The organism is Euryhalocaulis sp., from assembly GCF_013911995.1.
GTDB lineage: Bacteria > Pseudomonadota > Alphaproteobacteria > Caulobacterales > Maricaulaceae > Euryhalocaulis > Euryhalocaulis caribicus.
Genome location: NZ_JACESD010000011.1, coordinates 1 through 53,859 on the forward strand (window position 1 = coordinate 1; position 53,859 = coordinate 53,859).

General features: G+C 65.7%; 60 protein-coding genes (1 of these 60 only partly in view). 27 read left to right on the forward strand and 33 right to left on the reverse strand.

Features of this window, described 5'->3' with window-relative positions:
• Positions 1-92 precede the first annotated feature (92 nt).
• Positions 93-1,223 carry a GNAT family N-acetyltransferase gene (locus H2040_RS04445; protein WP_287154834.1) on the reverse strand — a complete coding sequence of 377 codons (1,131 nt, stop codon included), beginning with the start codon at positions 1,221-1,223 and terminating at the stop codon, positions 93-95.
• Between the two features lie 105 nt (positions 1,224-1,328).
• Here H2040_RS04445 and H2040_RS04450 point away from each other — a divergent pair, with 105 nt between their 5' ends.
• The gene (locus H2040_RS04450) at positions 1,329-2,234 is read left to right on the forward strand and encodes a glycosyltransferase family 2 protein (protein ID WP_287154836.1); all 906 of its coding nucleotides are present in this window, start codon (positions 1,329-1,331) and stop codon (positions 2,232-2,234) included.
• Positions 2,235-2,247: 13 nt separating this feature from the next.
• On the opposite strand, the gene H2040_RS04455 is transcribed toward H2040_RS04450, so the two are convergent.
• Entirely contained in the window at positions 2,248-4,026 is a 1,779-nt protein-coding gene (locus H2040_RS04455; RefSeq protein WP_287154838.1) for an acyl-CoA dehydrogenase family protein, read from the reverse strand.
• 182 nt (positions 4,027-4,208) lie between these two features.
• On the opposite strand from H2040_RS04455, the gene H2040_RS04460 reads away from it, so the two are divergent.
• Together H2040_RS04460 and H2040_RS04465 are read left to right on the forward strand one after the other, a co-directional pair.
• On the forward strand, positions 4,209-4,784 hold the full coding sequence (locus H2040_RS04460; RefSeq protein WP_287154840.1) for a cytochrome b: 576 nt from the start codon (positions 4,209-4,211) through the stop codon (positions 4,782-4,784).
• A gap of 8 nt (positions 4,785-4,792) precedes the next feature.
• A complete protein-coding gene (locus H2040_RS04465) occupies positions 4,793-5,428 on the forward strand; it encodes a YceI family protein (RefSeq protein ID WP_287154842.1) in 636 nt (211 codons plus the stop codon).
• Here the strand turns inward: H2040_RS04465 and ygfZ are convergent.
• Positions 5,425-6,201 carry a CAF17-like 4Fe-4S cluster assembly/insertion protein YgfZ gene (gene ygfZ / locus H2040_RS04470; protein WP_287154844.1) on the reverse strand — a complete coding sequence of 259 codons (777 nt, stop codon included), beginning with the start codon at positions 6,199-6,201 and terminating at the stop codon, positions 5,425-5,427. The genes H2040_RS04465 and ygfZ overlap by 4 nt on opposite strands.
• 132 nt (positions 6,202-6,333) lie before the next feature.
• On the opposite strand from ygfZ, the gene H2040_RS04475 reads away from it, so the two are divergent.
• Entirely contained in the window at positions 6,334-6,786 is a 453-nt protein-coding gene (locus H2040_RS04475; RefSeq protein WP_287154846.1) for a hypothetical protein, read from the forward strand.
• A 93-nt stretch (positions 6,787-6,879) separates the two neighbouring features.
• On the forward strand, positions 6,880-8,220 hold the full coding sequence (locus H2040_RS04480; RefSeq protein WP_287154848.1) for a dihydroorotase: 1,341 nt from the start codon (positions 6,880-6,882) through the stop codon (positions 8,218-8,220).
• On the opposite strand, the gene H2040_RS04485 is transcribed toward H2040_RS04480, so the two are convergent.
• Entirely contained in the window at positions 8,205-9,494 is a 1,290-nt protein-coding gene (locus H2040_RS04485; RefSeq protein ID WP_287154850.1) for a T6SS phospholipase effector Tle1-like catalytic domain-containing protein, read from the reverse strand. The two genes, H2040_RS04480 and H2040_RS04485, sit on opposite strands and share 16 nt — an antisense overlap.
• A 329-nt stretch (positions 9,495-9,823) precedes the next feature.
• Between H2040_RS04485 and H2040_RS04490 the strand changes: the two genes are divergently transcribed.
• On the forward strand, positions 9,824-10,036 hold the full coding sequence (locus H2040_RS04490; RefSeq protein ID WP_033310459.1) for a hypothetical protein: 213 nt from the start codon (positions 9,824-9,826) through the stop codon (positions 10,034-10,036).
• On the opposite strand, the gene H2040_RS04495 is transcribed toward H2040_RS04490, so the two are convergent.
• The 3 genes from H2040_RS04495 to H2040_RS04505 form a co-directional block, all read right to left on the reverse strand.
• Positions 10,033-10,302, reverse strand: a complete 270-nt coding sequence (locus H2040_RS04495; protein ID WP_051122703.1) for a hypothetical protein — start codon at positions 10,300-10,302, stop codon at positions 10,033-10,035. The two genes, H2040_RS04490 and H2040_RS04495, sit on opposite strands and share 4 nt — an antisense overlap.
• An 83-nt stretch (positions 10,303-10,385) precedes the next feature.
• Positions 10,386-10,832, reverse strand: a complete 447-nt coding sequence (locus tag H2040_RS04500) for a TIGR02301 family protein (protein WP_287154854.1) — start codon at positions 10,830-10,832, stop codon at positions 10,386-10,388.
• A gap of 10 nt (positions 10,833-10,842) precedes the next feature.
• Entirely contained in the window at positions 10,843-11,271 is a 429-nt protein-coding gene (locus tag H2040_RS04505; protein WP_287154856.1) for an NUDIX hydrolase, read from the reverse strand.
• A 47-nt stretch (positions 11,272-11,318) separates the two neighbouring features.
• Between H2040_RS04505 and H2040_RS04510 the strand changes: the two genes are divergently transcribed.
• The 6 genes from H2040_RS04510 to H2040_RS04535 all read left to right on the forward strand — a co-directional run bounded on the left by H2040_RS04510 (position 11,319) and on the right by H2040_RS04535 (position 15,929).
• Positions 11,319-11,786, forward strand: a complete 468-nt coding sequence (locus H2040_RS04510) for an NUDIX domain-containing protein (protein WP_287154857.1) — start codon at positions 11,319-11,321, stop codon at positions 11,784-11,786.
• A 15-nt stretch (positions 11,787-11,801) separates the two neighbouring features.
• Positions 11,802-12,188 carry a VOC family protein gene (locus tag H2040_RS04515; protein WP_287154860.1) on the forward strand — a complete coding sequence of 129 codons (387 nt, stop codon included), beginning with the start codon at positions 11,802-11,804 and terminating at the stop codon, positions 12,186-12,188.
• An 83-nt stretch (positions 12,189-12,271) separates the two neighbouring features.
• The gene (locus H2040_RS04520; RefSeq protein ID WP_287154862.1) at positions 12,272-12,925 is read left to right on the forward strand and encodes a TetR/AcrR family transcriptional regulator; all 654 of its coding nucleotides are present in this window, start codon (positions 12,272-12,274) and stop codon (positions 12,923-12,925) included.
• On the forward strand, positions 12,922-13,863 hold the full coding sequence (locus tag H2040_RS04525; RefSeq protein ID WP_287154864.1) for an HlyD family secretion protein: 942 nt from the start codon (positions 12,922-12,924) through the stop codon (positions 13,861-13,863). The genes H2040_RS04520 and H2040_RS04525 overlap by 4 nt, the downstream gene beginning before the upstream one ends.
• Positions 13,860-14,798 (forward strand): ABC transporter ATP-binding protein, encoded by a 939-nt coding sequence (locus H2040_RS04530; RefSeq protein WP_287154866.1) that lies wholly within the window; start codon positions 13,860-13,862, stop codon positions 14,796-14,798. The genes H2040_RS04525 and H2040_RS04530 overlap by 4 nt, the downstream gene beginning before the upstream one ends.
• A 6-nt stretch (positions 14,799-14,804) precedes the next feature.
• Positions 14,805-15,929, forward strand: a complete 1,125-nt coding sequence (locus H2040_RS04535; RefSeq protein ID WP_287154868.1) for an ABC transporter permease — start codon at positions 14,805-14,807, stop codon at positions 15,927-15,929.
• Here the strand turns inward: H2040_RS04535 and H2040_RS04540 are convergent.
• Positions 15,926-17,296 (reverse strand): DNA recombination protein RmuC, encoded by a 1,371-nt coding sequence (locus tag H2040_RS04540; RefSeq protein WP_287154870.1) that lies wholly within the window; start codon positions 17,294-17,296, stop codon positions 15,926-15,928. The two genes, H2040_RS04535 and H2040_RS04540, sit on opposite strands and share 4 nt — an antisense overlap.
• A gap of 123 nt (positions 17,297-17,419) precedes the next feature.
• On the opposite strand from H2040_RS04540, the gene H2040_RS04545 reads away from it, so the two are divergent.
• Complete coding sequence (locus H2040_RS04545; protein ID WP_287154872.1) at positions 17,420-17,959, forward strand: redoxin domain-containing protein; 540 nt, start codon at positions 17,420-17,422, stop codon at positions 17,957-17,959.
• A gap of 36 nt (positions 17,960-17,995) precedes the next feature.
• Positions 17,996-18,931, forward strand: coding sequence for an L-threonylcarbamoyladenylate synthase (locus tag H2040_RS04550; protein WP_287154874.1), 936 nt, complete (start codon positions 17,996-17,998; stop codon positions 18,929-18,931).
• A gap of 9 nt (positions 18,932-18,940) precedes the next feature.
• Here H2040_RS04550 and H2040_RS04555 read toward each other — a convergent pair whose 3' ends face one another.
• The 4 genes from H2040_RS04555 to H2040_RS04570 all read right to left on the reverse strand — a co-directional run bounded on the left by H2040_RS04555 (position 18,941) and on the right by H2040_RS04570 (position 23,215).
• Positions 18,941-19,246 carry a winged helix-turn-helix domain-containing protein gene (locus H2040_RS04555; protein WP_287154876.1) on the reverse strand — a complete coding sequence of 102 codons (306 nt, stop codon included), beginning with the start codon at positions 19,244-19,246 and terminating at the stop codon, positions 18,941-18,943.
• Positions 19,247-19,250: 4 nt separating this feature from the next.
• A complete protein-coding gene (locus H2040_RS04560; RefSeq protein ID WP_287154878.1) occupies positions 19,251-19,865 on the reverse strand; it encodes a hypothetical protein in 615 nt (204 codons plus the stop codon).
• Between the two features lie 573 nt (positions 19,866-20,438).
• Positions 20,439-22,514: a glycosyltransferase gene (locus H2040_RS04565; RefSeq protein ID WP_287154880.1), complete on the reverse strand. Its 2,076-nt coding sequence runs from the start codon at positions 22,512-22,514 to the stop codon at positions 20,439-20,441.
• Positions 22,511-23,215 carry a glycosyltransferase gene (locus tag H2040_RS04570; protein WP_287154882.1) on the reverse strand — a complete coding sequence of 235 codons (705 nt, stop codon included), beginning with the start codon at positions 23,213-23,215 and terminating at the stop codon, positions 22,511-22,513. The genes H2040_RS04565 and H2040_RS04570 overlap by 4 nt, the downstream gene beginning before the upstream one ends.
• A 159-nt stretch (positions 23,216-23,374) precedes the next feature.
• On the opposite strand from H2040_RS04570, the gene H2040_RS04575 reads away from it, so the two are divergent.
• The 3 genes from H2040_RS04575 to arsC are packed head-to-tail and all read left to right on the forward strand — an operon-like array spanning position 23,375 to position 24,768.
• Positions 23,375-23,530, forward strand: coding sequence for a hypothetical protein (locus H2040_RS04575; RefSeq protein WP_022697100.1), 156 nt, complete (start codon positions 23,375-23,377; stop codon positions 23,528-23,530).
• 9 nt (positions 23,531-23,539) lie between these two features.
• Positions 23,540-24,415, forward strand: a complete 876-nt coding sequence (locus H2040_RS04580; protein WP_287154884.1) for an HpcH/HpaI aldolase/citrate lyase family protein — start codon at positions 23,540-23,542, stop codon at positions 24,413-24,415.
• Positions 24,412-24,768 carry an arsenate reductase (glutaredoxin) gene (arsC, locus tag H2040_RS04585; RefSeq protein WP_287154887.1) on the forward strand — a complete coding sequence of 119 codons (357 nt, stop codon included), beginning with the start codon at positions 24,412-24,414 and terminating at the stop codon, positions 24,766-24,768. The genes H2040_RS04580 and arsC overlap by 4 nt, the downstream gene beginning before the upstream one ends.
• Here the strand turns inward: arsC and H2040_RS04590 are convergent.
• Positions 24,765-25,253 carry a VLRF1 family aeRF1-type release factor gene (locus H2040_RS04590; protein WP_287154889.1) on the reverse strand — a complete coding sequence of 163 codons (489 nt, stop codon included), beginning with the start codon at positions 25,251-25,253 and terminating at the stop codon, positions 24,765-24,767. The two genes, arsC and H2040_RS04590, sit on opposite strands and share 4 nt — an antisense overlap.
• 114 nt (positions 25,254-25,367) lie before the next feature.
• Here H2040_RS04590 and H2040_RS04595 point away from each other — a divergent pair, with 114 nt between their 5' ends.
• From H2040_RS04595 to H2040_RS04605, 3 genes are read left to right on the forward strand one after another with little or no spacing between them, the layout of a single operon-like run.
• Positions 25,368-26,108 (forward strand): creatininase family protein, encoded by a 741-nt coding sequence (locus tag H2040_RS04595; RefSeq protein ID WP_287154892.1) that lies wholly within the window; start codon positions 25,368-25,370, stop codon positions 26,106-26,108.
• Between the two features lie 7 nt (positions 26,109-26,115).
• Positions 26,116-26,640, forward strand: coding sequence for a hypothetical protein (locus H2040_RS04600; RefSeq protein WP_287154894.1), 525 nt, complete (start codon positions 26,116-26,118; stop codon positions 26,638-26,640).
• Positions 26,637-27,800 (forward strand): Kelch repeat-containing protein, encoded by a 1,164-nt coding sequence (locus H2040_RS04605; protein WP_287154896.1) that lies wholly within the window; start codon positions 26,637-26,639, stop codon positions 27,798-27,800. The genes H2040_RS04600 and H2040_RS04605 overlap by 4 nt, the downstream gene beginning before the upstream one ends.
• A 7-nt stretch (positions 27,801-27,807) precedes the next feature.
• Here the strand turns inward: H2040_RS04605 and H2040_RS04610 are convergent, their stop codons facing one another.
• From H2040_RS04610 to def, 15 genes are all read right to left on the reverse strand, one after another.
• Complete coding sequence (locus tag H2040_RS04610) at positions 27,808-28,986, reverse strand: ABC transporter permease (RefSeq protein ID WP_287154898.1); 1,179 nt, start codon at positions 28,984-28,986, stop codon at positions 27,808-27,810.
• A gap of 5 nt (positions 28,987-28,991) precedes the next feature.
• Entirely contained in the window at positions 28,992-30,155 is a 1,164-nt protein-coding gene (locus H2040_RS04615) for an ABC transporter permease (RefSeq protein WP_287154900.1), read from the reverse strand.
• Positions 30,152-30,844 carry an ABC transporter ATP-binding protein gene (locus H2040_RS04620; protein ID WP_022697109.1) on the reverse strand — a complete coding sequence of 231 codons (693 nt, stop codon included), beginning with the start codon at positions 30,842-30,844 and terminating at the stop codon, positions 30,152-30,154. Before H2040_RS04620 ends, H2040_RS04615 begins: the two co-directional genes overlap by 4 nt.
• 77 nt (positions 30,845-30,921) lie before the next feature.
• Complete coding sequence (locus tag H2040_RS04625; protein WP_022697110.1) at positions 30,922-31,965, reverse strand: efflux RND transporter periplasmic adaptor subunit; 1,044 nt, start codon at positions 31,963-31,965, stop codon at positions 30,922-30,924.
• A 142-nt stretch (positions 31,966-32,107) separates the two neighbouring features.
• Positions 32,108-34,363, reverse strand: a complete 2,256-nt coding sequence (locus H2040_RS04630; RefSeq protein WP_287154910.1) for a M3 family metallopeptidase — start codon at positions 34,361-34,363, stop codon at positions 32,108-32,110.
• 100 nt (positions 34,364-34,463) lie between these two features.
• Positions 34,464-35,288 carry an MBL fold metallo-hydrolase gene (locus H2040_RS04635; RefSeq protein WP_287154916.1) on the reverse strand — a complete coding sequence of 275 codons (825 nt, stop codon included), beginning with the start codon at positions 35,286-35,288 and terminating at the stop codon, positions 34,464-34,466.
• An 11-nt stretch (positions 35,289-35,299) separates the two neighbouring features.
• Positions 35,300-35,794, reverse strand: coding sequence for a response regulator (locus tag H2040_RS04640; RefSeq protein ID WP_287154924.1), 495 nt, complete (start codon positions 35,792-35,794; stop codon positions 35,300-35,302).
• An 18-nt stretch (positions 35,795-35,812) separates the two neighbouring features.
• Entirely contained in the window at positions 35,813-37,330 is a 1,518-nt protein-coding gene (locus H2040_RS04645; protein ID WP_287154945.1) for an HWE histidine kinase domain-containing protein, read from the reverse strand.
• Between the two features lie 64 nt (positions 37,331-37,394).
• Positions 37,395-38,141 carry a YebC/PmpR family DNA-binding transcriptional regulator gene (locus tag H2040_RS04650; RefSeq protein WP_027068265.1) on the reverse strand — a complete coding sequence of 249 codons (747 nt, stop codon included), beginning with the start codon at positions 38,139-38,141 and terminating at the stop codon, positions 37,395-37,397.
• 154 nt (positions 38,142-38,295) lie between these two features.
• Positions 38,296-38,958, reverse strand: coding sequence for a glutathione S-transferase family protein (locus tag H2040_RS04655; protein ID WP_287154948.1), 663 nt, complete (start codon positions 38,956-38,958; stop codon positions 38,296-38,298).
• Positions 38,959-39,047: 89 nt separating this feature from the next.
• Positions 39,048-39,875: a TIGR00282 family metallophosphoesterase gene (locus H2040_RS04660; protein WP_022697119.1), complete on the reverse strand. Its 828-nt coding sequence runs from the start codon at positions 39,873-39,875 to the stop codon at positions 39,048-39,050.
• A gap of 54 nt (positions 39,876-39,929) precedes the next feature.
• On the reverse strand, positions 39,930-40,868 hold the full coding sequence (gene fmt / locus H2040_RS04665) for a methionyl-tRNA formyltransferase (protein ID WP_287154952.1): 939 nt from the start codon (positions 40,866-40,868) through the stop codon (positions 39,930-39,932).
• 117 nt (positions 40,869-40,985) lie between these two features.
• Positions 40,986-41,270 (reverse strand): hypothetical protein, encoded by a 285-nt coding sequence (locus tag H2040_RS04670; protein WP_152485807.1) that lies wholly within the window; start codon positions 41,268-41,270, stop codon positions 40,986-40,988.
• Positions 41,271-41,401: 131 nt separating this feature from the next.
• Positions 41,402-42,001, reverse strand: a complete 600-nt coding sequence (locus H2040_RS04675; RefSeq protein WP_502709326.1) for a hypothetical protein — start codon at positions 41,999-42,001, stop codon at positions 41,402-41,404.
• On the reverse strand, positions 42,001-42,561 hold the full coding sequence (gene def, locus H2040_RS04680) for a peptide deformylase (RefSeq protein ID WP_022697123.1): 561 nt from the start codon (positions 42,559-42,561) through the stop codon (positions 42,001-42,003). Before def ends, H2040_RS04675 begins: the two co-directional genes overlap by 1 nt.
• Before the next feature lie 135 nt (positions 42,562-42,696).
• Here def and H2040_RS04685 point away from each other — a divergent pair, with 135 nt between their 5' ends.
• Positions 42,697-43,455 carry a Bax inhibitor-1/YccA family protein gene (locus tag H2040_RS04685; protein ID WP_022697124.1) on the forward strand — a complete coding sequence of 253 codons (759 nt, stop codon included), beginning with the start codon at positions 42,697-42,699 and terminating at the stop codon, positions 43,453-43,455.
• 75 nt (positions 43,456-43,530) lie between these two features.
• Here the strand turns inward: H2040_RS04685 and H2040_RS04690 are convergent, their stop codons facing one another.
• On the reverse strand, positions 43,531-44,232 hold the full coding sequence (locus H2040_RS04690; RefSeq protein WP_287154977.1) for a 2OG-Fe(II) oxygenase: 702 nt from the start codon (positions 44,230-44,232) through the stop codon (positions 43,531-43,533).
• Positions 44,233-44,368: 136 nt separating this feature from the next.
• Here H2040_RS04690 and H2040_RS04695 point away from each other — a divergent pair, with 136 nt between their 5' ends.
• From H2040_RS04695 to H2040_RS04720, 6 genes are all read left to right on the forward strand, one after another.
• Positions 44,369-45,118: a pseudouridine synthase gene (locus tag H2040_RS04695; protein WP_287154984.1), complete on the forward strand. Its 750-nt coding sequence runs from the start codon at positions 44,369-44,371 to the stop codon at positions 45,116-45,118.
• A gap of 75 nt (positions 45,119-45,193) precedes the next feature.
• Complete coding sequence (locus H2040_RS04700; RefSeq protein ID WP_287154991.1) at positions 45,194-46,006, forward strand: DUF1206 domain-containing protein; 813 nt, start codon at positions 45,194-45,196, stop codon at positions 46,004-46,006.
• Between the two features lie 15 nt (positions 46,007-46,021).
• Positions 46,022-46,594, forward strand: coding sequence for a 16S rRNA (guanine(966)-N(2))-methyltransferase RsmD (rsmD, locus tag H2040_RS04705; RefSeq protein WP_287154994.1), 573 nt, complete (start codon positions 46,022-46,024; stop codon positions 46,592-46,594).
• Between the two features lie 3 nt (positions 46,595-46,597).
• A complete protein-coding gene (locus H2040_RS04710) occupies positions 46,598-47,188 on the forward strand; it encodes an NADPH-dependent FMN reductase (RefSeq protein ID WP_287155003.1) in 591 nt (196 codons plus the stop codon).
• A gap of 36 nt (positions 47,189-47,224) precedes the next feature.
• Positions 47,225-47,788, forward strand: coding sequence for a hypothetical protein (locus H2040_RS04715; RefSeq protein WP_287155011.1), 564 nt, complete (start codon positions 47,225-47,227; stop codon positions 47,786-47,788).
• Between the two features lie 81 nt (positions 47,789-47,869).
• Positions 47,870-49,147 carry a cation:proton antiporter gene (locus H2040_RS04720; RefSeq protein WP_287155028.1) on the forward strand — a complete coding sequence of 426 codons (1,278 nt, stop codon included), beginning with the start codon at positions 47,870-47,872 and terminating at the stop codon, positions 49,145-49,147.
• Here the strand turns inward: H2040_RS04720 and mutL are convergent.
• The 4 genes from mutL to ileS all read right to left on the reverse strand — a co-directional run.
• Entirely contained in the window at positions 49,144-51,018 is a 1,875-nt protein-coding gene (mutL, locus tag H2040_RS04725) for a DNA mismatch repair endonuclease MutL (protein ID WP_287155038.1), read from the reverse strand. The genes H2040_RS04720 and mutL overlap by 4 nt on opposite strands.
• An 83-nt stretch (positions 51,019-51,101) precedes the next feature.
• Complete coding sequence (locus H2040_RS04730; protein WP_022697131.1) at positions 51,102-51,626, reverse strand: DUF3035 domain-containing protein; 525 nt, start codon at positions 51,624-51,626, stop codon at positions 51,102-51,104.
• A 70-nt stretch (positions 51,627-51,696) separates the two neighbouring features.
• Positions 51,697-52,185 carry a signal peptidase II gene (lspA, locus tag H2040_RS04735; RefSeq protein ID WP_051122699.1) on the reverse strand — a complete coding sequence of 163 codons (489 nt, stop codon included), beginning with the start codon at positions 52,183-52,185 and terminating at the stop codon, positions 51,697-51,699.
• Positions 52,178-53,859, reverse strand: partial view of an isoleucine--tRNA ligase gene (gene ileS / locus H2040_RS04740; protein ID WP_287155075.1) — the 3' portion only. The gene runs 1,249 nt beyond the window's last position; only the last 1,682 of its 2,931 coding nucleotides appear in the window; its start codon lies beyond the right edge, outside the window; it ends in the stop codon at positions 52,178-52,180. Before ileS ends, lspA begins: the two co-directional genes overlap by 8 nt.

Sequence of the window (53,859 nt, forward strand, 5' to 3'; positions counted from 1 at the left end):
GGCGGGCAGCGCCCATAGCAGCGCAAGACAGACAAACAGGCGTTTCATGGGAAGACTATGCGCCGCCCTGCGCGGGCGGATCAATAAGGCGTTCAGCCCGGCGCGTGTTGCCTGAAGGCGCGCGCGACCCCGCGCACCCGTCCGCCAAGGCCCGGCTCCACGGCTGCGATCTGGCCCAGCCGCCGGCGCGCCTTCCCGGCCAGTTTCGACATCGGGCCCAGCGGCGCGGTTTCCAGCCCGCGCCAGCCCCCCATGGCCGATTTCATCACCTGCGCGCCCGCGCCCCGCGCAAACGCCGCCCCGTCGATCAGCGCCCGCCGCTCGAACGTGAAATAGCGTTTGTAATAGCCATGTCCCGCGCCCAGATCGACGCGGTCCGCGCCCAGCTCCCCGGTCCCTTCGATCAGTCCGCGCAGCAATTGCAGGCCGGGCGAATATATCCCGAATTCCGCGTCATAGGCGGGAATCCAGCTATGCAGGCTGCCCGCGCCCAGAAGACAGATTTCCCCGGCCGCCAGTCGCCCGTCCACGCGCAGCGTGGACATGCGCAGGCCATGGTCTTCGGCGTCCGTATCGCCCAGCGCGTCCAGCATCACCCGGACCCAGCGCGGGGCCAGAACGTCATGCAGGCCGGTCGCCGCATATTGCTCGCGCTTCCAGCGCAACACCTGCTCGAACGCTTCGGGATCGCGGTCGCGCAGGACGATCTCCACCGACCCGCGCTCGTTTTCCAGCTTCCGCCGCCGCCGCTCGATGGTCTTGTGATAGCGTTTGTGTTCGGCCTTCAGGCGCGCCGCATAGGCTTGCCCGTCGCCGCCGGTCTCCGCCACGTATCCATCCTGAACGGCCCGCGCGCCGGAAGAAAACCGCGCTTCCGGGTCCAGCAGGGTGGAATAGGCATAGGCGCACATGCCCATCGCTTTCAGCGCCGCCGCGGGGTCGAACGCCGCGCCCGGCCGGATGGCCGGCCCGTGCTGGTCGCTGAACGGCGCGCCGATGGGCCGCGCGAAATGCATGGGGCGTTTGTGAAACGGCCAGAAGCCGACGATCTTGCCGTCATTCTCGAAAACGGCCACGCGCGCATCGCCGCGGGCCTGGCCCGCCGCGCGCGCGAACTCCGGCTCCATGAAGGCGCTGTGCGTCCCCATCTCCGCGGTGATGGCTTTCCACGCCTTGATTTCGTCGGGCCCGAGCTCGCCCGGGTGAATCAGATTCGTACGCATAAACCTTGTCGCCGCCGCCCGCCCTCTGGCTTCACCGGTTCGCAACCCTATCGGTGATAGGTGAATATCAAGGAAAGACGTTGAAAATTTTCGCGAAGGCCGCCCATGGCGCGTATCTCGGTTGTCATACCCACGTTTCGCCGCCCGGACGGTCTGCGGCGCGCCGTTGAAAGCGCGCTGGCGCAGGAAGGCGCGCCGGATTTCGAGGTCATCGTGGTTGATAACGCGCCCGAAGGCGGCGCGGACCGGGCGCTGGCGGGCATCAAGGACGCCCGCCTGACCCTGATTGCGGAGCCGAACCCCGGCGTCGCCACCGCGCGCAACGCCGGATGGGCCGCGGCCGTCGCCCCGCGCATTGCGTTTCTCGATGATGACGAGGAAGCCCTGCCGGGCTGGCTGGCGGCGCTGGACACGGCGCTGACAGACCTGGGCGCCGATATTGTTTTCGGCCCCATAGATACGGTTCTGCCTGAAACGACGCCGGCCGCGCATCGCGATTTCCTCAAGGGGTTCTTTGCCCGCACCGGACCGGCCGAAGACGCCGTGCTGGACGATTATCATGGCTGCGGCAATTCCATGATCGCGCGAGAGGGACTGTCCCTGACCGCCGCGCCCTTCGACGCGAAGGCCGATCAGCTGGGCGGCGAAGACGATCTTCTGTTCGCGATGTTGAAGCATAAAGGCGCGCGTTTCGGCTGGGCGTCGCGGGCGCGGGTTCTGGAATATGTGCCGGAATCGCGCGCCTGTCTGCGCTATGCGCTGGCGCGCGGCTTCGCTTACGGGCAGGGGCCCAGCCAGAGCTGCGCCGCGCGCACCCCGCCGGACGCGCCGGGCGTCATTGGCTGGATGGCGGTCGGGGCGGCGCAGGCCGTGGCCTATGGCGCCGCTGCCGGTCTGTTGTGGGCTATCCGCTCGCCCCGCCGCGCCGCGATGCTGGATCGCAGCGTGCAGGGGCTGGGCAAGCTGTTCTGGGGCGACCGCTTCGCCCCCCGCCTCTATGGCGGGGCCTAGACGTCAGGCGGTCTTACGCCAGGTATTCGTCCGGGAAGTCCAGCATGGCGTCCGCCGCGCCCATCACCTCGGCCGCATGGCCCGCAGCCTTGGGCAGCACGCTGTCGGCGTAATAGCGGGCCAGCGCCACCTTTGAATCGGCAAAGCCCGGATCGCCTTCCTTGTTCTTCAAACGGCGCTGCGCGGCCACCGCGCCGATGGCCATGTAATAGCCCCCGGTCACTTCGCTCGCCAGCGTCAGGAAGGGATAGGCCCCGGCCAGACGCTCTTCCGGGTCGCGTTTCTTGTCGGTCAGCCAGGCGACGGTGCGCTCCAGCTGGTCGACAGCGGGGGCCAGACGGCGCGCGATCAGCGGAAGCTCCTCGTTGGAGCTGGTCTCAAGATCCTCAACCGTCTCCCGCATTTCCTCGATCAGGCGCTTCATCGGCATGCCGCCATCCATGGACAGCTTGCGGCCAACAAGATCGATGGCCTGAATGCCGTTCGTGCCTTCATAGATCGGGGCGATGCGGGCGTCGCGATATTGCTGCGGCGCGCCCGATTCCTCGATAAAGCCCATGCCGCCATGGATCTGCACGCCCAGCGATGCGGCCTCGACGCCCAGATCCGTGCCCCAGGCCTTGGCCATCGGGGTCAGCAGGTCTTCACGCCATTTCGCCGCCTTGCGGTCTTCCTCCAGCTCGAAATGCAGGCCGTAATCGGCCGCCACGGCGGTCGCCAGGCAGATATGGCGCGCGGCCTCCAGCTTGGCTTTCATCACCATCAGCATGCGGCGCACGTCCGGATGATTGATGATGGCGGCCGGATAGTCGCCGTCCAGGTCGCGGCCCTGCGTGCGGTCCTGCGCATAGGCCAGCGCCCGCTGATAGGCGCGATGGCCAACGCCCACGCCCTGCATCCCGACATTCAGGCGCGCCGAGTTCATCATCGTGAACATCAGCTTCATGCCGTCGAATTCCTCGCCGATCAGCCAGCCTTTGGCTCCGGCATAGTCCATCGTGCAGGTGGGGGAGCCGTGAATGCCCAGCTTCTCTTCCAGACCGATGGCTTTCACCGCGTTGCGGTCGCCAAGCGATCCGTCCTCGTTCACGAAGAATTTCGGCACCAGGAACAGCGAGATGCCCTTGGTGCCCGGCACCCCGTCCGGGGTCCGGGCCAGCACGGTGTGGATCACGTTCTCCGTGCAATCATGCTCGCCCCAGGTGATGTAGATTTTCTGGCCGGTGATGGACCAGGACCCGTCCCCGTTCGGCTCCGCCTTGGTGCGCAGCGCGCCGACGTCGGATCCCGCCTGCGGCTCGGTCAGGTTCATGGTGCAGGACCATTCGCCGGAAATCAGCTTGGGCAGATAGACGCTGTTCTGATGCTCGTCGCCATGCGCCAGCAACGCCTCGATCCCGCCCTGGGTCAGCATCGGGCAGAGGCCGAACGCCATGTTGGCCGCCTGCATCATTTCCTGCAGCGCCACGCCCAGCGCGCGGGGCAGGCCCATGCCGCCATGCTCGGCCGGCGCGGCCAGGCCCTGCCAGCCGCCCTCGACCATGCGGGCATAGGCGTCGGAGAAGCCCTTGGGCGTGGTCACCGCGCCGTCTTTCAACGTGCAGCCTTCCTGATCCCCGGACCGGTTCAGCGGGCCAAGGATGTCGGCGGTGAACTTGCCGGCTTCTTCAAGAATCTGGGCGGTGAGGTCGCGCGACAGCTCGTCGAACGCGCCGGTCGTTTTCAGGCCGTCCATCGCGACGACGTCTTCCAGAGAAAAGCGGATATCTTCCACAGGGGCGGTATAGGGCATGTTTGGCGAAGCTCTCTTTATCTCGTCTCTGGCGTGGAGAGGGGGAACTTAGAGGGCGGAAGCCGCGCGGCCAATGGCGCAAATGCTGCGGCGCCCAGTCACGCTTTCACAGGTGACGCGGCCACGCGCGCCGTTATCATTCCCTTACAGGCAGAAACAGGCTTCAAGGGAGCAGCGCCTCCATGACCGGAACACGCCGCTACAACGCCGTCGCGATGACGCTGCACTGGCTGATCGCCATTGCCATTATCGGCATGATCTTCTTCGGCTGGTGGGCGGGCGACCTGCCGAACAGCACGCAGAAGCTCAACTATTTCCAGATCCACAAATCGGTGGGCCTGACCATTCTTGTGCTGTCCGTCGCGCGCCTGATCTGGCGCCTCACCCACAAGACCCCGCCTTATCCGGAACAGATGAAAGCGTGGGAGAAAACCGCCGCCACCGCCGTCCACTGGGCCTTTTATGTTCTGATCATCGCCATGCCGCTGGCCGGCTGGCTGATGGTGTCGTCCTCGCCGCTGGGCATCCCGACGCGCTTCTTCTTCCTGTTCGAATGGCCGCACCTGCCCATCCTGCCGGGTCTGCCGCGTGACACGAAAGAGACGCTGGACGCGGTGTTCGAGAATGTTCATTCGAAGATGGCCTGGGTGATTCTGGCGCTTCTCGCACTACATGTCGGGGCGGCGCTGAAGCATCAGTTCGTGGAGCGTATCGACCTGCTGCAGCGCATGATCCCGATTCCCTTCTCGAAGAAGTGAGACCCGCCATGATCCGCATAGCCCCCGCCGCCCTCGCCGTGCTGGCCCTCGCCGCCTGCGGCGACTCCGGCGCCCCGGACACCGCCGCCCAGGCCCCGGCCGAAGCCGAAACCCAGGCCGCGCCCGCCGAAACCGCCGGCCCGGCCGCCGAGGCGCCCGAGAACGCCGCCGACCGCTGGACGGTGGATCAGGCGCAGAGCGCGCTCACCTTCGCAGGCGAGATCGACGGCGAAGCGTTCGACGGCGAATTTTCCGACTGGTCGGCCGATATCTGGTTCGATCCGGATAATCTGGAAGGCTCGAAGATCGACGCCCGCGTCAATCTCGCCTCTCTGGATACCGGCGACTCCGACCGGGACGAAACGGCGACCTCGGCCGACTGGCTGGGGTCCGGCGAGGCGCGCTTTGTCTCGAACAGCGTGACCGCCACTCAGGGCGGCTACGCGGCGCAGGGCGTTCTGACCATCAAGGACCAGTCGCACCCGTTCAATCTGCCGTTCTCGGTCGCGATCAGCGGCGACACCGCCAACGCACAGGCCGAGTTCGGTTTCGAGCGCGCGGGCTGGAATGTCGGCGGCGGCGATTTCGACGGCGCGGTCTCTGACTCGATCGCCGTGACGATAGAGGTCGCGGCGACCCGCTAGGGCGCGCCCGTCCGCAGCACGTCCACGCGCCGCCCGTCCGTCACGGGCGGCGTTTCCGCTTTCTCCAGCCGGTCGATCCGCAACAGGGCGATGGCGTCTCCGCCGTTGGAGGAGCGGATATCGCCCACCGGCTTCTCATCGGCGGTCACTTCCACGCCGTAGTCCGGCGCGCCGCCCTCCACCCTCACGGGCAGCATGCGCTTGCGCAGCGTTCCCTTGCGGTGCATCCGGCTGACCACTTCCTGCCCGACGAAACAGCCCTTCTTCAGATTGACCCCGTTGAACCAGTCCATTGCCGCGTCCGCGGGGAAAATGTCGGCGGGCTGGTAGTCCTTGAACAGCTCCGGGACGCCCAGCGCGATGCGCGCGGCGTCATAACCGTCCGCCGCCGGGACGCCCTCGCGCGGGGCGATCGCGCGCGGCGGCAGGCCGTCATGGCGCGGATCGGCAAACGCGCCCGCGCCGTGCAGGACCACGCCCAGCGTCTCGCTGACATCGGCGACCTCGATCTTCGCGCGCAGCTTGTACATCGCCAGCCGCTGCATCAGCGCCGCCGCGCCCTCCGCGGGCGTGTCGACATACAGCGCCCCGTCGCCGCCATCGCTGATGATCATCTCTGCCAGGATCTTGCCCTGGGGGGTCAGCAGCGCGGCGAACACCGCGTCGTCGCCCTTGGTCATCTCGTTGGTGACAAGGCCGTTGAGGAATTCGCGCACATTCTCCCCGCTAATGCGAAGGACGGCGCGGTCGGTCAGAAGGGCGGGTTGCGTCATGCCCGGCTAGATGCGGGCGGCCGGGGCGTGTTGCAAGCCTGAACCGGCCCGCAAATCCATCATCCGGCCTTATTGCGTTGTCAGAAATCACTGACGGCGCGAAACTGCCGCCGGACCGACGGGGAGACGGACATGGACTGGAGCATTGCTGATTTCGTGATCATGGGCGCGCTGGTGACGGGGGCCGCGCTTGCGCTTTATCTGGCGTTCCGGCGTTCGGGCAGTCTGGCCTATCGCGGCGCTTCGGCAATCGCGGCGCTGGGGGCTTTCCTGCTGATCTGGGTGAATGGCGCGGTGGGAATCATCGGGTCGGAAAATCACGACGCCAATATGTTGTTCGTCGGCGTGCTGGCCGTGGGCTTCATCGGCGCCCTGATCGCGCGGTTCCGGCCGCGCGGCATGGCTACCGCGCTGGGCGCGACGGCGCTTGCACAGGCGCTGGTCGCGCTCGCCGCCCTGGCCGCCGGCTGGGGACAGGCCACCGATATCGTGTTCGCGACGGCCTTCTTCACCGCGCTCTGGATGCTGTCTGCATGGCTGTTCCGCCGCGCCGCGCAGGGGAAGGCGCCGGCCCCGGCCGCCTGAGCCGCCGCGCGCAAAACTGGATTCTTCACGCTCCGCCCCGTTAAAAGAGGGCGGGCCGTATTTTCCGGTCCGCGTCAAAACGAAGGGCGAGATATGGCCGAGACCTATGATCTGATCGTACGCGGCGGCACCGTCGTCAATCACGCGGGCACGTTCCGCGCCGATGTCGGGATCACCGGCGGCAAGACCGTCTATATCGGCGATCTTTCGACCGCGGACGCGGGCGAGGTATTCGACGCCACCGGCCTGCACGTCCTGCCCGGCGTTATCGACACCCAGGTGCATTTCCGCGAGCCGGGGCTGGAGCACAAGGAAGACCTTCAGGCCGGCGCGCGCGGTGCGGTTCTGGGCGGGGTGACGGCGGTGTTCGAAATGCCGAACACCAATCCCACCACCACCGATCCGGACGCCATGGCCGACAAGCTGAAGCGCGCCAGGGGCCGCATGGATTGCGACCATGCCTTTTATGTCGGCGGCACGCCGCAGAACACCGAACATCTGGGCGAGCTGGAGCGCCTGCCCGGCTGTTGCGGGGTCAAGGTCTTCATGGGCGCCTCCACCGGCAATCTCCTGATCGAGACGGATGAGGGCGTGGAGGCGGTGCTGCGCAACGTCAATCGCCGCGCCACCTTCCATTCCGAAGACGAATTCCGGCTGGAAGACCGCCGCTCGCTGGCCCGCCAGGGCGACTGGACCAGCCACACGGACGTCCGCGACGCCGAGGCCGCGCGCCTGTCGACCGAACGCCTGATCCGCCTGGCCCGCAAATGCGGCAAGCGCATCCATGTCCTGCATGTCTCCACCCTGGACGAGATCCCGCTTCTGGCCGCCGCGCGCGATATCGCCACGGTCGAGATCACGCCCCAGCACCTCACGCTGGAGGGTCCGGAAGCCTATGAGCGCCTGAAGGGCCGCGCCCAGATGAACCCGCCCGTGCGCGGCGCCGATCACCGCGCCGCGTTGTGGGAGGCCGTGCGTCAGGGCGTCGCCGACGTCATCGGCTCCGACCACGCCCCGCACACGCTGGAGGAAAAGGAAAAGCCCTATCCGCAATCGCCTTCCGGCATGCCGGGCGTGCAGACCCTGCTGCCCCTGATGCTCGATCACGCCAATGCCGGCCGTCTCAGCCTTGAGCGCGTTGTGGATCTGACCAGCGCCGGCGCCCAGCGCGTCTTCGGCACGGCCGGGAAGGGGCGTCTGGCCAAGGGCTATGACGGCGACCTGACCATCGTCGATATGAAAGAGAAGAAGGAAATCACCGACGCGATGATGGCCAACAAGTCCGGCTGGACCCCGTTCGCGGGCATGACCGTCACCGGCTGGCCGAAAGCCACCATCATCCGCGGCAATATCGTGATGCGCGACGATGAAGTGGTCGCCGAAGGGCTCGGCGAACCCGTCCGCTTCATGGAAACGCTTCAGCCGGAGGGCTGAAACCGGGCGGCCAGCGCGGACAGCCGCTCCGCGGCCGATTTCGCCAGCGCCGCCGCGCCTTCCAGCAAATCTTTCAGCCCGTCCAGCGTACCGGGGCGGTAGGGCTTGCCCTCGGCCAGGTTCTCCGCCGCCTCGTTCCAGCGCAGAATGGCGCTCGCCGCCAGTTCCTCCACGGCGATGCGCGGCGGCTTCAGCTCCGCGGCCAGTTCCGCCCGGCCCAGCTTTTCCAGCCGCTTGACCTCTTCGCGATAAGCCTTCTCCAGCACCGCCAGACGGTCCTTTTTCGGCAGCCGCCGGGTAATGAAAGACGTCAGCCCGCCCTTGCGCGCCGCCGAGGAGATATTCTCCAGCGCCGCCCCGTGGTCGGGCCGCGCGGTGCGCAGCGGCGTATCGGGCAGGGGCGAATATTCCAGCCCCGCCTCCAGCGCGCCCTCCGCAATCCACAGAAGCGCCGCGTCGCTCAGCCCTGTGATGTCCCCGCCGCCGCCGACAGAGCCGTGATCGCCCGGAAACCAGACTTGCTGCACTTTTTCGGGGTCGTGGCTTTCGTCCGGGGTCCACAGCGTCGGTGAGAAGCTCTCCCGCTTCTCGTCAATCGCCACGGCGTGGCGCCCGGCGCGGATCATCGCGCTCAGCTGGGTGTCGTGGAAGGCGAACTTTTCGTTCCGCTGGAACAGGCCGGTGATGAATGTATCGGGCAGGCCCAGGGAGCCGACCGTGTCCCACACGCCCAGAAAATCCACCCGCAGACGCGGCGGCGGATCGGCCTCGGCCTTCCGGTGCGCGATATCGCGGTCGTTCAGTATGTGATCGGCGGCGTAGCGGGCGCGGAATTCCAGCGCCTTCTCCCCGTTCGGGTGCCCGGCCTCGCTGCCGTCGCGATACAGCGCAATCGCCTCGTCCACGCGGGAGGCGTAGCGCCGCTGGATAATGCCGCAATTGCGGATCAGGCCGCACAGGCTGCGCGCGGTGAAGGCGCCCCGCGAAAAGCCGAAAACGTATATCTCGTCGCCCGGCTGGTAATTGAAGATCAGGAAGCGGTAGGCGTCCTCGATATTGCGCAGCAATCCCTTGCCGGTCGCCCCGCCGATCATCTTGTCGACGCCCTTGGCGACCGCCGTGCCCGATCCCACCCCGTCATCGTAGAAAACCAGTTGCCGCACGCCGTCACGGGCCACCGGTTCAACGGATTCGGCCAGTTTCACGACATTGGTCGCAAAGCGGGAATCCAGCCGGTTCCACGTTCCGTCGCAGAAGATCGCCAGCCGCGCCATGGGGGAAGAATACCCTCGATGGGCGACCGCCGACAGGATTTTTCTATCGTGGGTTAAATAACGGCGTGAAATTCCGGCATGGCTGCAGTTTTAGCCCCTAGCGGACGCCGGATTCGCTTCCCATGTGCGTTGAACCAAAGCCGGCGTCCCTCCCCCTATAGAAGCCGGCGACCCCCTGCCGTTGCGCCCCCCAATAGGCAACGGTGGATTCGGCGGCCGGGCCATGACGCAGTCTCCCCCAAGGCGCGTGGTCCGGCCGTCATTCTTTATAAATGGCCGCGCCTTATCGTTTCCCCGGCAATGAACCGCGAAACGAAAGAAGGCGCGCCATGTCCCAGTCAAACGGCCTGATAGAGATCAAGGTGCGCCAGATGTTGGCCGGCGGCATGGTGGAAGGCCTGATCCATGTCCCCGTGGAATCGGTGGACTGGTTCGGCAGGATTGATGAGCGCGATATCGTCTGCGTCCGCGGCGAGAAATTCACCGTGAAGGACATCGCTCAATTGTCGGAAGATATGAAGGCGGCGCGCGGCGGGGCCTAGTGGGCCTGACCCTCGCGCATGGAAAACTCGCCCTTGCGGATGCGTTCGGGCAGGGATTCCGCCATTTCCGCCACCGGCTCCTCGCCATAGGCGTCGATCATGTCGGTCAGCGCGGCGAAGATGGCGGCGGTGGCGATGTGGTCCGGCTCGCACCCGTCGCCCAGCGCGTCGTCCCAGGCGTCCAGGATGCGGTCCAGCGCGATGGATTTCTGTTCTTCTTCCACCACGCGCCCGTCATTCCCTTCATAACGGCCAGCTTTCGGCATTGAATGCTCCCACAGCGTTTTGTCCGCAAAAGACAGTCGGCGCGAACGCGCCTCAAAGGTCAAGCGACAGTTTGAATTCAGCCCTATAGATAGGGATCGCCCAGTTGTCTCGCCAGATCGGCGCCTGTGCGCGACAGCGTCTGTTCCTCAGCCTTCATTTCGGCGCCGCACCGCGCATACCGGCGTTCCTGATAGCGATAGCCGTCATTGAACGCCTCGATCATCGCGTCCCGCAGGCGATAACGCTCGCCCGCCTCCAGCTCCAGCAGCTCAACCATGCGGTTCCGCCAGTACTGGGAATCCCGCCCCTCGCAGGTCAGGCGCAGATAATGCGCCCCGCCAATCGTCTCGGCCAAGGCGATCAGCAGGCTGGAGCGCACGACTTTCGGCTGCGCCGGCGCTTCGTCCGGCTCTGGCGCTTCGGCCTGGTTCTCCAGAACGCGGTCATAGCGTTCCTGCGCCCATCCGGGCGCGGCCAGCAGCGTCAGGGCGGTCAGCCCGGCGAGGATTTGAAAAACGCGCTGTTTCATCGCGCGCAACCTAACGCCGGGACCCTGAACCGTCTCTGACTGATTCATGAAGGATGCGGCGCGCCTGTGCGATCACCCGCACGGTTTCCGACCACAAATCCAGCGGCGCCAGCGCGTCCGGCGCGAAGAAGCGCGCCCGGTCGGCGTCATCGCCGGGCCGCGGTTCGCCGCTGATCCAGCGCGCGGCATAATCGGCCAGCACGTAATGGCTGCCGGGGTCGATGCGGTCGACCACATCGATCAGGCCAATCACCTCGATCTCGCAGCCGGTTTCCTCGCGCACTTCACGGGCAACCGCCTCGATGGCCGTCTCGCCGAACTCGATCTTGCCGCCGGGCAGGGACCAGCTTCCTTTCAGCGGGGCGCGGCCGCGCCGGATCAGCAGCACGTCATCGCCGCGGAACACCACCGCGCCCGCGGCCGCCACGGGCCGGGTCATGACCGCGCCCTCTTGCCACGCGACGCGAACACGCCAGTCTGGGCGCCATGATTGATCCGGTGGATGTGCGCGCGGCCTGGAAACCTGTCATGCGCCTGTGGTGGCGTTTCAAGCGGCCGATGACGCTGGGCGTCCGCGTGATCGCCGCCGATGAGCAGGGGCGCGTCGCCCTGATCCGCCATTCCTACGCCCATGGCTGGCACCTGCCCGGCGGCGGGGTGGAGCGCGGCGAGACGGCCATCGAGGCGGCGGGCCGCGAAGCGGCGGAGGAGGCGGGCGTTCATCCCGAAACCTTGTCGCTTTTCGGCGTCTATTCCAACCATGCCAGCTATCGCGGCGACCATGTCATCGTATTCCGCGCCGATTCCTGGCGCGCGGTGGATCCGCTGGAAGGGTTCGAAATCGCCGAACGCGGCTGGTTTTCCCCTGCCCGATTGCCCGATGATGTTACAAACGGAACAAGGCGGCGGCTCGAAGAGGCCTTCGCGGGCCGGGAGGTCTCGCCGCACTGGTAGGGGAGGCTTGTTCGCATGGCGAAAGTGCTCGGCATCGGCGGCGTGTTTTTCAAGTGCAAGGACCCGGCGGCGCTGGCCGCCTGGTATCGCGACCATCTGGGCTTTGACGTAACTGACGGCTGGAACGGAACGGCCTTCCAGCCGTCCGAGGATGACGCGCCGGACCTGCGTATTGTCTGGGGTCCGTTCAAACAGGACACCGATTATTTCCAGCCGTCCGGGCGGGAAGCCATGATCAATTTCCGTGTCGACGATCTGGAGAGCGTGCTGGAAAAGGCGCGCGCCGGCGGGGCCGAACTCGCGGGTGAAATCGAGTCCTATGATTATGGCCGTTTCGGCTGGTTCATCGACCCGGAGGGCTACAAGATCGAACTCTGGCAGCCGATACAGACCGGGGCCTGACACCCGTATTCATTAAGCGCCGGCCTTGGCGAAAGCGCCCCCGCTACTCTTGTAAATAAATGAGCGTTCATTTATTAAGGGGCATGAGCGTAGCCGAAAAAACACCGAAACCGGGCTGGCGCCGCCGCCCGGAAGCCCGCCCGGACGATATTCTGGACGCCGCGCTGGACGCCTTCGTGAAAAAGGGATTTTCCGGCGCCACGGTGGCGGAGATTGCGCGCGGGGCCGGGCTGTCCCAGGGCGCGCTCTATCGTTATTTCCCGTCCAAGGAAGACATGCTGCGCGCCCTGATCCGCCGCTCCGTCACGCCGGTCGCCGCCCACGCCGCCAGCCTGATGGAAAATGCGGAGGACGACCCCGCCGGGGCCTTGCGCATGGCGGTCAGCTTCATGGGCGAGGCAATGAGCGATCCGCGCCGCTTCGCCGTGCCGCGCCTGATCATCGCGGAAGCCGGAAATTTCCCTGAACTGGCGGAATTCTACCGGGAAGAGGTGATCGAGGTCGGCCTCGGCGCGCTGCAGCGCCTGATCCGCGCTGGCGTCACGCAGGGCCAGTTCCGCGATGTCGATCCGCAGGCCGCGGCCCGCTCTATCATCGGCGGGTTGATGCTGCACATGGTCTGGATGACCACGTTCGCCCGCGCCGATGACCCGCCGCTGCCCGGCAACATCATGGCGCAGCATCATCTGGACATCATACTGAACGGGATGCGCGCCGACGGGGGCAAGCCCAAATGATCCGCGCCGCCATCCTGCTCGCCTGTCTCGCCCTCGCTGCTTGCGGCGCCAGTGATGACGGGGCCCTGCTGGGCTATGCCGAAGGCGATTACCGCTATCTCAGCCCCCGCGAACCGGGCCTGATCACCACGCTGGACGTGGCGGAGGGCGACCGCGTGGAGCAAGGCGCGCCGCTGTTTTCCGTCGACGCCGAACGCGCCCGCCTCGCCGTGCAGGAAGCGCAGGCCCAGCTCGCCGCCGCCCGGTCGCGCCTGGCCGACCTGCAGCGCGGCGGCCGCCCGGAAGAGGTGGAGGCCGCGGGCGACCGCCTCGCCTCCGCCCGCGCCGATCTCGCCCTGGCGCAGGAAGAATATGACCGCGCGCAGCAACTGGTTGCGCAGGACGCCGCCCCGCAGCGCCAGCTGGACGAGGCCGAACGCGCCCTCGGCGTCGCCCGCGCCCGGGTGCAGGAACTGGCCTCGCAGCGCCAGCTCGCCGCGCTGCCCGCCCGCGAGGACGCCATTCAGGCCGCCGGGGACGAAGTTGAAGCGGCTGAAGCGCGCCTCGCCCTGGCCGCCGAACAGCTCGCCGACCGCTCTTTCCGCGCCCCCGCGCCCGGCCGGGTGCAGCGCATATTCCGCCGCCCGGGCGAGGCCGCTTCCCCCAACGCCCCGGTCCTCTCCCTGCTGCCGGACGACGCCATGCGCCTTGTCTTTTTCGTACCGCAGACCGAGCTTGCCCGCGTCACCGCCGGTCAGGGCGTCAGCGCCGCGTGTGACGGTTGTCCGGCCGGTCTCACCGCCGAAATCGCCTTCATCTCCACACAGGCCGAATACACCCCGCCCGTCATCTTCAGCGAGACCGAGCGCGCCAAGCTGGTCTATCGCGTCGAGGCCATTCCCGAAGACCCCGCGCGCTTCCATCCCGGCCAGCCCGTCCAGGTACGGCTGGACCGATGAACGCCGCCGAACCCGCCATCCGGGTCGAGGGTCTGACCAAAAGGTTCGGCGACTTCACCGCCGTCGATCATCTCTCCATGAGCGTTCCAAAGGGCGTCATCTATGGCTTTCTCGGCCCCAACGGATCGGGGAAAACCACCACGATCCGCATGATGTGCGGCCTCCTCACCCCGGACGAGGGGGAGGGAACCGCGCTCGGCTACGACATCCTCACCGAAGGCCGCCGGATCAAGAAGCGCGTCGGCTACATGACCCAGAAATTTTCGCTCTATGAGGAACTCAGCGTCCGCGAGAACCTCAATTTCATGGCCCGCATGTATGGCGAGGCGGACGTGCGCGCCCGCGTCGACGCGGTGATGGCGGAATACGGTCTCGCCGACCGCGCGAAACAGCTCGCCTCCCAGCTCTCCGGCGGCTGGAAGCAGCGTCTGGCGCTGGCCGCCTCCATGATCCACAAGCCGGACCTTCTGCTGCTGGACGAACCCACCGCCGGCGTCGACCCCGCCGCCCGCCGCCATTTCTGGGAGCGGATACATGACATGACGGCCAGCGGCATCACCGTTCTCGTCTCCACCCATTACATGGACGAGGCGATCCAGTGCGACCACATCTGCTTCATCCACAAGGGCCGCAAGCTGGTCGACGCCCCCGCCGCCGAAATTCCCGAACGCTCCGGCCTCGTTACATGGCGCATCAAGGGTCCGGACCTCGACGATCTGGCGAAGGAGCTGCGCCGGCTCGCCCCGGTCGAACAGGTTGCCCGCTTCGGCGACGCCCTGCACGTCTCCGGCAAGGACGCCGGCGCGCTGGCGCGCAGTCTCGCCCCCTACAAGGACCGTGAAAATCTGGAGCTGCGCGAGAGCGAGGCGGGCCTCGAAGAGGTCTTTATCCACCTGATTGAGCAGAACCGCGATGACGCGGCGCAGGCGGCCTGAGGCGTCATGTACTCCTTCAGCCGCATATTCGCCGTCCTGAAGAAAGAACTGGTCCAGATGCGGCGGGACCGGCTGACCTTTGCGATCATGATCATGATCCCGATCGTCCAGCTCACCCTGTTCGGCTACGCCATCAATACCGACCCGCGCCACCTGCCGACCCTCTTGGACATCCGCGATGACGGCCCCTTCACCCGCGCCATCGTCTCCACCCTGCACACCTCCACCTTCTTTGACGTGACCCGCGTGGTCGGCTCGGCGGCGGAGGGCGACGAGGCCCTGAAGACCGGCGCGGCCGATTTCGTGGTCATCATCCCGGAAGGGTTCGAGCGCGCGCTGGTCCGCGGCGAACGCCCGCAGATCGTGGTGGAGGCCGACGCCACCGACCCCGTCGCCGCCGGCGGCCCGGTCGGCGCGCTGCCCGTCCTGCTGGACCGCGCCCTCTCGCCGCTGATGGAGGAAGCCGCGCTGGCCGCGCCCGACCCCCCGCCCTGGGACCTTGTCGTCCATCGCCGCTACAACCCGGCCGGCGTCACCGCCTACAACATCGTGCCCGGTCTGCTGGCGGTCATTCTTACCATGACCATGGCCATGATCACCGCCATCGCCATCACGCGGGAGCTGGAGCGCGGCACGATGGAGACCCTGCTGGCCACCCCCGCCAGACCGATGGAGGTGATGATCGGCAAGATCCTGCCCTATGTCGGGGTCGGTTATATCCAGATCGCCATATTGCTGATCGCGGGGGTCGGCCTGTTCGGCGTGCCCTTCACGGGCGGCCTCGCCCCGCTTTTGCTCGGGGCGACCGTCTTCATCGTGGTTAATCTGGCGCTGGGCTTTCTCATCTCCACGCTGGCCCGCACCCAGATGCAGGCCATGCAGATGACCTTCTTCTTCTTCCTGCCCTCGATCCTGCTGTCAGGCTTCATCTTCCCGTTCGAGGGGATGCCCCTGTGGGCGCGCTGGCTGGGGGAGGCTCTGCCCACCACCCATTTCATCCGCTTGACTCGCGCCGTGGTGCTGAAAGACGCCGGCTTTACCGACATCGTCAATCAAATCTGGCCGATGCTGATCCAGCTCACCGTCATCACCACCATCGCGGTCAACCGCTACCGCCAGACGCTGGACTAGGAGTCTTCGCCGCCCGGCAGGGCGCCGGCCTCGTGCGCGTCTTCCTCGTCGTCTTCGTGATGCGACAGGGCGGTCAGCTTGTCGGGCAGGGACTTGCTGGTTTCCGCGCCCATCTCTTTCAGCATCTCCGCCTGACGCACCAGGTTTCCGCGCCCGGTGGAGAGCTTCTTGCGGGCGTCGTCATAGGCGTTGCGCGCCCGGTCGATATTCAGCCCGACCTTCTCCAGATCCTCCGCGAACCCCGCGAATTTCTCGTACAGCGCCCCGGCGCGGGAGGCGATCTCCTGCGCGTGGCGGTTCTGGTTCTCGATCCGCCAGAGATTCTGCACCGTCCGCAGCGCCATCAGCAGCGTATTGGGCGAGGCGATCATCACATTGTTCGACGCCGCATAGCTCTGGATCTCGCTGTCATGCTGGATCGCCAGCGACAGTGCGGATTCAATCGGTACGAACAGCACCACGAAATCCACCCCGCCATAAAGCTGGGCGTAATCCTTGGCCGACAACCCCTTGATGTGGTTGCGCACCGAATTGATGTGGCTTTTCAGGTGCGCGTTCCGTTCCGCCTCTTCCTCGCAATTCACACAGCGCTCGAAACTCAGCAGGCTGACCTTGGAGTCGATGACCAGCTTCTGCTCGTTGGGCAGGTTCACAACCACGTCCGGCCGAAGCCGGGTTCCGTCCTCGGCCGTGTGGGCGGTGTTCTGGGTGACGAATTCCTCGCCCTCGCGCAGCCCCGATTTCTCCAGGATCGTTTCCAGGATCATCTCCCCCCACGCGCCCTGCTGCTGGGTGGACCCTTTCAGCGCGTTGGTCAGGTCGGTCGCTTCCTTGGAAATCTGCCCGGTCTGTTTTTCCAGCTGCTCGAACATATGGCGCAGGGTCGTGGTCTGTTCGGTGCGCGTATGGCCGTCTTTCTGGAACGCCGTCTCGAAATTCTTGATCTGCTCGCGAAGCGGGTTCAGCAGCATCTGGACCTTTTCCTGATTGGTCTCGGCGAAGGTCCTGGACTGCTTTTCCAGCGCCTGATCGGCCAGCGTCTTGAATTCCTTTTCCATGTCCTGCCGAAACGCGATCAGGGTCTCCACCTTCTCCTGATGCGCCTTCTCGCGCTCCTCGGCGCGGGAGCGCAGCGACTCCAGATCCTTCTCCGCCTGATGCAGCCGGGCTTCGCTCTGGTCCAGCTTCGCGCGGATATCGTCGGCCTGCCCGGCCTTCACCGCGGCCTCCCGCAAATCGCCTTTCGTGCGCGACAATTCCTCGCGCGCGGCGTTCGCGCGCCGCGAGGTCAGGACAAAAACGATCAGGGCGGCGAGAAACGCGCCGGCGAGGAAGGCGGCAACGCCAATCAGGACAGGGTCGGTCATGCGTTCTTTGTCCCCGATTCGTTCCGTTCCCGCCATTGCCCGCTGCCAATGGCCGGGAACGCCGTCATTCCGCGCCGCGTTTCAGACGCCGCTCAATAATTCATATGAGGGACCGTAAAAGCCATGTCCGATATCCAGCCGATCATCCCCGGCCGCCCGGCCCCCGATCTCGCGGTTCCGCTGGTTGGCGGAGGCCGGTTCTCCCTGCGCGACCAGTCGATCGAGCATTTCGCCCTGATCAATGTCTATCGCGGCAAGCATTGCCCGATCTGCAAGAAAACCATGCAGGCCTGGGACAAGCGGGCCGATGAGTTAAAGGCGCGCGGCCTCTCCGTCCTGTTCCTCAGCGCCGATGACGAGGAAACCGCCGAGGCTTCGGTCAAGGAATGGGAGATCGAGAATCTGAAGGTCGGCTGGGGGTTCGAGCTGGCAGAAGCGCGCAAATGGGGCCTGTTCATTTCTCAGACGATCAAGGACGGCGAGCCGGAATATTTCACCGAACCGGGCCTGTTCCTGATCGATCCGGAGTTCGCGCTCTACGCCTCTTTTGTCCAGACGGTCCCGTTCGCCCGCCCCGGCCTCGACGATCTCCTCAGCGCCATCGACTTCGTGGCGAAGGAACGCTACCCCGCGCGCGGCAAGGTCGAACACGTTCCGGACTAGACGCCGCCCGCGCTTTGCGGGCATGTCGGGGCGGTCATGACCGCGCCTGTCCTCAACGCCGCCGATCCGGCCGCCATCGCCCGCGCCGCGGAAATTCTGCGCGGCGGCGGGCTCGTGGCCATGCCGACAGAAACGGTTTACGGACTGGCGGCGGACGCCTCGAATCCACAGGCCGTCGCCGGGCTCTATTCCGCCAAGGGCCGCCCGCGCTTCAACCCGCTCATCGCCCATGTCGGCGGCTTCGAGGAGGCCGCGCGCCACGGTCAGGCTTCAGGTCTGGCCGAACGGCTGGCGGCCGCGTTCTGGCCCGGCCCGCTCACTCTCGTCCTGCCCGCGCGCCCCGATTGCGGGGTCTGCGATCTCGCCCGCGCGGGTCTGGATACGGTCGCTCTGCGCGCCCCGGCGCACCCGGCCGCGCAAAGCCTGCTGGCAGCGTTTGGCGGCCCGCTGGTGGCCCCCAGCGCCAACCCGTCAGAGACCATCAGCCCCACCACCGCGGCTCATGTCGTGGAAGGGATGGGCGAGGCGATCGACCTGATCCTGGATGGCGGCCCCTGCCGCGTCGGCGTGGAGTCCACGGTGGTCGCGGTGCGCGGGGAGGGCGCAACCCTGCTCCGCCCCGGCGGCCTCTCACGCGCGGAGATCGAAGCCGTCTCAGGCCCGCTGGCCGATGCAAAACCAGGCGAGACCGGCTCCCCCGGCATGTTGCGACGCCACTATGCGCCGAACGCCCGCCTGCGCCTGAACGCCAGCGCCCCGGAAACGGGGGAGGCGTATCTGGGTTTCGGCCCCGGCGCGCCGGACGGGGCGCTGAACCTCTCGCCCGAAGGCGATCTGGCCGAGGCCGCCGCGAACCTGTTTTCCTGTTTGCGGCGTCTGGACAGAGAAACCGGCGCCATCGCGGTGGCGCCGGTTCCCGAGGCGGGGCTGGGCGAGGCGATCAATGACCGCCTTCGCCGCGCCGCCGGTTAGCGATTTTTATTATTCAGCCGCGTCGCCCATCAGGCTGCGCATCTGTTCCAGATAGGCGATCCAGGCCTTGCGCCCGGCCGGGGTCAGTTTCGCCGTGGTCAACGGCTTCCGACCCTCGAACTTCTTGGCGATCTCCACATATCCGGCGTCTTCCAGCTTGCGCAGATGCACCGAAAGATTGCCGTCCGTCGCACTGGTCTGCGCCTTCAGGTCGGCGAAGCTGGCCGCCCCGGCGGAGGCGAGATAGGCCATCACGCCCAGCCGCAGCCGCCCGTGGATCACCTCGTCCAGATTATCGGCGTTGAACTCTGGCATCGGTCTATACCGTCGTGCGCGGCGCCCGCGCCAACTGGTAGAGCCCCGACACGCCGGCCGTCGCCAGCACGAAGCCCGCCGCAACCAGATAAAGCACGCTCTGCCCGATCAGCAGGCCGGAAATGACGGTGGCCGCCGCGCAGATCACCGCAAAGCCCAGCATCACCCGGTCGCGGGAGAACCGCCCCACCGCATAGAAGGCGATGGTGTAGCAGGCGAACGCCACGCCAAGGATGGTGTCGAAGGCGGCCAGCGGCGCCGCGCCGAACGCCACGCCCAGGAAAACGCCGAACGTATAAAGCCCGATCGGCACGCCAATGGTCGACCAGACCATATTGGCCAGCCGGTTATTGACCGAGGAAACCCCCGCCGGGTCCTTGACCAGGGTCGCCAGCAGCGCCGTGCCGATGCCGCCGATAATCGCGTAACCAATCCAGAACGCGCCGATGGCGTTGATCGGGAACGGCGCCCGTCCGGTCAGCGCCATCCAGTGAAGCCCCAGCATGGCGGCGGTCAGCACCCCCCACCACAACGCAAACCGTCCCCCCACCAGCGGCGCGGTCTCCCCGCGCTCGGCAAGGTCCTTGATATAGTCCAGATCCTGAGTGAGCGTGCTCATCACATTTCCCTCGTATAAATAACTTTACAAAATAAAGTATATGAACCGGAGATGGATTGCAAGGGGCGTTTCCTCGGTATGAATCGCGTGATTTCCAGAGGAAGTTTGCGCCCTCTGGAGTTCGCCTTCGAGACGCCCTTCCGGGCTCCTCAGGCTAAGGATTGGGTTTGGAAGCGGCTATTTCTCCTCCTCCCCATCACCCTCACCCTGAGGAGCCGCGCCTTCAGGCGCGGCGTCTCGAAGGGCCGTCACAGAAGACAACGCAACCTCCATATCACCCACCATTGTCATCCCGGACTTGATGCGGGATCCCGGCAAAGCTTGCGTCCTCGTTCGCCGAGATCCCGCATCTCCGCTTCGCTCCGTGCGGGATGACAAAACAAGAGGATGAATCGAAAACAATCAGACCGGGTCACGCGTAACCGAAGACACCAACCCAAAATGTCATCCTCCGACGGAGCGCAGCGGAGATCGGAGGACCCAGTTGAAATCTTTGCGCCCCACGTTCCCTGGATCCTCCGGTCAAGCCGGAGGATGACGGGTGAAGGGAGGAAGAGGGCGAGGCAAAAAAACCTACCGCGTGCGGACCAGTTTCAGCTTCCGGGTCCGGTTCTGGCCGCGTTCCATGCCCATCAAGTCCTGGGCGAAGCGTTCCAGCTCCCCGGCGTAATGGCCCTCGGGGCGGTCCAGCCGGGCGCGGTCCAGAAAGCCTTGCGCGGCGCGGCGCAGGGCCGGTTGCGGGTCGCCGCTTTTCACCGCGCGGGCCAGCGCGATGTGCAACAGCTTGCGCAGCCATTCATGAGCCGGCAGCAGTTCAGCCGCCATCCAGAAGCCATCGCGCAGCAGCGGTTCGTAATCCGGTTCGATCGCCGCGTTGCGGCACAGGGCGAACCAGCGCCAGTAGAGATGCTTCATCGCATCGCCGGAAGACAGGCCCAGATCGCGCTCCCGGTAATAGGAAACCCCGCTCCGCCCGGTCGCTACCCAGGCGCTCGCCACCCGCGTCAGGCGCAGCTTGAAGACCCAGTCCTCGTACATCCGGCCATAGGTCTCGAACCCGCCCGCGGCGCGATACAGCGCCTTGGTCATCAGCATGTCGCGCGGCACCGGGCCGTCGCGGCGGAACAGATAGCCGACCTGGCGATAGCCGGGCAGGGCCGCCAGCTCCTCCATCACCCAGCTATGATCGTAATCGCCGTCCTCATAGACCTCGACATCGCTCATCGCGACAGCGCTCAGCGGATCGTCGGCGCCCTGCAGCGCCGCCCATTCGGCCTCCAGCTTGTCCGGCCACCAGAAATCGTCCGTATCCATGTGGGCGACCCAGTTTTGCCGGGCCTGCAGGGTCGCAAGATGCCGGTTCGCGCCGGGGCCGACATTGTTCGGCTGGCGCAGGTGCCGCACATTGAAATGCGATTCCGCCAGCCGCCGGCAATGGGTGGACACCGCCTCGTCGGACGCGTCATCGGCCAGGATGATTTCCGTCGGCCGTAGCGATTGCGTCAGCAGACAGCCCAGCGCCCGCTCGATCGTTTCCAGCGGTTCGTTATGGATGCTGACGATGCAGCTGATCTGTGCGTCGTCATTGCGGGAAGGGCGGGCGAGGGATTTCAGCGCGTTTTCCAGCTGCGCCTGCGCCTCGCTGGCGCGCGTCTCCGCGTCCTGCTTCTTGTGGCCGGTCCGCCCGTCAAATGCGAAGCGCCAGCCGACGCTGGTGCGCCAGGTCGGATATTTGCGCAGCAGGGAATGGCCGGTGCTCTTCTCGTAGAAATCCTGCAGACCGCCCAGCTTGTAACGGTCGGAGATCAGGCCCTCCGTCTCCAGCGGGTCCAGCAGGAATTCCTCGTACCAGTTCTGGAAATCGGTCAGGAAGCCGATCTCCGCCTCGCTGAGCACGCGGTTGGCCTTGGTCGTGACTCCGGTGCGCTTGCGCCCCTGCGTCACTTCCGGCGCGGCCAGCGGCGCCAGGCCCAGGAACCCGGCCAGCCGGTCGCGCGCCACCGCCTCGTTTTCCAGCAGCAGCTCATAGGGCAGCAGCATCACGTTCTTCGGGTGCGCCGCGTAATGCTCGGTCAGCGCCCGGTTCATGTAGAGCCACCAGTAACCGGCCCAGACATGCTCCTTCTCGTCGGGGCTGGCGGGCAGGTCGGCCTTGTCGCCGAAGCGCCGCTCTATCTCTTCGGCCAGGCGCAGCTTGTCGCTGCGGTGGAACTCGTCGCCCAGCAGCGAGAAATGCAGATGCGCCGAATTCACGCTGTCGAACGGGTTGCGCACCACGCCGATGATCTTCGCGTCCGGGTAGAGCCGCGAATACGCCTCCAGCCGGCCGCACCCGCGGATCATCTTGATCAGCCCGTCGCCCTCCGGAACCAGGTTCTCGACGAACTGGTCATGGGCGGCGTCGGGTTTGGTCAGGAACAGCGGCGTTTCCAGATGGGTCAGCACGCCGCGCGCCGAAAACGCCTGCGTGGTGAAGCCGTCCGGGTTCAGATCATCGCCCCGGAACAGGGCTTTGGAATCCCAGATATAGGGCTCGTAAACCGGGGTCCCCAGCTGTTCCAGATTCTTCAGCCAGCCATGGATAAGCTCGAACGCGGCGGTCGTGCCGCTGCGCCCGACGCCGGCGATGATGATGGGCGGCCGGCTCACGCCGCGCGCTCCCCGGCCGGGGCCATCAGCTTCAGATAGAAGGGGATCAGTTGCGGGGTCTTCCAGCCATAATGGCGCAGCGCGACAGGCAGGCGTTCGGCCGCAAGGCGCGCGCTGTCGCCATAGGACAGGCCCGTATCGTCAACGCTGGCGATCACGCGGTCCGTCTTCCGTATCTTTGCGCCCGCCCGGTCGCATTTCACGAAGAACTCCCAGTCCGCGATCACGCGCCGGGACTCGTCGAAGGGGAATTTCTCCAGCCATTCGCGCCGCGTCAGCGCCGCCTGGTGGCAGAACGCCATGCCCCGCCACAGCGACCGCGCGTATTGGCGCACATGGCCGGCCCCGGCGGCGCGCGCCTCGCCATAAACGATGTCCGCTCCGTCCAGATCCAGATCGTCCAGCGCCTCCGGCGCGTCGAAAGCGTCGCCGGAATTCATGAAGATCACCCATTCGCCCGTGGCCGCCCGCGCGCCCTTGTTCATGGCGTCATAGATGCCGCCATCGGGCTCGGCGATCAGGGTGGTGACGATATGGGAAAAATCGCGCGCAATCTCGGCGGAGCCGTCGCTGGAATCCCCGTCCACGACCACCAGCTCGCAGGCGCGGTTCAACCGCTCCACGCTGCGCAGGGCGCGGTACAGTCCGGCGGCGTTATCGCGGTTTATGGTGACGATGGAGATCAGGGGCGCATCGGCCATGGCGGCGGGGCGGATTTGCTGCTGGAATTGGCGGGCGGGAAAATCCCGTATAGCGGGTAGGGTAGCCGGATTCGAGACCGCTTGGCGACCAAGTTGACAGCATCCCCGGCCAATGCGACTTCGATCCGAAGGTTTTCACAAAACAGCAAGAGGCGCGTCATGGCGATCGACCCGGAAGAGAAAGCGGCGGATTTCGAACCCGACGCGGATTTTGAAGTCTCCGACATTCAGGTTGAGGAACTCCTGTTCCGTGTCCGCAATGTTGAAGGATTGCTCCACAACATCCTCGAAGAGCTGAAGAAGCAGGCCAAATAGGGCGGCTCCATGACCGCCTCCGCACCCCGCCTCTGGCGGTCGGCCCTTTTCATGCCGGCCTCCAACGCCCGCGCGCTGGAAAAATCGCGCGGGCTGGACGCCGACATCCTTGTCTTTGATCTGGAAGACGCGACAGCCGAAGCAGACAAGGAATCCGCGCGGACCATGGCGGCGGACCGCATCGCCAGCCGCGAAGGCCGCGCCGCGCACGTTATCCGCGTCAACGCGCTGGACTCGGACTGGATTGCGGCGGACGTGAAAGCGGCCGCGGACGCCAACGCCGACGCCATCGTCATCCCCAAGGTCGCCGCCGCCGCGGACCTTGAGGCGGTAAGACGGATGCTCCCGGCCGGCGCCCAGACGCCGCTCTGGGCGATGATCGAAACGCCGCGCGCCCTGATGAACTTGAAAGAGATCGCGCAGGCGGCCGATACCGGGCTGGAGGCGCTGGTCTTTGGCGGCAATGACATGACGTCCGAACTGCGCGCCCGTCCCGGCGCGGACCGCGCCGAGCTGGTCCCGCACCTGGCCGCCACGGTTGCCGCGGCCCGCGCCTGCGGCCTGATCGCGCTGGACGGGGTGTTCAATGACGTGAAAGACGCCGAAGGGTGCGAGGCGGAGGCGCTTCAGGGCCGGCGCCTCGGTTTCGACGGCAAGACGCTGATCCACCCCGCGCAGATCGACCTCGCCAATCGCGCCTTCTCGCCGGCCTCGGACGAAGTCGACTGGGCCGAAGCCGTCGCCGCCGCCTTCGACGCGCCTGAAAACCAGGGCAAGGCGGTGTTGAGCGTGAATGGCGAAATGGTTGAGATTCTTCACCTGACGCGCGCCCGCCGCATACTGGCGATGGCCGCACAACACGAAAACAGGAACGCCGGACAATGACGCTCCAGCTCTATCACAATCCCCGCTGCTCCAAGTCCCGCCAGACACTGGCGCTGCTGCGCCAGCACGGGATCAATCCGGAAATCGTGGAATATATGAAATCCCCGCCGAGTCCGGACACGCTGAAAGCCATCGTCAAGAAGCTGGATTTCGACTCCGCGCGGCAGCTGATGCGCACGAAAGAGGACGTCTATAAGGAGCTGGGCCTGAAGGACGTCACTGACGAGGACGCGCTTCTCAAGGCGATGAGCGAGAACCCGAAACTGATCGAGCGCCCCATCGCCATAAACGGCGAACGGGCGGCCCTTGGCCGCCCGCCCGAAAATGTTCTGGAAGTCGCGGCGCTGCGCTAGCCGCCGGGAATTTCGAAGTCTTCCTTGGGCGGGGCCAGCTCCTTCTTGAACCGCTCTTCCAGCTTCTTCACCGGGTGGTTCACGTAGTCGCCGTGAATTTCCTTGGCGATTTTTTCCGTGACCTTCTCATGCAGATTGTCGCGGAACGTGCCCAGCGAACTGGTCGCGCCGAATACATAGAGCCGGTCGAATTTGTTCTCCATCGCGGAGTGGTTCAGTGATTCCGCGACGCGTTTGACGAAGCGCCTTTCCTGCTGCTCATGGAAATCGGTCTCGTCCATGGCGGATCGCTGGCCGTGGCCATTATCGGCCGAACGTCCTGGCGCATCGGTTTTCAGTTCGCGGTCAGGCGGGTTGTCGATCTCGTCCTTCTCCAGAAGCTTGAAGTCCGGCGCATCGCTGAAACCTTCGTTCTCGAACAGAAGCGCCTTGGCGCCATCGAAAACCACAATCCAGTCAATGCGTTCCGCAGCCATTCTCGCCATGGAAGGATCTCCTTCTCTGTTGTCGTTGCCTGTCATCAACAAGTGGGGAGCGGCCCCGGTTCCGGCAATGGCGCCGCCTTGCAGCAGCCGGTCCTGCGCGCTAGAGCGAAGCCCATGAATCTACACACCGCATCCTGGCCCGAAGTCGAAACCTATCTGGAAACATCCACCGGCATCGTCATTCCCATCGGCTCGCATGAACAGCACGGCCCGAACGGACTGGTCGGCACCGATGCGATCTGTCCCGAAGTCATCGCGCGCGAGGCGGGGGACGAGGGCGGGTTTCTGGTCGGCCCCACCTTCTCGATCGGCGTGGCGCAGCACCATCTGGGCTTTCCCGGCTCCATGACGCTGTCGCCCTCCACCATGATCGCGGTGATCCAGGACTGGCTGGCCTCGCTGGCGCGGCATGGCTTCACGCGCATCTATTTCCTGAACGGCCATGGCGGAAACATCGCCACGATCGACGCGGCCTTCGCGGAAGCCTACGCCGCCTATTCCTTCGCGGGCGAGTCCGCGCCGTTCGTCTGCAAACAGGCCAACTGGTGGCAGCTGCCGGGCGTGGCCAAGGCGGTGGAGGAGGTGATCCCCTCGGGCGAGGGCTATCACGCCACCGCCTCGGAGGTATCGGTCACCTATTACGCGTACCCGGAGCACCAGAAGGACGTGAAGATGTCGCCCAAGCACGCCCCGCTCGGCCCGGTGCGCGACGCGGCGGACTATCGCAGGCGCTTCCCGGACGGCCGCATCGGCTCCGATCCTTCGCAGGCGACGCCGGAAAAGGGCGCCCATATCGTCAAGGCGGCGAAAGCGGGCCTGATTTCGGAAGTCGGGAAATTCTTCCGGGGCGACTGAACCGAACATGACATCCTGCCCCGGAGACGACGCCGCCATCAAGGCCACGGGCCGGGACTGGGCCGCGTGGTTCTCCGATCTGGACGGCTGGGCGGTGGAGCTGGATCATAAATCCATCGCCGCAGCCCTGCGGGATCAGGGCGTCTCCGGCTGGTGGGCGCAGACCATCGCCAATGCGTGGGAGCAGGCGCGCGGCCGCCGCGAAAAGCATGAAATGCCGGACGGTTTTCAGGCCACCGCTTCAAAGACCATCGCCGCCCCGCCCGGGGCCGTCTGGAAGGAAGTCAGCACCGGCGCCTTCCGCGAATGGGCGCCCACGGGCTGGATCGAGGTCACGACCGCGCACCCGAACAAGACGCTGCGCGGGTCCTGGAACAGCGGCGGCCGGGTCGCGATCTATCTGACAGAAAAACCCGGCGGCAAGACGCAGATCGCGGTCAATCACGAAAAGATTTCCGACGCCGGAACCTGCGAAATCATGAAGGCGGCGTGGCGCGGCGCGCTCAAGAATCTGAAGGGACGCCTGGAATGAAATACATGTCTCTGGCCGCTGCCGGCGCGCTGGCCGCCTGCGCCACGCAAACCGGCGCCCCGGCGCAATATGACGTCGTCGCCGATGTTCAATCGAACACCACCATGACCATCACAACGGCGGACCGGGCCTCCGCCGTGATCGCCCGGCTTCCGGAGGCGGTCTCGAACAACGCGGTCGCCGCGGCGCGCGTCGACGGGCGCGCGATGGCCTACAGCTTTGCCGGGCTGCACGCGGGCAAGACGTGGCGCGACCTGACCGCCGACGCCTATGAGTGCGACCTAGCCGCCGGGCAATGCGCGGAAATCGCGGGCCTGCCGGACGGGGTGGGGCGGCTGGCCGCCGTTGCGGCGACGCTGGAAGACCGGATTTATATTTTCGGCGGCTACACGGTGGCCGGGGACGGCTCGGAGACATCGACTCCGGAAGTCTGGATTTTCGATCCGGCGGCGCGGACCTATTCCCGCGCGGCGGACATGCCGACCCCGGTCGATGACGCCGTCGCCCTGCCGGTGGGCGGGCGCTACATCTATCTGGTCTCCGGCTGGCATGACACGGACAATGTCGATCTGGTCCAGCTCTATGACGCGCAGCGCGACGAATGGCGGCAGGCCACGCCCTGGCCCGGCGCGCCGGTCTTCGGCCATGCGGGCGGGGTGATCGCCGATCCGCCGCAGACGGGCGGGCCGCAGATGGCGCATATGGTGATCTGCGATGGCGTGAAGGTCGTGCCGGGGTCAAAGCCGGGCGAAGACCGCCGCTTCGAACCGTCCGCCGAGTGCTGGGAAGGGCGGGCCGATATCGCGCAGCCGGAGATCATCGACTGGACCCAGCGGGATTCCCTGCCGCCCGCCCATTACCGCATGGCGGCGACAGGCAGCGCCCGGCTGGGCCTGACCGTCTTCATCGGCGGCACGGACAATCCCTATAACTATAATGGCGTCGGCTATGACGGCGCGCCCAGCGCCCCTTCAGCCCACGCCTGGGGCTATGATTTCACCGCCCGGGAGTTCGCCGTGCTGGCCGATCCCGACACCGGCACGATGGACCACCGGGGCCTGATCGAATGGAACGGGCGCTTCGTGACTCTGGGCGGCATGAACGCGGACCGGCAGGTCATGGACGCGGTGATCGCCCATGACATCGGCCTGACCGAATAGAGGCGCCCTAGTCCTGGTGCACGGCCAGCAGCGGCACGCGCGCCGCGCGCATGGCCGGGAAGAATCCCGCCAGAAAGCCGACAATGATGGCCAGTATCATCGCCGCGATCAGCGAGGCCGGCGTCACCGCGAAGGAGAACACGACCTGCGTGAACCCGCCGCCCAGCGTCGATGCGCTGATGCCGTCGAACAGCAGATAGGCCGCCGCCGCCCCCAGAATTCCGCCCAGTATGGCCAGGGCCAGTGACTCGATCATCGTCCCCAGGAAGGCCGAGAAACCGCTGAAGCCGATAGCGCGCAGAGTCGCGATCTCCTTGGTCCGCGCATCGACGGAGGAATACATCGTGTTCCAGGCCCCGGCGAGCGCGCCGATGGCCATGGCGACGGCCAGCGGCCAGCCCAGGAACTTGATCAGCGTCACCGTGCCCCCGGCCTGGCTGGCCAGGAATTCCTTTTCGCTCTGCACGTCCAGGTTCAGGCGCGGCTCGTTCTCCACATAGGCCTGCAACTCCTCGATCGCCTCGGGAGAGGTCATCTGCGCCCGCATGGACTGAACCGAGGATCCGCGGCTGTAGAGGTTCTGCAGCACGCCGATTTCCGACCAGATTTCTGAGTCGAACACCGTGCCCCCGGTGGAGAAGACGCCCACCACACGCCAGGTGTTCGTGCCAAGGCGGATTTCCTCGCCCAGCTCGAAACCGGAAAACTCCCGGATCACGCCTTCGCCGACGATCAGCTCCGCCGCGCCCGGTTCGAACATGCGCCCTTCGGTCATGGTGAAGCCGGCGCGCATCTGCGGCCCTTCCGGGCCGACGCCGCGCAGCGGCAGGTTGGCGTCCGTGCCCGATCCGCGCTTCTTGCCGTCCACGATCACGTAAAGCTCGGCCGAGGTCACGGGCGCGCCGTTGCCGCCCGCGGCGATGCCGGGGCCGCGCTCGACCAGCAGCACGTCGTCGCGCGACATATTGCTGTTCAGTTCCGCCTGCGATCCGGCGCGCAGCATGACGGCGACGTCTTCGGCCCCCGTGCCGGACACCGTGGCGCGGAAGCCGTTGGCCATCGCCATGAAGGCCAGCAGCACGCCCACCACGAAGGCGATGGAGACAATGGCCGCCAGCGACATGCCAAGGCGCTGCGGGATGGAGCGGATATTCATAGCCGTAATGGCGGCGGTTTGCTTGAACATGGCGGTCAGACCTTCCCGAAGGCTTCGGCGATATTCGCCCGCATCGCGTTCCAGGCCGGGATCAACCCGGTGATCAGGCCCAGCGCGATCATGAATCCGATACCGATAAACGTGACCCGCCAGCCGACCGACAGGCCGGGCAGCGAGCCGCTGACCGCGGGCGATTGCGACATCAGCCAGATCAGCGAGGCCGCCAGCCCGATCCCCAGCAAGCCGCCGATCAGGCTCAGCAACAGGGATTCGCTCAGCACCATGCGGAAGATGCGCGGCGCCGGGAAACCGATGGTTTTCATCACCGCGATCTCGCGCGTGCGCTCATTGATCGCCATGACCATCGTGGTGCCGACAATCATCAGGATCGTGGCGAACGCCGCGCCGGTCACCAGCGTGATGATCAGCCCGATATTGCCCAGCTGTTCGATGAACGCCTTGCTGAAGGCGGCCTCGGTCGTGGTTTCGGTTTCGGCCGGGGAGTTGGCGAACATCGCGTCGATGCGCTGGGAGACCGCGTCATTCATCGACGGGTCCTCGGTATTGATGATCAGCCAGCCCACCTGGTCGCGGTTGAAGGCCAGCGACTCGTTGAAATACTCGTAGTGGAACAGGGCGTAATTGGCCGGGACATTGTCATCCTCGGCGTCGAAGATGGCGCAGATATCGAAATCCCAGTCGGAACTGCCGTCCTGCTGCTGCCAGATATTGGAATTCAGCGGCACGCGCTCGCCCACGCTCCATTCATATTGCAGGGCCAGATCCGCCCCGACCGCCAGGCATTGGCGGTTATTGAAGAAGGCCTCGGCGCTGCCCTGCGTAAACTCCAGCTCGGGATAGGCGCGCATATAGGTTTCGGGATCAACCGCGAAGGTCTGCACGAAATTGCGCGGTTCCTGGTAATAGCCGCCGAACCAGTTGGCCTGGCTGACATTCTTCACGCCTTCCACGCTCGCCACCCGGCCCCAATAGGCATAGGGCATGGAGACGGTGAAATTGATCTTGTTCACCGTGACCAGCCGGTCCGCCGCGGCGGTTTCCACGCCCGCGTTCAGCGTCTTGTTGAAGGCGCCCAGCACGGCGAAGATCAGGAAGGCGATCAGGATCGAGAAAAGCAGAAGGATGGCCCGCAGCTTCTTGCGGAAGAGGTTCTTGCGGACGAGCGTCGCGCCGTTCACGTCACCAGCTCCTTCTCTACGAACCGGCCCTTGTCCAGATGCAGTTCGCGCTGGGCGTATTTGGCGGCGCTGGGGTCGTGGGTGACCATCACGATGGCCTTGCCCAGCTCCTTGTTCAGAAGCTGCAGCGTGGCCAGGACCTCGTCAGCCGTGGCGCGGTCCAGGTCGCCCGTCGGTTCGTCGCAGAGCAGAACCTCCGGGTCGGCCACGATGGCGCGGGCTATGGCGACGCGCTGTTGCTGGCCGCCGGAAAGCTGGGTCGGGCGGTGTCCGGCGCGGTCGGCGATGCCGACGATGTCCAGCGCGGTCCTCACGCGCTGCTTGCGCTCCTTGCCGCCCAGTTTCGTCAGCAGTAGCGGCAGCTCGACATTCTGCGCCGCGGTCAGGGTCGGCATCAGATTATAGAACTGAAAGATGAAGCCCACATTGGCCGCGCGCCACTTGGCCAGCGCGCCCTGGCTCATATTGTCGATGCGCTTGCCCTCGAACACCACCTCGCCGGAGGAGGGGGCGTCGATGCCGCCCAGAAGGTTCAGAAGCGTCGTCTTGCCGGAGCCGGACGGACCCATGATGGCGATGAAGTCCCCGGCGGGGATGGTCATCGTCAGCTTCTCGAAAATCGTGATCGATTCCTTGCCGCGCGTATAGCGCTTGGAAAGATCGGTGAGCTGGTAGAGCGGCTCCGTCATGACGTTTTCGTCCCTCTCGTCAGGTCAGGCTGTATCGAATTTCAGCCAATCTAGCAGACCTACTTTATATTTTAAAGTCAGTTCCGGTTTTCCAGGAATGTCACTTGCGCTGCCATGTCCGGCAGGATGCGCGAATCCCGTTCGTCGAACGCCACGCGCACCTGGATCGTGGCGCGCGCGCGGTCGGCGGTGGGGATGATGGCCTCGACATGGGCCGGGATGCGCCAGTCCGGATAGGCGTCCAGAACGGCTTCGACCCGCTGCCCGGCGCTCACGCGCTGGATCTGGCCCTCATTGACGTCCACCTCGATCTCCAGCGAGGCCATGTCCACCAGCGTCGCCACGCCGGTCCGCGTGAACCCGCCCCCGGCCGACACCGGGGAGAGGATCTCTCCCACCTGCGCGTTCTTGGCGATCACAACGCCCGCGAACGGGGCGCGGATGACATGGCGGTCCACGTAGTCCTCGGCGCTGGCGGCCTGTGTGCGGGCGACGTTCAGCTCTGCGCGGGAGGCCTGTATCTGGGCGGCGAGGCTGTCCAGCTGCGCGCGGGCGGCGGTGACATTGGCTTCCGCGCCGGCCTGCTGCTCGGCCAGGCGCGATGCGCGGCGGAACACGTTTTCCGCCTCGGTATATTGCGCGCGCAGCGCTTCGATATTGGCCCCGGCGGAAGCGGCGCGGGCCTGCGCCAGCGCCAGGTCATATCGGGCGCGCTCATCATCCAGCCGCGCCAGGACCTGGCCCTTTTCGACCTCCGCGCCTTCCTCGAACAGGATTTCCTGTATCCGCCCGGTGATCTCGGCGGAGACCGTCGCCTGCCGCCGCGCCACCACATAGCCGGACGCCGCCAGCCCGCCCGCTCTGGGCGGCGCCGATTGCGCCGGCGCGGCGGATTCGCCTTCGCCGCCTGCGGGGGAGGCCGCCGATTGCGCCGCCGCCTGCGTTTCGGCGCTTTCCGGCGCGCTTCCCCGCGGAAGCAGCAGCCAGACGGCAATGGCGGCGATCAGCGCCGCCGCCACGGCGATTGCGATAACGGCGGGCAGGGGGACGCCGCCGCGCGGCGCGTCCTCTTCCCGCTCGATCCGCAGTGACTGGAGTTGCGCCTTACGCTCTTCGCTCATCTTTAAAAATCCGTCTCCCCCGGGGCCGGGCGTTTTAGACCCGGTTGCGGGGCGGCGGGAAGGGGCAAGCGCAAAAATTCACACAGAAAAAGGGCGGACCCGGTCGGGCCCGCCCTGTTTTCCTCAGAACCGGAAGCTTCGCTTACTCGGCCGGATCGTTGCCCGGGGCGGGCGTGTCCATGCCGGCGTCGCCGGAGGCTTCGCCCGCAACGCCGGAGACCGGGAAACCGCGCTGGCGCAGCAGCGCATTGGTGTCCACCGGACGGCCGCGGAAGTTCTCATAGGCCACCGTCGGATCGATGGTGTTGCCGACCGACAGGATCCATTTCTGGAACGGCTCGGCGACCGCCGGGTCATACGGGCCTTCGGCCTCTTCAAACGCCTCCCAGGCGTCCGCGCCGTAGGTGTCGGCCCATAGATAGGAATAGTAGCCGGCCGCATAGCCCTCGCCCGAGAAGATGTGGGCGAATTGCGGGCTGCGGTGACGCATCGGCAGCTCGTCCGGCATGCCGATTTCCTCCAGCGCCTGACGCTCGAAGGCGTCAGGATCGACGTCGGAGGCGTCTTCCAGCGTGTGGTACTTCATGTCCACCAGCGCGCTGGCCAGATACTCGGTCGTGTCGAAGCCCTGACGGAACGTGCCGGCGTTCTCGATCTTCTGGACCAGCGCGTCCGGGATCGGCTCGCCCGTCTCATAGTGCAGCGCGTAGTTCTGCAGCACTTCCGGGGTGGCCAGCCAGTTCTCGTGAACCTGGCTGGGGAATTCCACATAGTCGCGCGGCACCGCCGTGCCCGACAGGGTCGGATAGGTGACGTCGGAATTCAGGCCGTGCAGGGCGTGACCGAACTCGTGGAACAGGGTGGAGGCGTCGTCCCAGGAAATCAGGATCGGCTCGCCCTCCGCGACCTTCACGAAGTTGGAGTTGTTGGAGACGATCGGCAGCACCTCGCCGTCCATCGATTCCTGCGTGCGGTAGGCGTTCATCCACGCGCCCGACCGTTTGCCCTGACGGGCATAGGGATCGAAATAGAACAGGCCGACCGGGTCGCCGGACTCGATGTCCGTCACTTCCCAGGTCTTCACGTCCTCATGATAGACGGGCAGTTCGTCGGTCGGGGTGAACTCGAAGCCGTACAGCTCGCCCGCCATCCAGAACATGCCGTCGACCAGATTGGACAGCTGCAGGTAGTTTTTCACCTCGTTGGCGTCGAGGTCGTATTTCGCCTTGCGGACCTTCTCCGCGTAATAGCGGTAATCCCACGGCTCGATGGTGATGTCCGCGCCTTCCTCGTCGGCGATCGCCTGCATTTCGGCGACTTCTTCCTCGACGCGGGCCACGGCCGACGGCCAGACTTTCATCATCAGGTCGATGGCGTTCTGCGGCTCGGCCGCCACCTGTTTCTCGATGGCGTACTGGGCGTAATTGTCATAGCCCAGAATACGCGACCGCTCTTCGCGCAGCTTCAGGATCTCGGCGATCAGGGCGTTATTGTCATACTCGTCGCCATTGTCGCCGCGGCTGTAATAGGTGCGCCAGACTTCCTCGCGCAGGGCGCGGTCGTCCGAATAGGTCAGGAACGGGTCCATAGAAGAGCGCGTGTTGGTGATTGCGTATTCGCCTTCCGCCTCGCCCTCGTAATTGTCCGCGGCCGACTTGGCAGCGTTCACCGTGGATTCCGGCAGACCTTCCAAGTCGTCCTCGCCCAGCCAGGTGACATAGGCCTCTTCGTCATGCAGCAGATTGTTCGAGAAATTGGTGTAGAGGGTCGCCAGACGCTGGTTGATCTCGCCCACGCGCGCCTTCTGCTCGTCGTCCAGCGCCGCGCCCGCGCGCACGAAGTCGGTGTAATAGTCCCAGACCAGACGCTGTTGCTCCGCGTTCAGGTCTTCCCGGTTCTCATAGACCGTCTTCACCCGCTCGAAGAGTGCGCTGTTCTGGTAGATCTCGTCCTGGAAAGCGGCCAGTTTCGGGGACATTTCCCGCTGCACGGCCTGCACTTCGGGGCTGTTCAGGTTGGAGCTGTAGATCCCGTAATAGGTGAAGACCCGGCTCAGTTCCTCGCCGCCGCGCTCCATGGCCGCAATGGTGTTCTCGAAGGTCGGCGCTTCCTCGCTGGCGGCCAGGGCCTCCAGCTGCGCGCGCGCCATGTCCATGCCTTTTTCAAGGGCGGGCTGAAGCTGGTCGACGGACATCTTGTCGAAGGCCGGAACGCCGCCATAGGGGCCTTCCCATTCGGCCAGAAGCGCGTCGCCGCTCACTTCGGCGGTCATCTCGGCGTCAGCACTCATTTCGGTCGCCGCAGCCTCCTCGGTTTCGGCGTCCTGCGACAGCGCGGCGCCGGCGGAAAGCGTCAGCGCGGCCAGCGCCGACACGGTGGTCAGATAGGATTTCTTCATTGTCAGACTCCCCAGTCAGTTAAAACTTGGCGCAGACCATAGCGCCCGCGAACGTGAAGCGAAAATTAGCAAAACGTAATGATGCGAACGCCTTGCGCGCCTATTCGTCCAGCCTGCGGGTTTCGCCCGGGCGGGTGAACAGATCTGCGTCCCTCAAGGATTTTTCGCGCGCGGCAGGATCGTCGGGAACGCTTGACGGAACGTGAACCCCGATCGTGCGCGCGGGTTTGAACCGGTTGGTCAGTATCGACCGTCCAGCCTCAGAGGTAAGAAACCAGTATGGCGGAAAAGCGGCGTCCAGCGCGCGCTCGTCCCAGACCTCCTGATGCGGGGCGTAGTGCCAGTCGCTGACATCGGCGTCGCCCATATGCATGACCGTGGTCTCGTCATCCAGCGTCACGCGGAAGATCAGGTTCTCCACATCGGCGCGCTGCGGCCATCCGGCGTGCGGGACGCGCACGGCCTCGATGGCGATGCCCGCCGCATTCAGACGCGCCGGGTCATCAAGGCGCTCCAGCGCAATGGGCGTGACGCGCGCGAATATCGGATCGTCCGCGCCCGCGATCTCCGCCATCATGTCCACGGCCTGTTGCGGCGCGTAGAGACGCGCTTCGGAAACGGCGCGCATATAGGCCACCATGTCTTCGGCGGCGAAATGATCGGCGTGGGCATGGCTGACGAACACCGCGTCCACGCCGTCGAACGGCGCTTCGCCAGCCAGCATCGCGGCGCGCATATCCTCCGGGACCAGCTCGTACTGGCCGAAGGATTCGCCGAACAGCGGATCGAATAGGATTTTCGTCTCGCCCCGCGTGACCATCACTCCCTCATTGGCGAGATATTTCGCCTCCGGATCATGCGCCGCCGCGGGCGCGGCCCATGTCAGAAGGGCGAGACCGGCGAGAGCAAGGCGGGGCAGGTTCATAATGATCCGGATCAATCCTGAATGACGCCGCGAATGGCCGCGCCCAGGCGCGCGCCGTCCACCGGCTTGCCGATGACCGGGCCCTCCACGCCCATGAGGCGCTTGCGGGATTCCACTGTCCCGGCGTCATAGGCGGTCACGAACAGGAAATACGCGTCCAGATCGCCGGTCAGCTCGGCGGCGACGGTGACGCCGTCCTTCCCGCGGCCCAGATTGACATCCATCAGGATCAGGTCCGGCTGTTCCCGGCGCGCCATGGCCAGCGCGCTTTCGCCGTCATTGGCGATACCGCAGACCGAAGCGCCCATGTCCCGCACCAGCCCTTCCAGATGCCAGGCGACCAGCAACTCGTCCTCGACAACAAGAATGTTCAGCTGATCCAGACGTTTCGGCGCATCCGGGCCCGCCGCGCCTTCGCGCCCCTTCTGACCGCCGCCTGCGCCGCCGAACCTGACAGACGCGGGCCGGCCCGGCGGGCGGTGAATGGATTCTGGCGATATGAACACGGGCAGGGTCAAAAAGCCTCAGCGATAGGGTTGCGGAAACTCGATCCGTACGGCCAGTCCGGCGGGTTTGTAATTCATCTCGGCCCGTCCGCCCAATTCGTGCTGGACGCTGGTTTCGATCAATGAAACGCCAAACCCCCGGCGCTCGGGCGGCCCTGCGATTTTCATGCCGGACTCTGTCCAGTCCAGCATGATGCGTTGCCCGGTTTCATCCCGGCAGGGCTTCCATGAAACAGACAGCTTGCCCGCCGGCGCGCCCAGCGCGCCGTGCTTGACCGCATTGGTGGATAATTCGTGCAGCACCATGCTCAGCGCCAACGCCGCGCGCGGCGCCAGCCGGACCGGTGGACCGTCCGCCGTCAGGCGGTCCTCGCCAGCATGCGGCGTGACGACCGCGTCTATCAGGTCGGTCAGCGGCGTGCTTTCCCAATTGCCCTTCGTCAGCAGGCCATAGGTCGCCGACAGGCTCTGCAGGCGCGCGCTGAACGTCTCGTTGAACTGGGCAAGGTCCGTGGCGTTGCGCGCGGTCTGGGAGGCGATGGCCACGACCACCGCCAGCATGTTCTTCACGCGGTGGTTCAGCTCCGCCAGCAACAATTCCTGACGGTCGCTGGCCTGGCGGCGCTCCAGAACCCGTCCGGCCTGATCGCCGATGGTCTGGGCGGTCAGCAGCAGCCGGGGATCGGGCGCCTCGCGCACCTGACTGAAAAATTCCAGAATTGCGACGATCCGCGTTTCCGCCCGCACCGGAAACGCAAAGCCGGACCGCACCCCCAGCGGGCCGGCATCGCGTATCCGCACGAATTCGGGATGCGTTTCAAGGTCGTCAATCCAGCGCGGCTCGCCGGTTTTCCAGACATGGCCCGGCAGGCCTTCGCCATAGGCCAGCGTGGTTTTCGCGGTCGTTTCCCGGAACGCCTCGAATCCGCTCTCCGACCCGGCCCATATGCCGGTCGGCTTCAGGCGTCCGGGATTGTTCGTGTCGGGGGTGAAAGCATGGCCCAGCGGCCAGCCCGTCAGTTCGCACACCGCCTCCAGACAGGTGTGCAGGACTTCGTCGGTCGAGGCGGATTCAGCGGCCAGGCTCGCGACACGGTGCAACAGGTTCGCTTCCTGCGCCTGCGCCTCCAGCCGCTCCTCTTCCGCCTTTTCGGCTGTCATGTCGCGGATAAAGCCCAGAAAGACCGGCGCGTCCCGGGCTTTCAGCGCGCGGATCGAAAGCTCGATCGGAAACTCCGACCCGTCCCGGCGCATCGCGCTCAGTTCCAGGCGCTGGCCCAGAACCGGGCCTTCGCCGGTTTCCAGATAATGTTTCAGGCCCCTGGCGTGGGCCTCGCGATATTGCGGGGGGACGATCATGTCGCCCATGTTGCGGCCCACCGCCTCGGCGGCGGACCAGCCGAACATGGCTTCGGCGGCGCCGTTCCAGCGATGCACGGTCCCGTCGCTGCGCATGACGATGACGGCGTCCATCGCCGTCTCCAGAACGATCTGGAGGTCCTCGTCGTCCCCAAGCCTTGGCGCTGCGCCGCTCATCTACCGCATTCCCCGTAACCCGGCGGAATGTCTAGCGGTTTTCCTCAGGCCGCGCCAGAACCGATCAGGCGTCCAGCTTTTCCATGACGTCGTCGGAGATTTCGTAATTGCCGTAGAAGCTCTGCACGTCGTCGGAATCGTCCAGCGCGTCGAGAAGCTTCAGAAGCGTCCCGGCCTTGTCCTCATCCATCTCGATCGTGTTCTGCGGCCGCCAGATCATCTTGGTGGAGCTGGCCTCGCCCATGGAGCCTTCCAGCGCCGTGGAAACGTCGGCCAGGTCCTCGCGCACGGTGAAGACGACATGTTCGTCCTCTTCATGCACCACGTCCTCGGCGCCGGCCTCGATGGCGGCTTCCAGCATTTCCTCGTCGCTGGCCTTGTCGCGCGGATAGCGGATCTCGCCGACCTGATCGAACATGAAGCTGACCGCGCCCGTCTCGCCCAGATTGCCGCCATGCTTGGAGAAGGCGGCCCGCACTTCGGCGGCGGCGCGGTTGCGGTTGTCGGTGGAGACTTCGACGATGATGCCGACCCCGCCCGGTCCGAAACCTTCATAGCGGATGTCTTCATATTCGGCGACGTCATTGCCTGAGGCCTTGTCGATCGCCCGCTGGATATTGTCCTTGGGCATGGACTGGCCCTTGGCGTTGGCGATGGCCAGACGCAGGCGCGGATTCATGTCCGGATCGGGCGCGCCCATCTTGGCGGCCACGGTGATTTCCTTGGAAAGCCGGGAGAACAGCTTGGACCGCGCGGCGTCCTGACGCCCCTTGCGGTGCTGGATGTTCGCCCATTTTGAATGTCCGGCCATGGAGGTCTTTTCCTTGTGGTCTGAAAGCGCGCGCCGGAAAGGCCTCCTGATCAGGCCCGCATCGGCGCAGGTTTTCAATGAATTGCAGCTTTACGCCCCTAAATACGAAAGCCATCCGGCTTCGCCAAGGGGGCCGGTGCGCAGCGCCGCGTCTTTATGCGTAGGCGTAGGGCCCGCCCTTCTCCAGCGCGGCCTTGTAGGCCGGGCGCGCATGGATGCGTTTCAGGAAGTCTTTCAGGGCTGGGCGGCTTTCATATCCGGCGCGTTGCGCCCCGGCTTCGACAGGGAAGCTCATCATGATATCGGCCGCGGTCATGGCCTCGCCCGCGAACCAGCCTGTGTCCTGCACCGCCGCTTCCCAGTAATCGGCGTGCCTGACCAGTTGCGGGTCGACAAACGCTTTCTGCGCCTTGCCCAGAATGGCGTTGGCGAACGGCTTCATGAAGAAGGGCGCGCGCTTGGGGATTTGCGTCATCACCAGCTTCATGACCAGCGGCGGCATGGCGGAGCCTTCCGCATAGTGCATCCAGTAGCGATACGGCCAGTAATCGGCGTCGCCCTTCGCCGGGGTCAGGCGGCCTTCGCCGTACTTGTCCAGGATGTACTCCATGATCGGCCCGGTCTCGGCCAGCGTCAGCTCGCCGTCCACGATCACCGGCGACTTGCCCAGCGGATGCACCGCCTTGAGCGAGGGCGGGGCCAGCATGGTCTGTTTGTCCCGCTCGTGCCGGACGATCTCGTATTCCGCGCCCAGTTCCTCCAGCAGCCAGAGCACGCGCTGGGAACGGGAATTGTTCAGGTGATGGACGGTCAGCATCAGGGCGGCCTTTCATGGCTTGCTGCGGGACCCGCAAAGAAATGGGCCGCGCCGCGCGCTTGTAAACCCTGCCCCGCGCGTAAACGCGGTTACCGGTCCGAAGAGGGCCCGCCGCTATCCAGCGCGCCGCCAATGCGGATCGCCTCGGCGCGGGTGGCCAGGCCCGTGGCGTCGTCGGTTTCGACATACAGGCCGCACACCGTGCCTTCGCCGTCCGCCGGGCTGAACCGGCCCGAACGGATGCGGGAGGTGAAGCGCTGCAGCGGTTCGGACTTCTCCATGCCGATGACGGAATCATAATCGCCGGTCATGCCCAGATCGGTGATATAGGCCGTGCCCTCCGTCAGCACGCGGGCGTCCGCCGTCGGCACATGGGTATGGGTGCCGACCACCGCGCTGGCGCGGCCATCGCAGAACCAGCCCATGGCGTATTTCTCCGAGGTCGCCTCGGCGTGGAAATCCACGATCACCGCATCCGCCGCCGCGCCCAGCGGGCATGAATTCAGTTCCCGGTCCACCGCGTCGAACGGATCGTTCAGCGCGTCCATGCCGATACGGCCCAGCACGTTCATGACCAGAACCCGGCGGCCATCCGGCGCGTCATACAGGTTCGCGCCCGTTCCCGGCGCCTGCGCCAGCTCCGGATAATTGACCGGGCGCAGCAGGCGCGGTTCTCGTTCGATATAGGTCAGCGCCTCGGCCTGGTCCCAGGCGTGATTGCCAAGGGTCAGCACGTCCGCCCCCGCCTCGAACAGCTCCTCCGCCGTGCCTTCGGTAATGCCGAAGCCGTGCGCCGCGTTCTCCGCATTCACCACCACGAAATCCAGATTCAGCCGCTCGCGCAGGCCGGGCAGATGATCGCCCAGCGCCTGCCGGCCCGACCGGCCCATGATGTCTCCGATAATCGCAATTTTCATGCAGCCGGACTTAAGCCCGCGCGCCGCTCAAGTCGAGGCGCATGTCGTTCCCGCTTACAGGAGGCGTTCGCCCTTGCCCGTCTGGGCGCCGCGAAGGAAATCCTCCGCGTCCATCACGGGCCGCCCCTCGCGCTGCAGACGGGTCAGGCGCACCGCGCCCTCGCCCGTCCCGACCAGCAGCGCCGTATCCAGGACCTCGCCCGGCGCGCCGCTTTCCTCCGGCTCGTATTTCGATTGCAGCGCCTTGACCCGCGCCTTGCCTTTCGCGGTCTCGATCTCGAACCAGGCGCCGGGGAAGGGGGAGAGGCCCCGGATCAGGCGGTCGATTTCCTCGCCCGGCCGCGTCCAGTCTATGCGCGCCTCGGCTTTCTCGATCTTTCTGGCATAGGTCACGCCGTCTTCGCCCTGCGGCGTGGCGGTCAGACCGCCGCGCTCCAGCGCGGCCAGCGCGCGCGGCCACATATGGCTGCCCGTCTCCATCAGACGGTCATGCAGGCTGCCCGCCGTCTCGAACGGATAGATGCGCGCGGTTTCCGACAGCAGGATGTCGCCGGTGTCCAGCCCTTCCGCCATCTGCATGATCTGCACGCCGGTCATCGCGTCGCCCGCCATGATGGCGCGCTGGATCGGCGCCGCCCCGCGCCAGCGCGGCAGCAGCGAGGCGTGCAGGTTCAGGCAGCCGAACTCCGGCGCCTCCAGAATGGCGGGGGGCAGGATCTGGCCGTAAGCGACCACACAGGCCGCATCCAGCTCCAGCGCCGCAAAGCGGGCCTGTTCTTCTTCGCTTTTCAGGCTGTCGGGCGTGCGCACCTCGATGCCGAACCCCTCGGCCAGTTCATGCACCGGGGATTTGGTCATCTCGCGGCCGCGCCTTCCGGCGGGGCGGGGCGGCTGGGTATAGACGCAGGCCACGTCATGGCCCGCAGTAATGATCTCGGTGAGGGAGGGCGCGGCGAAGTCCGGCGTTCCCATGAAGGCGAGGCGTAGCGTCATGGCCGCTGTGATATAGCCTCGCCGCGCGCATTCAAGCCGCCCGACATGATAATGGAGCGGGCCATCTTCCATGACCCGCTCCATGATTTAAGCGTCAGACGCGGTAAAGCGGCGCGCCTAGAAGGTGGGTGTCATGCCTGTGGGTTCGGCGGCAGTCCGGTTGGACTGGCCGCGCACACGATCCATCAAGGCTTCATTGTCGTCCCGCTGCTCTTTCATTTCCGCCTTGGTCATGCAGACCTCCTCGGAAAAACGGCTGCCCACGGTCTGGACGCGCTCACAGATCAGCTGATCGTCCCCGGCGACCTTGGTTTCGCCGGAAGCCGCCATTTCATTCTGTGCGGCGCAGGCGCTGACGGCCAGCGCGGCGCCCGCCGCGGCGATGACGAGTTTCATATTCATGGTTTGCCCCTTTTCCCCTGTCGGGCCGCTGCGGCCCTTGATCAAGTCCCTTGCATAATAACCCCGACGCCCCTCTGCGGCCAGAGCGCGCCAGGCTTTGTAATAAAATAACAGGTGTAAGGGTTCGGGGTCTAGCCCTCCGCGCCCCAGGGCGGGGGCGGGGCCGCGACCGGCCGGGTCAGGTCAAACTCGGCCCGGAAGAAGCGGCCCGGGCGAGAGAGTTCGTAAACGAACGCATCGCCGGGATCGATTTCCAGCGCCCAGGTGTTCTGGGTGGAAACCGCCAGGCCTTCGCGCTGGAACAGCGTCTTGCTTTCGTCGTCGGCGGGAAATTCGACGCGCCCGGCAGTCGCCTCCGCGCTGTCGCCGCCATACATCGTCACCGCGTCCGGCGCGCCGTCTGTATGGCGGTGATCATGTTTCAAGCGCAGCCCGTCTTCCGTGCGGGTGACCACCCAGGTGCGCGAGCGGTCCTCGCCGACATGCAGCGGTATGCGGATTTCGTCCGCCGTACAGCCGCGCACATGCATGACCAGACGGTTTTCCTCGAACGGGTCGGTTCCGGCTTCAGGCTCGGGCCGGTTATCGGTGGCCTCGCCCTCATAGGCGTTGCCGCAAAGTTCGGAGAGGGCGGCAAAGAAGGCGTCCTCCTCCTGCCGGTCCGCCGCATCCTCGGACGCGCCGCAGGCCGCCAGGGCCAGCAGCGCCGGAACGGCCAGCGCGCGGCGGATCACAGCGCCGCGGCGTGATCGGCGGGCGCCTCGTCGGCTTTCAGCTTCTCCAGCTTCTTCACCTTCTGGATATAGCGCTGACGCTTCAGGCGGGAGAGATGATCGATGAACAGGACCCCGTTCAGATGGTCCATCTCGTGCTGGATGCAGACGGCGTACAGGCCGCTCGCATCCTCGACCACTTCCTTGCCGTCATAGTCCAGATAGCGGATCTTCGCCTCTGTCGGGCGCTCCACATCGTCATAGATGTCGGGCACGGACAGGCAGCCCTCCTGATAGGGGGCCTTGGTCTCGTTGGTTTCCAGAATTTCCGGGTTCACGAAATAGCGCGGCTGCGGCTCTTCGCCTTCTCCGGCAAGGTCCATCACGATAATGCGCTGGGGCACGCCGACCTGGATCGCGGCCAGGCCGATGCCCGGCGCGTCGTACATGGTCTCCAGCATGTCATCCATCAGCGCGCGCAATTCGTCCGTCACCCCGCCCTCGACCGGGTCGGAGACTTTCTTCAGGACCGCCAGATCGGCCGGGTCCGCGACAGTGAGAATTCGCCGTATCGCCATGATTTGAGGAGGTAAGCGCGCTGTGCCTTATGGTCAAGAAGGCTGGCGGTGTCCCTTGCGTAACGGGCGCGCTGCGCCAATATTCTACCGGGAATAGGGGTCTGCTATGAAAGCAGAAAGGAAAGTCTGACCAAAATGAACCAGTTCAACCGATCCTATGCGCCGCGCGGCGCCGCGGCAGGCTCGATGGATATGTCCGTCGACGCCGGTCTGCGCGCTTTCATGCTGGGCGTTTACAACAAGCTGGCGCTGGGCCTTGCGCTGTCGGCGCTTCTGGCCGCGGCCACGGTGTATTTCGCGCCGCTGCGCGATGCGCTCTACGTCATCTCGCCGTCCGGCCAGTTCCAGGGCATGACCCTGCTGGGCACGATCATCCAGTGGTCGCCGCTGGTGATGATCTTCATCGCCATGTTCGCGATGCGTAATCCCTCGCCGCGTCAGGCGGGCGCGCTCTACTGGGCGTTCGTTTCAACGATCGGCCTTGGCCTCGGCGTCTGGGCGTTCATCTATACCGGCGAATCGCTGGCCACGACCTTCTTCGTGACGGCCGCGGCCTTTGGCGGCCTGTCGCTGTTCGGCTACACGACCAAGCGCGACCTGTCGGGCATGGGCAGCTTCCTGATCATGGGCGTGATCGGCCTGGTGCTGGCCATGATCGTGAACATGTTCCTGCAGTCGCCGGCCCTGATGTTCGCCATCTCGGCCATTGGCGTGCTGATCTTCTCCGGCCTCATCGCCTATGACACGCAGCGCCTGAAGCACACCTATTACGCGCTGGGCGGCGATCAGGCCGCGATGAACGTGGCCACGTCCTTTGGCGCGCTGTCGCTGTTCATCAACTTCATCAACCTGTTCCAGTTTCTGCTCATGTTCATGGGCGGCAGCCGCGAATAGGCCTGTCTGAAGTCTGATATTTTCAGAAAACGCCCCGGCCTTCGCGCCGGGGCGTTTTTGTTTGCGGTCTTCGCTTCAGGCCGCGTCATGGAAGATCACTCCCAGCGCGTGACGTTGCCCGCTGCGCAGGCGGCTGACCCCGTGCCGCAAGTTCAGGCGGTAGATCCCGCGCTTTCCTTCCGCCGGCCGGTGATGCACGGCGAACACCACGCCGTCGCCCTGCCGCAACGGGGCGACCTCGGCCCGTGATTGCGCGCGGGGCCGCTGTTCGGTCATCACGAATTCGCCGCCGGTAAATTCCTCGCCGGGTCGGGACAGCAGCACCGCCGCCTGCACGGGGAAGACCTGTTCGCCGTAAAGATCCTGATGCAGCCGGTTATAATCGCCCGGCCCATAGCGCAGCATCAGCGGCGTCGGGCGCGTCTGGCCGGCCTCATGGCAGCGGTCCAGATAGGCGGCGTGATCGTCAGGATAGGACGCATCCTGTCCCAGCGCCGCGCTCCAGCGATTGGCGATGGCGGCAAGCGGGGGGTAGAGCGCGGCGCGCAGCTGCGCGACCGGATCCGGCAGCGGATAGGCGAAATATTGATACTCGCCCTGTCCGAACCCGTGCCGCGCCATCACCACGCGGCTGCGGAACAGGTCTCCCTCATCATACAATCCGCGCAGCGACCGGCATTCCTCTTCGCTCAGAAGGCCGGGCATGACGGCGCATCCGAATGCGTCCAGCGCGCCTTCGATCTCTCCCCAGTCCTGTCTGCCAATCCGTCTGGCCATTTGCGTCATTGCTTTTCCTTTGCGCCGCTTGATCTCAGTCGTCAGGGGACCATGACGCGTCCCGCCGGCGGGCGCATTCCGATCCTTGCGGCGCCTGCGGGATGGACCGGCGCGGCAGGAGTGATACATCCACGCCATGACAGACACCGAAAAACCCGCCGGCGACCGTATCGCCAAGGTCATTGCCCGCGCGGGCATCGCCTCGCGCCGCGATTCAGAAAAGCTGATTACCGAAGGCCGCGTGACGGTGAACGGCAAGACCCTCAAAAGTCCCGCCCTCAATGTCACCGAAGATGACGAGATCGCGGTTGATGGCGAGGTTCTGAAGCGGGACATCCCGCCGCGCCTGTGGCGTTATCACAAGCCGGAAGGCCTGCTGACCACCCACAAGGACCCGGAAGGGCGCAAGACCGTCTTCGACTCCCTGCCCGCGGGCCTGCCGCGCGTCATCTCGGTCGGGCGTCTGGACATGAATTCCGAAGGCCTGATGCTGCTGACCAATGACGGCGATCTGGCGCGCCTGCTGGAGCACCCCTCCACGGGCTGGACCCGCCGTTATCGCGCCCGCGCTTTCGGCCGGGTCACGCAGGCCCGTCTGGACAGCCTCAAGAAGGGCGTCGAGGTCGATGGCGTGAAATATGGTCCCGTCGAGGCGAAGATCGAGCGCGAGACCGCCTCGCATCTCTGGATCACCGTGGCGATCAAGGAGGGCAAGAATCGCGAGGTCCGCAAGGTTCTGGACTCCGTCGGCCTGAAAGTGAACCGCCTGATCCGCACCGCCTATGGCCCGTTCCAGCTGGGCAGTCTGGGCGCGCGGGAGGTCGATGAAGTCGCCCGCCGCGTCCTGAAGGACCAGCTGCCCCGCGAATTCCGGCGGAAACTTTAAGGCCGCGCGGAACTTCGCGGCCCCGGCCGGGGTTGTCAGTGATCGCCGCCGCGATCCGGAAAGTCCGCCCGCAAGATGTCACGCACCCAGATCTATCGCCGCGCCGCGCAGGCCGGCCTGTTCGCCCGCGCCGTAGTCTACACGCTGCTGGCCGCGCTGGCGCTGGATGCGGTGTTCGGCGTTGGCGGATCCGGCAATCCTGACCCGACTACGGCTTTCCGCACGCTGGAAAAAGCGCCCGCCGGCCAGATGGCGCTCGCCGTGCTGGGCGCCGGGCTGATCACCTACGCCCTCTGGCGCCTGATACAGGCTTTCATGGATGCGGAGGATGAAGGCCGGGACGCCGCCGGTCTGATTTCCCGCCTTGGCATGCTGACCAGCGGGGTCAGCCATTTCCTGCTGGGCGTGTCCGCCTTCGCGATTCTCGCCACCGCCGGGGCGGGCGACAGTCCGGGCGGGGGCGATACGCAGGCCGCGGCCCGCTTTCTCCTGCAACAGCCTCTGGGCCGTTTTGCGCTGGCCCTGGCCGGACTGGCGCTGGCCGGCTCCGGCGCGGCGCAGATCTGGCGCGCCTGGACCCTGCAATATGAGGAGGCGATGCGCGCCGCGCCAACAGTGCGGCGGCTTCGCCCCGTCACGCGGTTCGGCGTTGGCGGACGCGGCCTGATCTTCATCCTGATCGGCGGCTTCATCGTGCTGGCCGCTTTAGAGGCCGACGCCAGCGAAGCGAAAGGTCTCGCCGGGACGCTCGGCTGGTTGCGCCAGCAGCCCTATGGCGAGGCGTTCTATATTCTGGCCGGGCTCGCCCTGCTGGGCTATGCGGTCTATTCGGTGGTGGAGGCGCTCTATCGCCGCATCACGCCGCCGGATTCCGTCACCAAGAGCTGAGCAGACGAAGGCCTTATGAGAATCGTATCGGGCCGCTTCAAGGGACAGCCTATCGCCGCGCCGAAGGGCCGCGACACCCGCCCCACTTCCGACAAGGCCCGCGAATCCCTGTTCAACATTCTCGCCCATGCCGGCTGGGCGCCGGATCTGGACGGCGCGCGCGTGATCGACCTGTTCGCCGGCACCGGCGCGCTGGGGTTCGAGGCGATCTCCCGCGGCGCGGCCTTCGCCCTGTTCGTGGAGACCGATTCCGCGGCCCGCGGCGCCATACGGGAGACGATCGACACGCTCTCCCTGTTCGGCATCACCCGCCTGCACCGCCGCAGCGCCACCGATCTCGGGCCCAAGCCCGCCGGTCTCGGCTCCCCCTTCAATCTCGCCTTCCTCGACCCCCCCTATGGCCAGGGGCTGGTGGAGGCGACGCTTCCGGGCCTACTCTCGGGCGGCTGGCTGACCAGCGACGCCCTGATCATCGCCGAGGTCGGCAAGCGGGAAGACGTGGACGCGCCGGGCGTGGAGATTATCGATGAACGTAGCTACGGCGCGGCAAAGCTCTATTTCATGAAGGCCGCACAACAGGAGGACTGACGCATGGCGCTCAATATTCCCGTTTTCTATGGCTCCTACCGCCGCGACCGGAAGGGCATCCGCCTCGCCCGCTACATCGTCTCCAGACTGGAAGCGCGCGGCGACCGGCCGGAGCTGATCGATGCGATGGATGTCGGCCTGCCCATCCTCGACCGCATGTACAAGGAATATGACAAGGGCGAAGCGCCGGAGGCGATGGAGCGCGTCGCGGAGTCTTTACGCAAGGCCGACGCCTTCATCATCGTCTCGGGCGAATATAATCAGGGCGTCCAGCCGGGCCTGAAAAACCTGATGGATCATTTTCTCGAGGAATATTTCTGGCGCCCCTCCGGCATCGCCACCTATTCGATGGGCCGCTTCGCGGGCGTGCGGGCCATGATGAACTGGCGGACCAGCCTCGCCGAAATGGGCATGCCGTCCGTCTCGCAGGTCTTCTCCGTCGGCCAGATCCACAAAACCCTGTCGGAAGACGGCGAACCCACCGATCAGGCGCATGACGGGTTCGAAAAAAGCTTCACCCGCTTTGCCGACGATCTTGCCTGGTGGGCCGAAGCCGCAAAGGCCCAGCGCGCGAAGAAGGACCCGCCCTACTAGCGAAGAAAAGCTAGAGTTTCTGAGGAGGTAAAGTTTTTGCTATTATCACGCTTTGCCGGATGGATTCTGTTGATAGCCATTTTATTTTTAGTGCTTCTGAGGGTGCTGCAAATTTCCCCAGATGAGCAATCGGCATTGGATGAATATAAATCTGCATGGGTCCAGTTGGAGGATTACAGCAGAGAGCTTCCTTATCCAAACGTCCGTTATTCATATTTCGGTTATACTTCCAATGATTGGGCGGTTGTGTCCTTCCATAAAATTTCTGAGCGGTGGTTGATCAGGCGAGTATCTGAGGGTGGTGGAGTAGAATCTATATTATGGGCTGGTTCGGAGAATTGTCCTCCGGTGGAAAATGTATTGCTTGACCTCGAAGATATCGAACTTCCGTGGATTGATGTTCAAGGAATTGGGCGCTCACCTGAAAAATTTATAGCTGTAGGTGATGGGGTTCTGCATCGTATAGCGGTGAATGGAATGTATGAACCATATACGTCAGAGTTGCAGGTTTCCTCCAATGCTCATACGCCAGTAAATGCATGGGTGCGGAAAACTGAGGAAGCTCTTGCGAATTGTTGGAGTCCAAGGCGCCCATATTAATAAATGATGCTTACAAGTCATGAGACTTTTATTTCCATCTTAGTGCTCCAAAGACCGATTTAAGGTTGAAGAAGGCCCTTCGTGGAAACCCTCGCCTTCGCCCTTCTGTCCGCCGCCATCCTTCTCTATGGCGGGTTCTCGCGCGTGCTTCAGAACCGCAGCGTGACCGCCCCCATGGCGTTCGCGGCTCTGGGCCTGCTCATGAGCGACGCGGTCTTCGGAACGCTGGACGCCAGCGTGCCCGAGCGCGTGATCGAGCTTGTCACCGAACTCACCCTCGTCCTCGTCCTGTTCGCGGACGCCGCCCGCGTGCGCGTCTCCGCCCTGATGCGGGAAGGCTCGATCCCCGCCCGCATGCTGCTGATCGGCCTGCCGCTGGCGGTGGCGCTCGGCGGACTTGCCGCTCATGCGCTGTTTCCCCAGCTCGGCTGGGCGGAAGCGATGCTGCTGGGCGCGGTTCTGGCGCCGACCGACGCCGCGCTGGGTCAGGCGGTGATCACCGATGACGCGGTCCCGGCGCAGGTGCGCCAGACGGTCAATGTCGAAAGCGGCCTCAATGACGGGCTGGCCCTGCCCATGGTCTTCATCCTGCTGGCCTTCGTGGCGCCGGACGAGGCCTCGCGCGGCGCATGGGGCTGGGCCGGGTTCGCGGGCCAGCAGATCGTGTTCGGCGCCGCGGCCGGGCTGCTGGCCGGCGGACTGGGCGGCAAATGGGTGGAGGTCGCGGTGACGCGCGGCTGGATGACCGAGGGGTTCGAAAAGCTCAGCGCCGTCGGCCTCGCCCTGATCGCTTTCGCCGCCGCCGAACTGATTGGCGGCAACAGCTTTATCGCCGCCTTCGCGGCCGGTCTTGCGCTGGGCGCGTTCGCCGGGCGCGTCTGTGAGGCCGTGGCCGATTTCGGCGAAACGGAGGGCCAGCTTCTCAGCCTCATCACCTTCGCCATTTTCGGCTTTGCCCTGCTGCCCGGCGCGCTGGCCGCGCTGGACTGGCGCATCGCCGTCTTCGCCGCGCTCAGCCTCATCGCCATCCGCCCGCTCGCCATCTGGCTCAGCCTCGCGGGCGTCCGGCTGCATCTCTCCACCAAGCTGTTTCTCGGATGGTTCGGCCCGCGAGGCCTGGCCAGCATCGTCTTCGCGGTCATCGTCGCGGGCCGGACGGACTTCGCCGCGCAGGACCTGATCCTGAACGTCGCCGCCATCACGGTCGCCCTCAGCATCCTCGCCCACGGCCTCAGCGCCCGCCCGCTGGCGCGCCTCTATGTCGGCCGCATCTCCGGCCTGAAGGCTGACTCGCCTGAAATGCGGGAGTTCGAGGAAATCGAGCCCAGCCCCGCGCGCTTCCGCATCGACAAGGGCTAGCGCCGGCCGAACAGCCGCTCGATGTCCTTGAGTTTCAGTTCCACGTAAGTCGGGCGGCCGTGATTGCACTGGCCGGAATGGGGGGTGGCTTCCATCTCGCGGAGGAGGGCGTTCATCTCCGCACCCGCCAGCCGCCGCCCGGCGCGCACGGAGCCGTGGCAGGCCATCGTCCCGCAGACCTCGCCCAGCTTCTCTTTCAGCGACAGCGCCTCATCATAATCGGCGATCTCGTCGGCCAGATCGCGCAGCATTCCGCCCGCATCCAGCTTGCCCAGCAGCGCGGGAACTTCCCGCACCGCCACCGCTCCCTCGCCAAATGGTTCGATCACAAGCCCCAGCTCGGCCAGCTCATGGCTGCGCTCCAGAAGCCGCCGCGCATCGTCCGGCTCCAGATCGACAATCTCGGGGATCAACAGCGATTGCCGCTCCACGCCCTTGGCGTCCAGCGCCACCTTCATCCGCTCATAGACCAGCCGCTCATGCGCGGCGTGCTGGTCCACGATCACGATGCCGTCTTCGGTCTGGGCGACGATATAGGTCTCGTGCAGCTGCCCGCGCGCCGCGCCCAGCGGGCGCGCCGTCAGCGGGACTTCTTCCTCGGCGCGGTATTCGCCCTCAGGCGGCGCTTCACCGTCCCCGCGCGGCCGCCAGTCCTCTTCCGGCGCCTCCACCCGCGCCGAATATCCATCCACCAGCGCCTGATCGTAATCGGGCCGCGGCTCGGGCCGCCATGCCGGGGCCGCGCTTCCCGCGCCGCCGCCGCCGCGATACGGCGCGGAGGGGTAGGGCCGCGCCCCTTCCGGCTGCGCCGCGCCCAGCGCGAAGCCCGAGACGGTGGTGGAGGCGCGATGCCCCGCCCCGGCCAGCGCATGGCGCAGGGCGGAGATCAGCAGCCCGCGCACATTTCCGGAATCGCGGAACCGCACTTCCGCCTTGGCGGGATGCACGTTCACGTCCACGCGCTGCGGCTCCACGTCCAGGAACAGCGCCACCACCGGGTGGCGGTCGCGCGCCAGGAAATCCTGATAGGCGGCGCGCACCACGCCGTTCAGCATCCGGTCCTTCACCGGCCGCCCGTTCACGAACAGATATTGATGCCGGGACGAACCGCGGCTGAAGGTCGGCACGGCGGCAAACCCGGTCACCCGCGCGCCCTCCCGCTCGGCGTCGATCTCCAGCGTATTGTCCCCGAACTCCCGGCCCAGGATCGCCGCCAGCCGCGCCTTGCGCCCGGCCTCGTCGTCGCTTTTCTCCGGATTGAGGGAGAGGGTGGAGCGGCCATTAACGTTCAGGGTGAAGCCCGCATCGGCCCGCGTCATGGCCAGTTGCCGCACAACGTCCGTGACCGCCATGGTCTCGGAGCGTTCGGTCTTGAGAAATTTCAGGCGCGCGGGCGTGGCGTAGAACAGGTCCCGCACCTCCACGCGCGTTCCCGAATGACCCAGCGTCGAGGCCGGTTTCACCGGCCGCATTTCCCCGCCGTCAATCTCCAGCCGCCACGCCTCGCCCAGATCGGCGGATTGCGAGGTGATCGCCAGCCGCGCGATGGAGCCGATGGAGGGCAGAGCCTCGCCCCGGAACCCCAGCGAGCCTATGGCCAGAAGGTCATAGCGCCCTTCCTCGTCGGGCGAGAGTTTGGAGGTCGCATGGCGCTCCAGCGCCAGCGGCAGTTCCTCGGCGCTCATCCCGCGTCCGTCATCATTGACCTGTATCAGGCGCGTTCCGCCGCCCTCTATCCGCACCTCGATACGGCGCGCGCCGGCGTCCAGCGCGTTCTCGACCAGCTCTTTCACCACGCTGGCGGGGCGTTCGATAACCTCGCCCGCCGCGATGCGGTTGACGGTTTCAAGGGGGAGACGGCGAATCGTCATAAGGGCGGAAGCGTCGATCCGCGCCGCGATTCGATCAAGGGCGGCGCGCCGCGCCGCCCACAGAAATTGTTGTCAGATGAATCCTAGAGGCCCGGCAGTTTGGAAACCACGCCGCGCCGGCGCTCGATTTCGACCTCGCCGCCGCCCGTCGCCTCGGTGATTTTCTCAAGACGTTCGGCTTCTTCCTCGGAATCCAGCGCGGTCGTGTCGCCGCTTGCGCCATTGCCGCGCCAGAACAGGATGCGGTCGGCAAAGCTGCGCTGCTTGTAGGTGATGCCGGAAACCTCGCGGTCCAGCTCGACCCGCACGGAGTTGTCGGTCGAAAGCCCGCCCGCCTGCGCCACCAGCGCCTGCTCGGCGTCGGAGGCGTCGGCCACGCTCTGCGCGCCCAGCAGCGCGGTTTGCGCCTGCTGGTTGGTCGCCTGTTCGCGCGTTTCGCCCGGACGCGGCGGCTGCAGATTATATTCCGGCGGCACCACCAGCGGCGGCTTGGTGACCACTGCGAACTCGTCGGGCTTGGCCTTGCCGCCGCCGACGGCCCGGGACAGGCTCGAACAGCCCGGCAGCGCCAGGGCGAGGGCGGGAAGGAGAAGCAGGAAGCGTTTCATATCAGCGGCCTTGCAGAATTAAGTCGTCCGGTGTTCTAGCCGAGATCGGCGGGTGCGGCCAAGAGAGGTTTCAGGCCTTCTTTTCCGTCTCGTCATTATTGAGCACGAAATCCAGCAGAAGAAAGGCGACGCCGATAGAGATCGCGGCGTCCGCCACATTGAAGACGTAAGGGAAATAAAGGTCGGAAAAGTCGAAGAAATCGATCACGTAGCCGCGCGTCACGCGGTCGATCAGGTTTCCGATCGCCCCGCCGATAACCAGCCCCAGCCCCAGCGCCAGCGTCCGCCGCTCCGTCTGGCGCAGCCACCAGGCCAGCATGGCGGCGACGCCCAGCGCGAACGCGGACAGCAGCCAGCGGCCAATCCCGTCGGCCTGGAACATGCCAAAGCTCACGCCCCGGTTTTCCACCATGGTCAGGCTGAAAAACGGCAGCACCTCGATCGTGCGGCGGATGGGAAGCTGGATGCCATACAGGATCCACATCTTCACGATCTGGTCGGCGATAATGATGGCCGCGGCGATAAGCCCGCCCAGCATCGGGGGCTTGATCCTATCCATGGGCCGCGTCCCATTCCCGCACCGCCTCGGCGTCGCGCGGCGTGATGTCCGGATAGTCCGGCTCCGCGGTGGAGGGGTCGAAATATTTCCATGACCGCTGGCATTTCACGCCCTCGGCCTTGCCCGGAACCACGGCGATGTCCGCCGTTTCTTCCGGGTCGCGCCACGCCTCTTCTGGCGCGGCCTTTTCGCTCAGCTTCGCCTGAGAGGTGATGAACAGATCGGCCAGGAAGGCGTCCGCGCCCGCCTCGCCGCGCTGGCGCTCGATGGCGTCCAGATAGGCCTTGTCGGCGATATGCACGGTCGGCGCGGCTTCCAGCGATGCGCCGATGCGTTTCTCGCGCCGCTCCACCTCCAGCGCCCCGGTCACCACGCGCCGCATCCGGCGCAACAGCTTCCAGTCTTCGGCCAGCGCCTCATCGCGCCAGCCGTCCGGAGTCTCGGGGAACAGGCGCAGATGCACGCTGTCGTCCTCGCTCGGGAAGCGGGACAGCCAGACTTCCTCCATCGTGAACGGCATCAGCGGCGCCAGCCACGCGCTCAGCCGGTCGAACACCGCGTCCATCACCGTGCGGCAGGCGCGGCGGCGGACCGAATCCAGCGGATCGCAATAAAGCGCGTCCTTGCGGACATCCAGATAGAAGGCCGAAAGGTCGATGGTGCAGAAATTGAACAGGGCGGAGAAGGCGCGCTTGTAGTCATAGGCCGCATAGGCCTCGCGCACCGTCCCATCCAGCTCCGAGAGACGGTGCAGGACCCAGCGGTCCAGCGCCGGCATCTCGTCCCGCGCCACGCGCTCGGACTGCTCGAACCCGTCCAGACCGCCGATCAGATAGCGCAGCGTGTTGCGCAGCTTGCGGTAGGAATCGGCCGCCGACTGGATGATCTCCGGCCCGATGCGCAGATCGTCGGTAAAGTCGGAGAAGGCGACCCAGACGCGCAGGATTTCCGCGCCATACTGTTTCGCCACTTCCTCCGGCGCGATCACATTGCCCAGCGACTTGGACATCTTGCGCCCTTCGCCGTCCATCACGAAGCCATGCGTCAGCACCGCATCATAGGGCGCGCGCCCGCGCGTGCCGGACGATTCCAGCAGCGAGGACTGGAACCAGCCGCGATGCTGGTCGGAGCCTTCCAGATACAGGTCCGCCGGCCATTTCAGGCCCCACGGCTTCAGCACGAAAGCGTGGGTGGATCCGGAATCGAACCACACGTCCAGGATGTCGGTCACCTTCTCCCATTCGGTGGCGTTATAGGCGTCGCCCAGGAACTCCGCCGGCGAGGTGTCGAACCAGGCGTCCGCGCCGCCCGCGCGCACCGCGTCCAGGATGCGTTCATTGACGTCAGGATCGCGCAAATACTGGCCGTTATCCTTGTGCACGAACAGGGTCAGCGGCACGCCCCACGCCCGCTGGCGGGAGATCAGCCAGTCGGGCCGGTCCTCGACCATCGCGGTGATGCGGTTCTCGGCCTGTTTCGGCGTCCATTTCGTGGCGCCGATCGCCTCCAGCGCCTTCTCGCGCAGGCCATGCTCGTCATCCAGCGCGATGAACCACTGCTCGGTATTGCGGAACAGCACCGGCGCCTTGGAGCGCCAGGAATGGGGATAGGAATGCTCCATCCGTCCGCGCGCCAGCAGGCGGCCCGCCTCGATCAGCGCCTTGATGATATTGT

What these genes read in the sequence shown, in the direction of transcription:
- H2040_RS04455 (WP_287154838.1), bottom strand. Translation starts at nt 4,026, where the DNA reads ATGCCCTATACCGCCCCTGTGGAAGATATCCGCTTTTCTCTGGAAGAC.
- H2040_RS04635 (WP_287154916.1), bottom strand. Translation starts at nt 35,288, where the DNA reads ATGAACCTGCCCCGCCTTGCTCTCGCCGGTCTCGCCCTTCTGACATGG.
- H2040_RS04545 (WP_287154872.1), top strand. Translation starts at nt 17,420, where the DNA reads ATGTCCGATATCCAGCCGATCATCCCCGGCCGCCCGGCCCCCGATCTC.
- H2040_RS04710 (WP_287155003.1), top strand. Translation starts at nt 46,598, where the DNA reads ATGGCGCTCAATATTCCCGTTTTCTATGGCTCCTACCGCCGCGACCGG.
- ygfZ (WP_287154844.1), bottom strand. Translation starts at nt 6,201, where the DNA reads ATGACGCAACCCGCCCTTCTGACCGACCGCGCCGTCCTTCGCATTAGC.
- H2040_RS04445 (WP_287154834.1), bottom strand. Translation starts at nt 1,223, where the DNA reads ATGCGTACGAATCTGATTCACCCGGGCGAGCTCGGGCCCGACGAAATC.
- H2040_RS04555 (WP_287154876.1), bottom strand. Translation starts at nt 19,246, where the DNA reads ATGCCAGAGTTCAACGCCGATAATCTGGACGAGGTGATCCACGGGCGG.
- H2040_RS04530 (WP_287154866.1), top strand. Translation starts at nt 13,860, where the DNA reads ATGAACGCCGCCGAACCCGCCATCCGGGTCGAGGGTCTGACCAAAAGG.
- H2040_RS04700 (WP_287154991.1), top strand. Translation starts at nt 45,194, where the DNA reads ATGTCACGCACCCAGATCTATCGCCGCGCCGCGCAGGCCGGCCTGTTC.
- lspA (WP_051122699.1), bottom strand. Translation starts at nt 52,185, where the DNA reads ATGGATAGGATCAAGCCCCCGATGCTGGGCGGGCTTATCGCCGCGGCC.
- H2040_RS04575 (WP_022697100.1), top strand. Translation starts at nt 23,375, where the DNA reads ATGGCGATCGACCCGGAAGAGAAAGCGGCGGATTTCGAACCCGACGCG.
- H2040_RS04625 (WP_022697110.1), bottom strand. Translation starts at nt 31,965, where the DNA reads ATGAGCGAAGAGCGTAAGGCGCAACTCCAGTCACTGCGGATCGAGCGG.
- H2040_RS04580 (WP_287154884.1), top strand. Translation starts at nt 23,540, where the DNA reads ATGACCGCCTCCGCACCCCGCCTCTGGCGGTCGGCCCTTTTCATGCCG.
- H2040_RS04550 (WP_287154874.1), top strand. Translation starts at nt 17,996, where the DNA reads ATGACCGCGCCTGTCCTCAACGCCGCCGATCCGGCCGCCATCGCCCGC.
- H2040_RS04505 (WP_287154856.1), bottom strand. Translation starts at nt 11,271, where the DNA reads ATGACCCGGCCCGTGGCGGCCGCGGGCGCGGTGGTGTTCCGCGGCGAT.
- H2040_RS04525 (WP_287154864.1), top strand. Translation starts at nt 12,922, where the DNA reads ATGATCCGCGCCGCCATCCTGCTCGCCTGTCTCGCCCTCGCTGCTTGC.
- H2040_RS04520 (WP_287154862.1), top strand. Translation starts at nt 12,272, where the DNA reads ATGAGCGTAGCCGAAAAAACACCGAAACCGGGCTGGCGCCGCCGCCCG.
- fmt (WP_287154952.1), bottom strand. Translation starts at nt 40,868, where the DNA reads ATGACGCTACGCCTCGCCTTCATGGGAACGCCGGACTTCGCCGCGCCC.
- H2040_RS04660 (WP_022697119.1), bottom strand. Translation starts at nt 39,875, where the DNA reads ATGAAAATTGCGATTATCGGAGACATCATGGGCCGGTCGGGCCGGCAG.
- H2040_RS04645 (WP_287154945.1), bottom strand. Translation starts at nt 37,330, where the DNA reads ATGAGCGGCGCAGCGCCAAGGCTTGGGGACGACGAGGACCTCCAGATC.
- H2040_RS04460 (WP_287154840.1), top strand. Translation starts at nt 4,209, where the DNA reads ATGACCGGAACACGCCGCTACAACGCCGTCGCGATGACGCTGCACTGG.
- H2040_RS04490 (WP_033310459.1), top strand. Translation starts at nt 9,824, where the DNA reads ATGTCCCAGTCAAACGGCCTGATAGAGATCAAGGTGCGCCAGATGTTG.
- H2040_RS04480 (WP_287154848.1), top strand. Translation starts at nt 6,880, where the DNA reads ATGGCCGAGACCTATGATCTGATCGTACGCGGCGGCACCGTCGTCAAT.
- rsmD (WP_287154994.1), top strand. Translation starts at nt 46,022, where the DNA reads ATGAGAATCGTATCGGGCCGCTTCAAGGGACAGCCTATCGCCGCGCCG.
- H2040_RS04620 (WP_022697109.1), bottom strand. Translation starts at nt 30,844, where the DNA reads ATGACGGAGCCGCTCTACCAGCTCACCGATCTTTCCAAGCGCTATACG.
- H2040_RS04450 (WP_287154836.1), top strand. Translation starts at nt 1,329, where the DNA reads ATGGCGCGTATCTCGGTTGTCATACCCACGTTTCGCCGCCCGGACGGT.
- H2040_RS04540 (WP_287154870.1), bottom strand. Translation starts at nt 17,296, where the DNA reads ATGACCGACCCTGTCCTGATTGGCGTTGCCGCCTTCCTCGCCGGCGCG.
- H2040_RS04485 (WP_287154850.1), bottom strand. Translation starts at nt 9,494, where the DNA reads ATGGCGCGGCTGGCGATCTTCTGCGACGGAACGTGGAACCGGCTGGAT.
- H2040_RS04475 (WP_287154846.1), top strand. Translation starts at nt 6,334, where the DNA reads ATGGACTGGAGCATTGCTGATTTCGTGATCATGGGCGCGCTGGTGACG.
- H2040_RS04695 (WP_287154984.1), top strand. Translation starts at nt 44,369, where the DNA reads ATGACAGACACCGAAAAACCCGCCGGCGACCGTATCGCCAAGGTCATT.
- H2040_RS04650 (WP_027068265.1), bottom strand. Translation starts at nt 38,141, where the DNA reads ATGGCCGGACATTCAAAATGGGCGAACATCCAGCACCGCAAGGGGCGT.
- mutL (WP_287155038.1), bottom strand. Translation starts at nt 51,018, where the DNA reads ATGACGATTCGCCGTCTCCCCCTTGAAACCGTCAACCGCATCGCGGCG.
- H2040_RS04655 (WP_287154948.1), bottom strand. Translation starts at nt 38,958, where the DNA reads ATGCTGACCGTCCATCACCTGAACAATTCCCGTTCCCAGCGCGTGCTC.
- H2040_RS04605 (WP_287154896.1), top strand. Translation starts at nt 26,637, where the DNA reads ATGAAATACATGTCTCTGGCCGCTGCCGGCGCGCTGGCCGCCTGCGCC.
- H2040_RS04590 (WP_287154889.1), bottom strand. Translation starts at nt 25,253, where the DNA reads ATGGCGAGAATGGCTGCGGAACGCATTGACTGGATTGTGGTTTTCGAT.
- H2040_RS04630 (WP_287154910.1), bottom strand. Translation starts at nt 34,363, where the DNA reads ATGAAGAAATCCTATCTGACCACCGTGTCGGCGCTGGCCGCGCTGACG.
- H2040_RS04510 (WP_287154857.1), top strand. Translation starts at nt 11,319, where the DNA reads ATGATTGATCCGGTGGATGTGCGCGCGGCCTGGAAACCTGTCATGCGC.
- H2040_RS04670 (WP_152485807.1), bottom strand. Translation starts at nt 41,270, where the DNA reads ATGAATATGAAACTCGTCATCGCCGCGGCGGGCGCCGCGCTGGCCGTC.
- H2040_RS04570 (WP_287154882.1), bottom strand. Translation starts at nt 23,215, where the DNA reads ATGGCCGATGCGCCCCTGATCTCCATCGTCACCATAAACCGCGATAAC.
- H2040_RS04690 (WP_287154977.1), bottom strand. Translation starts at nt 44,232, where the DNA reads ATGGCCAGACGGATTGGCAGACAGGACTGGGGAGAGATCGAAGGCGCG.
- def (WP_022697123.1), bottom strand. Translation starts at nt 42,561, where the DNA reads ATGGCGATACGGCGAATTCTCACTGTCGCGGACCCGGCCGATCTGGCG.
- H2040_RS04595 (WP_287154892.1), top strand. Translation starts at nt 25,368, where the DNA reads ATGAATCTACACACCGCATCCTGGCCCGAAGTCGAAACCTATCTGGAA.
- H2040_RS04610 (WP_287154898.1), bottom strand. Translation starts at nt 28,986, where the DNA reads ATGTTCAAGCAAACCGCCGCCATTACGGCTATGAATATCCGCTCCATC.
- H2040_RS04535 (WP_287154868.1), top strand. Translation starts at nt 14,805, where the DNA reads ATGTACTCCTTCAGCCGCATATTCGCCGTCCTGAAGAAAGAACTGGTC.
- H2040_RS04560 (WP_287154878.1), bottom strand. Translation starts at nt 19,865, where the DNA reads ATGAGCACGCTCACTCAGGATCTGGACTATATCAAGGACCTTGCCGAG.
- H2040_RS04515 (WP_287154860.1), top strand. Translation starts at nt 11,802, where the DNA reads ATGGCGAAAGTGCTCGGCATCGGCGGCGTGTTTTTCAAGTGCAAGGAC.
- H2040_RS04685 (WP_022697124.1), top strand. Translation starts at nt 42,697, where the DNA reads ATGAACCAGTTCAACCGATCCTATGCGCCGCGCGGCGCCGCGGCAGGC.
- H2040_RS04600 (WP_287154894.1), top strand. Translation starts at nt 26,116, where the DNA reads ATGACATCCTGCCCCGGAGACGACGCCGCCATCAAGGCCACGGGCCGG.
- H2040_RS04495 (WP_051122703.1), bottom strand. Translation starts at nt 10,302, where the DNA reads ATGCCGAAAGCTGGCCGTTATGAAGGGAATGACGGGCGCGTGGTGGAA.
- arsC (WP_287154887.1), top strand. Translation starts at nt 24,412, where the DNA reads ATGACGCTCCAGCTCTATCACAATCCCCGCTGCTCCAAGTCCCGCCAG.
- H2040_RS04730 (WP_022697131.1), bottom strand. Translation starts at nt 51,626, where the DNA reads ATGAAACGCTTCCTGCTTCTCCTTCCCGCCCTCGCCCTGGCGCTGCCG.
- H2040_RS04465 (WP_287154842.1), top strand. Translation starts at nt 4,793, where the DNA reads ATGATCCGCATAGCCCCCGCCGCCCTCGCCGTGCTGGCCCTCGCCGCC.
- H2040_RS04500 (WP_287154854.1), bottom strand. Translation starts at nt 10,832, where the DNA reads ATGAAACAGCGCGTTTTTCAAATCCTCGCCGGGCTGACCGCCCTGACG.